The 57,671-nt window shown below is 67.5% G+C and carries 47 protein-coding genes (2 of these 47 only partly in view); 24 read left to right on the forward strand and 23 right to left on the reverse strand.

All coding sequences use genetic code 11. The features are described 5' to 3' along the window. Positions 1-211, forward strand: the 3' portion of a protein-coding gene (leuB, locus tag BN1263_RS19515; protein WP_058983538.1) for a 3-isopropylmalate dehydrogenase. The gene continues 851 nt to the left of window position 1, outside the view; only the last 211 of its 1,062 coding nucleotides appear in the window; its start codon lies beyond the left edge, outside the window; it ends in the stop codon at positions 209-211. Between the two features lie 141 nt (positions 212-352). Here leuB and BN1263_RS19520 read toward each other — a convergent pair whose 3' ends face one another. Further along, positions 353-1,126, reverse strand: coding sequence for an SDR family oxidoreductase (locus tag BN1263_RS19520; RefSeq protein ID WP_019662047.1), 774 nt, complete (start codon positions 1,124-1,126; stop codon positions 353-355). A 117-nt stretch (positions 1,127-1,243) separates the two neighbouring features. Here BN1263_RS19520 and BN1263_RS19525 point away from each other — a divergent pair, with 117 nt between their 5' ends. Beyond that, a complete protein-coding gene (locus tag BN1263_RS19525; protein ID WP_021202147.1) occupies positions 1,244-2,149 on the forward strand; it encodes a LysR family transcriptional regulator in 906 nt (301 codons plus the stop codon). Between the two features lie 127 nt (positions 2,150-2,276). On the opposite strand, the gene BN1263_RS19530 is transcribed toward BN1263_RS19525, so the two are convergent. Next, a complete protein-coding gene (locus BN1263_RS19530; RefSeq protein ID WP_058983539.1) occupies positions 2,277-5,438 on the reverse strand; it encodes an efflux RND transporter permease subunit in 3,162 nt (1,053 codons plus the stop codon). A 4-nt stretch (positions 5,439-5,442) separates the two neighbouring features. Then, entirely contained in the window at positions 5,443-6,573 is a 1,131-nt protein-coding gene (locus BN1263_RS19535; protein ID WP_058983542.1) for an efflux RND transporter periplasmic adaptor subunit, read from the reverse strand. Between the two features lie 117 nt (positions 6,574-6,690). Here BN1263_RS19535 and BN1263_RS19540 point away from each other — a divergent pair, with 117 nt between their 5' ends. From BN1263_RS19540 to BN1263_RS19550, 3 genes are all read left to right on the forward strand, one after another. Continuing rightward, positions 6,691-7,371 carry a TetR/AcrR family transcriptional regulator gene (locus BN1263_RS19540; RefSeq protein ID WP_019662051.1) on the forward strand — a complete coding sequence of 227 codons (681 nt, stop codon included), beginning with the start codon at positions 6,691-6,693 and terminating at the stop codon, positions 7,369-7,371. Positions 7,372-7,506: 135 nt separating this feature from the next. Beyond that, positions 7,507-8,154, forward strand: coding sequence for a protein-L-isoaspartate O-methyltransferase family protein (locus BN1263_RS19545; protein WP_019662052.1), 648 nt, complete (start codon positions 7,507-7,509; stop codon positions 8,152-8,154). A gap of 16 nt (positions 8,155-8,170) precedes the next feature. Beyond that, entirely contained in the window at positions 8,171-9,529 is a 1,359-nt protein-coding gene (locus BN1263_RS19550) for a TolC family outer membrane protein (RefSeq protein ID WP_005419128.1), read from the forward strand. A 66-nt stretch (positions 9,530-9,595) separates the two neighbouring features. Here the strand turns inward: BN1263_RS19550 and BN1263_RS19555 are convergent, their stop codons facing one another. After that, a complete protein-coding gene (locus BN1263_RS19555; RefSeq protein ID WP_058983544.1) occupies positions 9,596-10,822 on the reverse strand; it encodes an APC family permease in 1,227 nt (408 codons plus the stop codon). A 225-nt stretch (positions 10,823-11,047) separates the two neighbouring features. Then, positions 11,048-12,346: a lipid IV(A) 3-deoxy-D-manno-octulosonic acid transferase gene (gene waaA / locus BN1263_RS19560; protein ID WP_058983546.1), complete on the reverse strand. Its 1,299-nt coding sequence runs from the start codon at positions 12,344-12,346 to the stop codon at positions 11,048-11,050. Between the two features lie 60 nt (positions 12,347-12,406). Between waaA and BN1263_RS19565 the strand changes: the two genes are divergently transcribed. Then, the gene (locus BN1263_RS19565; RefSeq protein ID WP_058983548.1) at positions 12,407-13,324 is read left to right on the forward strand and encodes an LpxL/LpxP family Kdo(2)-lipid IV(A) lauroyl/palmitoleoyl acyltransferase; all 918 of its coding nucleotides are present in this window, start codon (positions 12,407-12,409) and stop codon (positions 13,322-13,324) included. Between the two features lie 42 nt (positions 13,325-13,366). On the opposite strand, the gene BN1263_RS19570 is transcribed toward BN1263_RS19565, so the two are convergent. The 4 genes from BN1263_RS19570 to BN1263_RS19585 form a co-directional block, all read right to left on the reverse strand. Then, the gene (locus BN1263_RS19570) at positions 13,367-13,816 is read right to left on the reverse strand and encodes an REP-associated tyrosine transposase (RefSeq protein ID WP_058983550.1); all 450 of its coding nucleotides are present in this window, start codon (positions 13,814-13,816) and stop codon (positions 13,367-13,369) included. Between the two features lie 202 nt (positions 13,817-14,018). Further along, the gene (locus BN1263_RS19575) at positions 14,019-15,350 is read right to left on the reverse strand and encodes an O-antigen ligase family protein (protein WP_058983552.1); all 1,332 of its coding nucleotides are present in this window, start codon (positions 15,348-15,350) and stop codon (positions 14,019-14,021) included. Further along, positions 15,331-16,446 (reverse strand): glycosyltransferase, encoded by a 1,116-nt coding sequence (locus BN1263_RS19580; RefSeq protein WP_058983554.1) that lies wholly within the window; start codon positions 16,444-16,446, stop codon positions 15,331-15,333. Before BN1263_RS19580 ends, BN1263_RS19575 begins: the two co-directional genes overlap by 20 nt. 15 nt (positions 16,447-16,461) lie before the next feature. Beyond that, the gene (locus BN1263_RS19585; RefSeq protein WP_005410967.1) at positions 16,462-16,659 is read right to left on the reverse strand and encodes a zinc-finger domain-containing protein; all 198 of its coding nucleotides are present in this window, start codon (positions 16,657-16,659) and stop codon (positions 16,462-16,464) included. A 422-nt stretch (positions 16,660-17,081) separates the two neighbouring features. Between BN1263_RS19585 and BN1263_RS19590 the strand changes: the two genes are divergently transcribed. Then, a complete protein-coding gene (locus tag BN1263_RS19590) occupies positions 17,082-20,426 on the forward strand; it encodes a GH92 family glycosyl hydrolase (RefSeq protein ID WP_058983556.1) in 3,345 nt (1,114 codons plus the stop codon). Next, the gene (locus BN1263_RS19595) at positions 20,423-21,166 is read left to right on the forward strand and encodes a basic secretory protein-like protein (RefSeq protein WP_058983558.1); all 744 of its coding nucleotides are present in this window, start codon (positions 20,423-20,425) and stop codon (positions 21,164-21,166) included. Before BN1263_RS19590 ends, BN1263_RS19595 begins: the two co-directional genes overlap by 4 nt. 454 nt (positions 21,167-21,620) lie before the next feature. Here the strand turns inward: BN1263_RS19595 and BN1263_RS19600 are convergent, their stop codons facing one another. Both BN1263_RS19600 and BN1263_RS19605 read right to left on the reverse strand, forming a co-directional pair. Continuing rightward, positions 21,621-23,912 (reverse strand): NADP-dependent malic enzyme, encoded by a 2,292-nt coding sequence (locus BN1263_RS19600; RefSeq protein ID WP_058983560.1) that lies wholly within the window; start codon positions 23,910-23,912, stop codon positions 21,621-21,623. 229 nt (positions 23,913-24,141) lie between these two features. After that, entirely contained in the window at positions 24,142-25,485 is a 1,344-nt protein-coding gene (locus BN1263_RS19605; RefSeq protein ID WP_058983562.1) for a dicarboxylate/amino acid:cation symporter, read from the reverse strand. A 328-nt stretch (positions 25,486-25,813) separates the two neighbouring features. On the opposite strand from BN1263_RS19605, the gene BN1263_RS19610 reads away from it, so the two are divergent. Beyond that, positions 25,814-26,983, forward strand: a complete 1,170-nt coding sequence (locus BN1263_RS19610) for an OprO/OprP family phosphate-selective porin (protein WP_058983564.1) — start codon at positions 25,814-25,816, stop codon at positions 26,981-26,983. A gap of 66 nt (positions 26,984-27,049) precedes the next feature. Continuing rightward, positions 27,050-29,692 (forward strand): hybrid sensor histidine kinase/response regulator, encoded by a 2,643-nt coding sequence (locus tag BN1263_RS19615; RefSeq protein WP_058983565.1) that lies wholly within the window; start codon positions 27,050-27,052, stop codon positions 29,690-29,692. A gap of 556 nt (positions 29,693-30,248) precedes the next feature. On the opposite strand, the gene BN1263_RS19620 is transcribed toward BN1263_RS19615, so the two are convergent. From BN1263_RS19620 to BN1263_RS19635, 4 genes are read right to left on the reverse strand one after another with little or no spacing between them, the layout of a single operon-like run. Beyond that, positions 30,249-30,899 carry a response regulator gene (locus BN1263_RS19620; RefSeq protein ID WP_008268765.1) on the reverse strand — a complete coding sequence of 217 codons (651 nt, stop codon included), beginning with the start codon at positions 30,897-30,899 and terminating at the stop codon, positions 30,249-30,251. Positions 30,900-30,927: 28 nt separating this feature from the next. Further along, positions 30,928-31,983 carry an ABC transporter substrate-binding protein gene (locus BN1263_RS19625; RefSeq protein WP_058983567.1) on the reverse strand — a complete coding sequence of 352 codons (1,056 nt, stop codon included), beginning with the start codon at positions 31,981-31,983 and terminating at the stop codon, positions 30,928-30,930. Next, positions 31,980-33,371, reverse strand: coding sequence for a sensor histidine kinase N-terminal domain-containing protein (locus tag BN1263_RS19630; RefSeq protein ID WP_058983636.1), 1,392 nt, complete (start codon positions 33,369-33,371; stop codon positions 31,980-31,982). The genes BN1263_RS19625 and BN1263_RS19630 overlap by 4 nt, the downstream gene beginning before the upstream one ends. Further along, positions 33,364-34,053, reverse strand: a complete 690-nt coding sequence (locus BN1263_RS19635; RefSeq protein ID WP_005419188.1) for a response regulator transcription factor — start codon at positions 34,051-34,053, stop codon at positions 33,364-33,366. Before BN1263_RS19635 ends, BN1263_RS19630 begins: the two co-directional genes overlap by 8 nt. 231 nt (positions 34,054-34,284) lie before the next feature. Between BN1263_RS19635 and BN1263_RS19640 the strand changes: the two genes are divergently transcribed. The 5 genes from BN1263_RS19640 to BN1263_RS19660 all read left to right on the forward strand — a co-directional run bounded on the left by BN1263_RS19640 (position 34,285) and on the right by BN1263_RS19660 (position 40,782). Continuing rightward, complete coding sequence (locus tag BN1263_RS19640) at positions 34,285-35,424, forward strand: OprO/OprP family phosphate-selective porin (protein WP_058983569.1); 1,140 nt, start codon at positions 34,285-34,287, stop codon at positions 35,422-35,424. A gap of 74 nt (positions 35,425-35,498) precedes the next feature. Further along, complete coding sequence (locus tag BN1263_RS19645) at positions 35,499-36,827, forward strand: CitMHS family transporter (protein WP_058983638.1); 1,329 nt, start codon at positions 35,499-35,501, stop codon at positions 36,825-36,827. 24 nt (positions 36,828-36,851) lie between these two features. After that, positions 36,852-37,592, forward strand: a complete 741-nt coding sequence (gene phbB / locus BN1263_RS19650; RefSeq protein ID WP_005419193.1) for an acetoacetyl-CoA reductase — start codon at positions 36,852-36,854, stop codon at positions 37,590-37,592. Between the two features lie 207 nt (positions 37,593-37,799). Continuing rightward, positions 37,800-38,324, forward strand: coding sequence for a hypothetical protein (locus tag BN1263_RS19655; protein ID WP_058983571.1), 525 nt, complete (start codon positions 37,800-37,802; stop codon positions 38,322-38,324). Between the two features lie 160 nt (positions 38,325-38,484). Then, positions 38,485-40,782: a TonB-dependent receptor gene (locus tag BN1263_RS19660; protein WP_058983572.1), complete on the forward strand. Its 2,298-nt coding sequence runs from the start codon at positions 38,485-38,487 to the stop codon at positions 40,780-40,782. 518 nt (positions 40,783-41,300) lie between these two features. Here BN1263_RS19660 and BN1263_RS19665 read toward each other — a convergent pair. Both BN1263_RS19665 and rsgA read right to left on the reverse strand, forming a co-directional pair. Continuing rightward, positions 41,301-42,554, reverse strand: a complete 1,254-nt coding sequence (locus tag BN1263_RS19665) for a flavohemoglobin expression-modulating QEGLA motif protein (protein WP_058983574.1) — start codon at positions 42,552-42,554, stop codon at positions 41,301-41,303. 123 nt (positions 42,555-42,677) lie between these two features. Further along, positions 42,678-43,787 (reverse strand): ribosome small subunit-dependent GTPase A, encoded by a 1,110-nt coding sequence (gene rsgA, locus BN1263_RS19670; RefSeq protein ID WP_058983577.1) that lies wholly within the window; start codon positions 43,785-43,787, stop codon positions 42,678-42,680. Positions 43,788-43,901: 114 nt separating this feature from the next. Here rsgA and BN1263_RS19675 point away from each other — a divergent pair, with 114 nt between their 5' ends. The 3 genes from BN1263_RS19675 to BN1263_RS19685 are packed head-to-tail and all read left to right on the forward strand — an operon-like array spanning position 43,902 to position 46,521. Continuing rightward, complete coding sequence (locus BN1263_RS19675; RefSeq protein WP_058983579.1) at positions 43,902-45,176, forward strand: pyridoxal phosphate-dependent aminotransferase; 1,275 nt, start codon at positions 43,902-43,904, stop codon at positions 45,174-45,176. A 3-nt stretch (positions 45,177-45,179) separates the two neighbouring features. After that, positions 45,180-45,797, forward strand: coding sequence for an SGNH/GDSL hydrolase family protein (locus BN1263_RS19680; protein WP_058983581.1), 618 nt, complete (start codon positions 45,180-45,182; stop codon positions 45,795-45,797). A 4-nt stretch (positions 45,798-45,801) separates the two neighbouring features. Then, positions 45,802-46,521 carry a class I SAM-dependent methyltransferase gene (locus BN1263_RS19685; protein WP_058983583.1) on the forward strand — a complete coding sequence of 240 codons (720 nt, stop codon included), beginning with the start codon at positions 45,802-45,804 and terminating at the stop codon, positions 46,519-46,521. 100 nt (positions 46,522-46,621) lie between these two features. On the opposite strand, the gene BN1263_RS19690 is transcribed toward BN1263_RS19685, so the two are convergent. Next, a complete protein-coding gene (locus BN1263_RS19690; RefSeq protein WP_058983586.1) occupies positions 46,622-47,401 on the reverse strand; it encodes a polysaccharide deacetylase family protein in 780 nt (259 codons plus the stop codon). A gap of 59 nt (positions 47,402-47,460) precedes the next feature. Between BN1263_RS19690 and grxD the strand changes: the two genes are divergently transcribed. Continuing rightward, a complete protein-coding gene (gene grxD / locus BN1263_RS19695) occupies positions 47,461-48,387 on the forward strand; it encodes a Grx4 family monothiol glutaredoxin (protein ID WP_026347276.1) in 927 nt (308 codons plus the stop codon). Positions 48,388-48,495: 108 nt separating this feature from the next. Here grxD and BN1263_RS19700 read toward each other — a convergent pair whose 3' ends face one another. Both BN1263_RS19700 and BN1263_RS19705 read right to left on the reverse strand, forming a co-directional pair. Continuing rightward, a complete protein-coding gene (locus BN1263_RS19700; protein WP_049421811.1) occupies positions 48,496-49,035 on the reverse strand; it encodes a DUF924 family protein in 540 nt (179 codons plus the stop codon). Positions 49,036-49,078: 43 nt separating this feature from the next. Continuing rightward, positions 49,079-49,855 carry an AMP nucleosidase gene (locus tag BN1263_RS19705; protein ID WP_058983588.1) on the reverse strand — a complete coding sequence of 259 codons (777 nt, stop codon included), beginning with the start codon at positions 49,853-49,855 and terminating at the stop codon, positions 49,079-49,081. Between the two features lie 158 nt (positions 49,856-50,013). Between BN1263_RS19705 and BN1263_RS19710 the strand changes: the two genes are divergently transcribed. The 5 genes from BN1263_RS19710 to BN1263_RS19730 all read left to right on the forward strand — a co-directional run bounded on the left by BN1263_RS19710 (position 50,014) and on the right by BN1263_RS19730 (position 54,810). Then, positions 50,014-51,423 (forward strand): amidohydrolase, encoded by a 1,410-nt coding sequence (locus tag BN1263_RS19710; RefSeq protein WP_058983592.1) that lies wholly within the window; start codon positions 50,014-50,016, stop codon positions 51,421-51,423. Then, positions 51,423-52,706 carry an amidohydrolase family protein gene (locus BN1263_RS19715; protein ID WP_058983594.1) on the forward strand — a complete coding sequence of 428 codons (1,284 nt, stop codon included), beginning with the start codon at positions 51,423-51,425 and terminating at the stop codon, positions 52,704-52,706. Before BN1263_RS19710 ends, BN1263_RS19715 begins: the two co-directional genes overlap by 1 nt. Before the next feature lie 20 nt (positions 52,707-52,726). Further along, entirely contained in the window at positions 52,727-53,359 is a 633-nt protein-coding gene (locus tag BN1263_RS19720) for a 2-hydroxychromene-2-carboxylate isomerase (RefSeq protein ID WP_058983596.1), read from the forward strand. A gap of 93 nt (positions 53,360-53,452) precedes the next feature. Further along, positions 53,453-54,394, forward strand: coding sequence for a DegV family protein (locus BN1263_RS19725; RefSeq protein WP_058983598.1), 942 nt, complete (start codon positions 53,453-53,455; stop codon positions 54,392-54,394). 77 nt (positions 54,395-54,471) lie between these two features. Further along, on the forward strand, positions 54,472-54,810 hold the full coding sequence (locus BN1263_RS19730; protein WP_005414449.1) for a hypothetical protein: 339 nt from the start codon (positions 54,472-54,474) through the stop codon (positions 54,808-54,810). Between the two features lie 154 nt (positions 54,811-54,964). On the opposite strand, the gene BN1263_RS19735 is transcribed toward BN1263_RS19730, so the two are convergent. The 3 genes from BN1263_RS19735 to BN1263_RS19745 all read right to left on the reverse strand — a co-directional run. Then, entirely contained in the window at positions 54,965-56,410 is a 1,446-nt protein-coding gene (locus BN1263_RS19735; RefSeq protein WP_058983601.1) for a GGDEF domain-containing protein, read from the reverse strand. 142 nt (positions 56,411-56,552) lie between these two features. Continuing rightward, positions 56,553-57,383, reverse strand: a complete 831-nt coding sequence (gene fghA, locus BN1263_RS19740; RefSeq protein WP_058983602.1) for an S-formylglutathione hydrolase — start codon at positions 57,381-57,383, stop codon at positions 56,553-56,555. 63 nt (positions 57,384-57,446) lie between these two features. Beyond that, on the reverse strand, positions 57,447-57,671 hold the 3' portion of the coding sequence (locus tag BN1263_RS19745) for a YqcC family protein (protein ID WP_058983604.1). Its footprint extends 135 nt past the window's final position; the window shows 225 of its 360 coding nt (coding positions 136-360); its start codon lies beyond the right edge, outside the window; its stop codon occupies positions 57,447-57,449.

The raw sequence follows: 57,671 nt of genomic DNA on the forward strand, positions 1-57,671 counted from the left end.
TGGCAAGGGCATCGCCAATCCGTACGCAACGATCTTCAGCGCGGCGATGCTGCTGCGCCATTCGCTGGGCCTGGAAGCCGAGGCTGCGGCGGTGGAAGCTGCAGTGCACGCCGTGCTGGACGATGGCGTGTTCACCGCCGATCTGGCCGCCAAGGGCCAGGCGGTGAGTACCGCCGCGGCCACGGATGCGGTGCTGGCCAAACTCAACTGATCCGATGGCGCCACTCCATGCGTGGCGCCTCTCCCTTTGGTCATTGTGCGCAGCCACCCATGGGGTGGCTCTACTGTAGATCCACGCCATGCGTGGATCGTTCGAATGTCGCGCTGCAGATCCACGCCAGGCGTGGCTGCATTATTTGGTGGTGTACCCACCATTGACCAGGATGGTCTGCCCCGTCATCCACCAGCCATCGGTGACCAGGAAGCGGATCCACGGCACGATATCGGCGATGTCGGTCAGCCCGGTGCGGGTGAACGCCGAGAGCGCGGCCGCGGTCTTGTGGTACGCCTGCGCATCGGCACTCTCGGCCGGGTAGAAGAACGGCGTGTCCATCGGGCCGGGCCCGATCGCAGTCACCGAGATGCCGCGCTCACCGAACTCCTTCGACGCCGCGCGGGTGAAGTGCTCGACTGGCGCCTTGGTACCGGCGTAGCTGGAATAGAACGGCGTGTAGGCACCCAGCAATGAGGTGACCAGGGTGCAGATGCGACCACCGTCGTTGACGTGGCGGCCGGCTTCCTTGAGGAAGAAGAACGCCGCCTTGGCGTTGACCGCGCTCATCTCGTCGTACTCCGCTTCGCTGATGTCCAGCAGCGGTTTCTTCAATACCTTGCCGACCGTATTGATGGCGATGTCGGGACGGCCGACTGCGGCCACGGCATCGGCGAACAAGCGCTCCATCGCTGCCGCCGAGGTCAGGTCGCCCTGCAGGGCCACCGCCTTGCTGCCGGCGGCCTGCACTGCGGCTACAGTCGCTTCTGCATCGGCCTGGGTAGCGGCACTGTTGTAGTGGATGACGATGGCTTTGGCGCCCTGTGCGGCGAAGTCGCGGGCGATCAGGCCGCCCAGGTTCTTGGCGCCACCGGCGATCAGCACGGTCTTGCCCTTGAGGGAATGCTCGGTCATGGCTTCGGTCTCGGGAGGGGGTTACCCGGGGTGGCAACCCTGCCCTGACGACGATATCGTGCAGAAAAAGCGGATAAAGCCCGCCACATTGACTTAACTTTCCAGAGCCAGCGAACAATGGACCGGATCGATCGCTTCCGCATCTTCACCCGGGTCGTGGAGTGCGCCAGCTTCACCCGCGCCGCCGACCAGCTCGGCCTGCCCCGCTCGACCGTTTCGGCGGCGGTGGCCGAGCTCGAACAGCGGCTTGGCACCCGTCTGCTGCAGCGCTCAACCCGCCGGGTGTCCACCACCCATGATGGCGACGTGTTCCATGCCCGCTGCCTGCGCCTGATCGCCGAGGTCGAGGACGCCGAATCGCTGTTCCGTCAAGACGATGCGCAACCGGTCGGTCTGCTGAAGATCGACGTGCCCAGCCGCATCGGCCGCCGCATCATCGCACCGGCGCTGCCCGAATTCTTCGCGCAGTATCCGCAGGTGGAAGTGGACCTGGGCATGACCGACCGCGCGGTAAACCTGATCGAGGACGGTTGCGATGCGGTGCTGCGGGTCGGTCAACTGGGCGATTCCAGCCTGGTGGCGCGCACGCTGGGCCAGCTCGACTTCGTCAACGTCGCCGCGCCCGCTTACCTGCGCGAACACGGCATGCCGCAGCATCCTGCCGACCTGCCGCAGCACCGCGCGGTGAACTACGCGTCGCCGACCACGGCACGGGTGGAACCGTGGGAGTGGCAGGACGGTGGCCAACTGCGCACGCTGCCGATGCCCGGCTGGGTGCGGGTGAACAGCGCCGAGGCATCGATTGCGTGCTGTGTGGCGGGGTTGGGGTTGCTGCAGATTCCGCGCTACGACGTGCAGGCCGAACTGCAATCCGGCGCGTTGGTGGAGGTGATGCCACAGCACGTGGCGCAGCCCTTGCCGGTGACGCTGTTGCAACCGCATCGGCAACACCGCGCGCAGCGTGTTCAGGTGTTCATCGAATGGCTGCTGCCGGTCTTGAGGGCCGGCCTGCAGCTGCAGTAGATCCACGCCATGCGTGGATGGGGCATCCGTGCCAACCAAGGTTGGCCCCCACCTGGGAAGGGACCAACCGGCATGGGTGGGGCCAGACCCTTTTCCCGGAGGAAAAGGGATCCGACCCCGGTCGGCGTTACGCCCCGGATTCGTCCGGCTTCACCCGGAACCACGCCGCATACAGCGCCGGCAGGAACACCAGCGTCAGCACCGTACCGACGATCAGGCCGCCCATGATCGAGATCGCCATCGAGCCGTAGAACGCGCTGCGCGACAGCGGAATCATCGCCAGCACCGCCGCCAGCGCGGTCAGCACGATCGGGCGGAAACGGCGCACCGTGGCATCGATGATCGAATGCCAGCGGTCATGCCCGGCATCGATGTCCTGCTGGATCTGGTCGATCAGGATCACCGAGTTGCGCATGATCATGCCGGCCAGTGCGATCGTGCCCAGCAGCGCGACGAAGCCGAACGGCGCCCGGAACAGCAGCAGGAACAGGGTCGCGCCGATGATGCCCAGCGGCGCGGTCACCAGCACCATCGCTGCACGCGAGAAGCTGCGCAGCTGCAGCATCAGCAGCGTGGCCACCACCACCAGGAACAGCGGCATGCCGGCCTTGATCGAGTTCTGGCCACGCGCCGAATCCTCCACGGTACCGCCGGTTTCCAGCAGGTAACCACTGGGCAGCTCGGCACGGATGCCATCCAGTGTGGGCAGGATCTGATGAACCACGTCCAGCGCCTGCATGCCATCACTGATGTCGGCGCGCACGGTCACCGTCGGCAACCGGTTGCGGTGCCAGATGATGCCGTCCTCGAAGCCGTACTCCATCGTCGCCACCTGCGACAGCGTGATGCTGCCACCGTTGGCGGTGGGCATCGACAGGCTGGACAGCAGCTCCAGCTGGTTGCGCTCATCGGCCGGCCCGCGCAGCAGCATCTCGATCTGACGATTGCCTTCGCGATACACGCTCACCGACTGCCCGGCCAACGAACTGGACAGGAACTGGCTGACCTGGGCGCTGCTAACGCCCAGCGCGCGGGCGCGCTCCTGGTCGACCACCAGGCGCACCACCTTGCTCGGCTCGCTCCAGTCCAGGTTGACGTTCATCACGTGCGGGTTCTCCCGCACCTTGGCCTCGACCTGGCGCGCGATCGCCTGCACCTTCTCGATGTGCTCGCCGGAGATGCGCATCTGCACCGGATAGCCGACCGGCGGTCCGTTCTCCAGGCGGGTCACGCGCATCTGCACGTCCGGGAACTTCGGGATCACCTCGTGCAGCAGCCAGTCGCGGGTGCTCTCGCGCGCCTTGATGTCCTTGGCCAACACCACGAACTGGGCGAAGTTGGTCGCCGGCAGCTGCTGGTCCAGCGGCAGATAGAAGCGCGGCGAACCGGTGCCCACATAGGACACGTAGTTGGCAATGCCCTCGCGGCGGGACAGCAGCTTTTCCAGCTTCTCGGCCTGGGCCTGGGTCGAGCGCAGCGAGGCGCCCTCGGCCAGCTCGATGTCCACCATCAGCTCCGGCCGGGTCGAGTCCGGGAAGAACTGCTGGGGCACGAAGCGGAACATCATCAGCGAGAACACGAACAGGGCGATGGTCGCGGCGATCACCCACCAGCGATGGCGCAGGCAGGTATCGAGGAAGCGGCGGAAACTGCGATAGAACGGGCGCTGGTACGGATCATGGTCGTGCCCATGCTGCGGCGGCGCAATCAGGTTGGCCAGCGCCGGGTAGCGGTCGGCCCACTGCTGGCGCTTGGCATGCCAGCGCGCGGGCAGGCTGCCCGGCTTGGGCGGCTGCGGATTGAACAGGTCCGGCAGCATCTTGTCACCCAGGTAGGGAATGAACAGTACCGCCGCGATCCACGACACCACCAGCGCGATGGTCACCACCTGGAACAGCGAACGCGTATATTCACCGGTGCTCGATGCCGCCGTGGCGATCGGCAGGAAGCCAGCCGCGGTGATCAGCGTACCGGTCAGCATCGGGAACGCAGTCGATTCCCAGGCGAAACTGGCCGCGCGCAGGCGGTCGTAGCCCTGCTCCATCTTGGTGGCCATCATCTCCACCGCGATGATCGCATCGTCCACCAGCAGGCCCAGCGCCAGCACCAGCGCGCCCAGCGAGATCTTGTGCAGGCCGATGTCGAAGTAGTGCATGACGAAGAAGGTCATCGCCAGCACCAGCGGAATGGTGACGCCCACCACCAGGCCGGTGCGCAGGCCCAGCGAGAAGAAGCTGACCAGCAGCACGATCACCACCGCCTCGGTCAGCACCTGCACGAACTCGCCGACTGACTCTTCCACCGACTGCGGCTGGTCGGACACCTTGCGCAGCTGCATGCCGGCCGGCAGGGTCTTCTGCAGCCGTTGGAACTCGGCATCGAGGTTGGCGCCGAGCTTGAGGATGTCACCGCCATCCTTCATCGCCACCGCCAGGCCGATCGCCTCTTCGCCCATGAAGCGCATCTTCGGCGACGCCGGATCGGCGAAGCCGCGCTTGACCTCGGCGATGTCGCCCAAGTGCACGGTGCGGTCGCCAGCACGGATCGGGAACTGGCGGATTGCTTCGATGTCGTTGAACTGGCCGGTCACGCGCAGCTGCACGCGATCGGTGGCGGTCTCGAAGAAGCTGGTGCCGGTGACCGCATTCTGGTCGGCCAGCGCCTGCTGTACCTGCTGCATCGACACACCCAGCGTGGCCAGGCGGGTGTTGGACAGCTCGATCCAGACCTTCTCGTCCTGCAGGCCGACCAGGTCGATCTTGCCGACGTCGGGCACGCGCTGCAGTTCCAGCTGGATGCGGTCGGCGTAGTCGCGCATCACCGCGTAGTCGAAGCCCTTGCCGGTCAAGGCGTAGATGTTGCCGTAGGTATCGCCGAACTCATCGTTGAAGAACGGGCCGACGATCTCGCGCGGCAGCGTCGGACGGATGTCACCCACGCGCTTGCGCACCTGGTACCACAGGTCCGGGATCTGCCTGGAACGCAGGCTGTCGCGCGCCATGAAGATGACCTGCGATTCGCCCGGGCGCGAATACGAGCGGATGAACTCGTACTCACCGGTGTTCATCAGCGCCTTCTCGATCGGCTCGGTCACCTGGCGCGAGACCTGTTCGGCGGTGGCGCCCGGCCACAGCGTGCGCACCACCATGGCCTTGAACGTGAATGGCGGATCCTCGGACTGGCCCAGATGCTTGTACGACCACGCGCCGATCAGCGCGAACGCCAGCATCGCGAACAGCACCAGCGGGCGATTGGACAACGCCCACTCGGAAAGATTGAAGCGGCGCACCGGCTTACTCCCTGGCCTTGGCGGAAGCGGCCGGCGTGGCCGGCTTCAGCACCGGCCGGTTCTGCCGGTCCACGGCGATCACCGGCTGGCCGGCGCGCAGCAGGTGGCCGCCTGCGGCGACCACCCAGTCACCGGCCCCCACGCCGGACAGCACCGGCACCGTCTCGCTGCCGTAGGCACCGGTGGTGACCGCGGCGGCCTTCAACGTGCTGTTGGCCGGATCGACCACCCACACGCTGGCAGCACCATTGGCACCGCGCTGCAGCGCGCCCAGCGGCAGCTGCAGGGTGCCGTGGCGGCCGGCGCTGCTGTAGACGCGCGCGCTCTGGCCCAGCTCGACATCGGCCAGCGCATCGGCGGCCAGGCTGACCCGCGTCGCGTAGGTGCGTGCCTGCGGATCGGCGGCGGCGGCAATCTCGCGGATCGTGCCCGGCAGGCGCTGCCCCGGGCGGTTCCACAGTTCCACCTCGACCGGCTGGCCGACCGCGTAGTCGCGGATGGTGGCTTCGGGCAGGTCGATCAGCACTTCGCGGCCACCGTCGGCGGCCAGGTTGAAGATGGTCTGTCCGGCGGACACCACCTGCCCAGCCTCGGCCTCGCGGCTGGCGATCACGCCGTCAGCCGGTGCGCGCAGCTGCGCGTAGTCGGCCTGGTTGCGCAGCACATCGAGGTTGGCGCGGGCGGCGTTGGCCTGACCCTGCGCCGCTTTGAAGGCGGCGGACTGCTGGTCCAGCTGCGAACGGCTGACCAGCTGCTGGTCGGCCAGCACCTGGTAGCGCTTGAGGTCGTCGCGGGCACGCACCAGGTCGGCTTCAGCTGCGGCCAGCTGCGCCTGCGAAGCGCGGGCCTGCAATGCGAAGTCGGCTGCATCCAGCTCGGCCAGCACGTCGCCCTTCTTTACCCGCTGCCCGGCATCGACATGGCGCTTGACCAGGTTGCCGCCGACGCGGAACGACAGCGGGCTTTCCTGGCGGGCACGCACCGTGCCCGGGAACGCCGCCGGCGCCTGTCCGGCCTGTTCGCCGGGGTGAACCACCAGTACCGGCACGGCCGCCTGCGGCGCCTGTTCCTGCCCCGAACAGGCTGCCAGCGCAGCCACCCACACCATACCGCCCATCCAGCGCACGATCTTCATCGGTCAACGTCCTGAAAACGCAGGGTTGCAACAAGGGGGAGCCGCGACTGCCGGCCCAATTTAATAAACCGGCCGGTATAGTATAAATATCGAACCGCTTGGTCTAGTATTGTTGCGATGAGTTCTTCCACTTCCCGCAAGCCGTCGGCCAAGCCTGCTGCCAAGGCCGCCGGACCCGGGCGCCCCAAGGATCTGGGCAAGCGCGCGGCGATCCTTGAAGCAGCCAAGGTACTGTTCATCGAACAGGGGTATACCGGCGTGAGCATGGACACCATCGCCGCCCAGGCCGGCGTCTCGAAGCTGACCGTGTACAGCCACTTCGGCGACAAGGAGACCCTGTTCTCCGAGGCCGTGCAGTCAAAGTGCATTGAAATGCTGCCCGATGCCCTGTTCGTGGCCGACACGGACGGCCCGCTGCGCGACCAGCTGATCGGCATCGGTCTGGCCTTCTTCGAACTGATCACCTCCGACGCGGCGATCTCGATCCAGCGCATGATGATGGCGCCGGAGACCGACGAACGCCTGCGCGAGCTGTTCTGGAAGGCAGGACCGGAACGTACCTGCGAGGCCCTGGCTGACTTCCTGCGGGCACGCGCCGAGCGCGGCGAGCTGGAAATCACCGACTATTCGCTGGCTGGCGAGCAGTTCCTGACCCTGGTCAAGGGCGAAGTGCACATGCATATGATGTGCGGCATGCCGCTGTCACCGGTGGAGTGCGACCCTCTTGCCCACGTGACCGCCAGCATCGACTTCTTCCTGCGCGCCTACGCGCCGCGAGGGGCCGGAACGGCTGAATAACCAAAACTGAACGAACCGGAGGTCGCGATGACTTCCGGCACTGCGACCCCGGCCCCCGGCAGCTGATGCTCTGGGCGCGCCGCCGGCCTCCGGCACCGGTAAAATGGCCGGCCCACTGCGCTGGATTTGAACCTCATGACGATTGATTACGCCCACGCCCGCGAACTGATGGTGGAACAGCAGATCCGTCCCTGGGACGTGCTGGACATCAAGGTGCTCGACGTCCTGGCCCGCCTGCCGCGCGAGGCTTTTGTCGCCGATGCACACCGGGCACTGGCCTACGCCGATGTCGAACTGCCGATCGGTCACGGCCAGAAGATGATGAAGCCGGTCATCGAGGGCCGTACCCTGCAGGCGCTGGACCTGCAGCCGGGTGACGAAGTGCTGGAAATCGGCACCGGCAGCGGCTTCCTGGCCGCCTGCATCGGCGCGCTGGCGCGCGATGTGCTGAGCCTGGAAATCGACCCGGAGCTGGCCGCCGCCGCGCGTGCCCGCCTGGACGCTTCCGGCCTGGGCAGCAACGTCCGCGTGGAAGTGGCCGATGCCCTGTCCTGGCAGACCGAACGCCGCTTTGACGTGATCTGTGTCACTGGTGCGGTCGACGTGGTGCCGTCACAGTTCGCCTCGTGGCTGCGTCCGGGTGGCCGCCTGTTCGTGATCCACGGCCGCTCGCCGGCGATGGAGGCCCTGCTGGTCAAGGCCGACGGCAGCTCCGAGTCCCTGTTCGAGACCGATATCGATTACCTGCGTGGTGCCGCCCCGGCCCCCCAGTTCCACCTCTGAGTCCAAGGAAGCCGCAATGATCCGCCGATCCCTCGCTGTTGCGCTGGCCACTGCCCTGCTGCCGTTGTCCGCCCATGCCGCCGACCTGCTGCAGGTCTACGAAATGGCCCGCAACGGCGATCCGCAGCTGTCGGCCGCCGAATCGACCCGGCTGTACGACAAGGAAGGCGCCGTGCAGGCGCGTGCCGCCCTGCTGCCGCAGATCAACGGCCAGGCCGCGCTGAACCGCACGCGCAGCGAGCCGAACGCCGACGCCAACTCCGGCTCGTTCACCAACAAGCGCCGCACCTACACGATCGACGGCAGCCAGACGCTGTTCAACTGGACCCAGATCAACAACCTGCGCTCGCAGCGTGAGCTGAGCAAGGCGGCGGACTTCACCCTCGAATCGGCCAACGACAACCTGATCGTGCGCACCTCGGCGGCCTACTTCAACGTGCTGGTGGCGATAGAATCGCTGAACGCCGCGCAGACCAACGAAGCGGCCGCGAAGAAGCAGTTCGACTTCGCCGACAAGCGCCTGGAAGTGGGCCTGGCGCCGATCACCGACGTGCACGAAGCACGCGCCCAGTACGACCAGGCGCGTGCCAACACCATCATTGCGCAGAACACCCTGGCCGATAACTACCAGGCCCTGACCGAACTGACCGGCCAGCCGGTGACCAACCTGCGTGGCCTGCCGGCGGACTTCCGCCCGGAAGTGCCGGCCAACCGCGGCAACATCGATGAGCTGGTGCAGCAGGCCACCACCCAGAATCCGGCGCTGAAGGCGCAGGAGCTGAAGGTCAGTGCGGCCGAAGCTGGCGTGCAGGCTGCCCGCGGTGGCCATTACCCGACCCTGTCGCTGGGCGGCAGCTGGGGCAAGAGCGCGACCTGGGGCGACAGCACCGGCGCCGGCTCGTTGTCGCCGGACGCACGCACCAACAGCATCGGCCTGACCCTGAGCGTGCCGATCTTCTCCGGTGGTGCCACCCAGTCCGGCGTGCGCCAGGCGCTGGCCCAGCGTGACATCGCCCAGGACGGCTACGAGCAGCAGAAGCGTGCCCTGGACCGCAATACCCGCAATGCCTACCAGACCCTGGTGCAGGGCATCAGCGAAGTGGAAGCCCGCCGCTTGGCGGTGGTCTCGGCGCAGAGCGCGTACGACGCTTCGCAGGTCGGCCTGGAGGTCGGCACCCGTACCGTGCTGGATGTGATCCAGAACCAGCGCATCCTGTTCTCGGCGCAGCTGGACTACGCCCAGGCCCGTTACACCTTCCTGCAGAACCGCCTGCTGCTGAGCCAGTCGCTGGGTGCACTGGACGTGGCCGAGCTGCAGGACGTGAACCGCCTGCTGACCCAGGACGCGGGCAATCCGGCAACGACGACGCACTGAGCCGTCGCCTGCCGGCAACGAAAAGCCACCCGCGAGGGTGGCTTTTTTGTGCGCGATGCACGGCCATCAGCCGGGCCAGGCCCGCAGCCACCCGATGGCGGCCAGCATGCACAGTCCGGCGGCCACAGGCGCCAGCAGCGCAAGGCCACGTGCCAACGGTGACTGCCCGCGCAGTACGGCCAGGCACAGGGCGGCCATCACCACCAGCACGACCGGGCCGGGCAGCACCGGCAGGATGCCCGCGGGCACGCCGAAAGCCAGCACCGCCGCTGACAGAATCAACGCGACCGGCACCGCCCGCACATGCATGCCGATTGCTTCGTCATGCCGTGCCGGCCACAGCTGCATCGCCAAGCACAGGCCCACCCGCAGCAGCACCAGCAGCAGCGCGGCCAATCCGGCCGCGCCGGCCAGCGGCAGCAACGGCATCAGCCACTGCAGCTGCGGGTGCGGTTGCAGGGCTACCGCCAGCGGTCGCGTGCTGTCCAATGCAGGGAACTCGACCAGCCCGGCCTGCAATGCAGCGACCACGATCAGCAACAGCATGGCCAGCAGCAGCATGCCCGCCAGCAGCCGCGACTGGCGCGCCTTCACCTGCCCGCCCAAGCCGGGAAATCCAACCGCCAGGCCCACGCTGGCGAACGCACCCAGCAGCGGCACGCTCGCCGCCAATACACCACCAAGCCCAAAGCGATAGGGAGCCGTCGCCTCCGGCAGCCAGGGAATCCAGTGCGCGTAGTGCATGTAACGGGCTGCCAGTGCCACCAGCAGCAGGCCGGTCCCGATCTTCATCGTCAACAGCGCACACGCCACCAGAACCATTCGTCGCCACGGCAGCAACCCGACCACACCAATCAGAAGCACCGCCAGGCTGGCCATCAGCGGACCCGGCACCGCGTAGTCGGCCTCGACGCCACAATAGGCCAGCAGTGCACGCAGATGACGGGCCAGCGATTGCGCCACGCCACCCATGGTCGCCACCAGTTCCAACAACAGCGCGCCGCCGAGCACACCGGCGGATGCCCGGCCCCAGCACGCACGCAACACTCCCTGCAGGCCATCGACAGCCGGCAGCTGCTGGTTGAGGGCGTGCAGGCAATACAGCAGTGGCATCGTACCCAGTGCGGCCAGCAACAGGCTCAGCACGATGGCCGGCCCAGCCTCGGCCGCCGTGTGCTGGCCGATCAGCGCGACCACATTGCCCCCCAGCAGCAGCGTCAGCGCCACCACTGCAAGATGCTCCATGCCGGGCCGGGCATCACCGATGCCCTCCGGCCTGCTGCCCCCATCCATCGCAAGCTCCCTTGATATCCGTCCAGGCGCGGTCGACAGCAGGCTGGCAGCCTGCGCCGAAGGGCGGTATCAGAATCCTTGCCGTGCACGCCGCGATGTGACCGCAGACACGCCCAGCGACGCGCACCCGGTTCTGTCGCGACAAAACTCCGCCCGCTAAGCAGAATTGATGCAGTCGATCACGTCAGTCGACGGACTGGGCGCAGGCCTGTGCGGTCGGTGGACTCAGCCGCGCGGCGGCGGCAGATGTGGCGCGACCAGGGCCAGCGTGCGCTGCAAAGCGCCACGGCCATTGCTGATCAACGTGCAGCCTGCCCGCGCCATGTCCTCGCGCGCCTGCGGGTCCTGGAGCAGGTGCTGCAGCAGGTCACCCACCGCTTGCACGTCATCGCCGATCAGCAAGGCACCGGCCTCACGCATGCGGCGGGAGATCTCGGCGAAGTTGTGCAGGTGGGGGCCGGTCACAGCCGCAGTGCCCATTGCCGCCGGTTCCAGCAGGTTGTGGCCACCGATCGGCTGCAGGCTGCCGCCGACGAAGGCAACCTGCGCGCAGGCATAGAACGGCATCAGCTCGCCCAGGGTGTCGATGACGAATACATCCGTGCCGGCCTCGGGCCATTGCTTCGCACGACGGGTCGCCACGCTCCAGCCCTGCTCGCGCGCCAGCGCCTCCACCTTCGGGAAGCGCTCGGGGTGCCGCGGCGCCCACAGCAACAACAGGTCGGGGTGCTGCTGGCGCAGGCGCCGATGCAGGTCGATCACCGCCTGCTCCTCGCCATCATGGGTACTGGCCGCGATCCACACCGGGCGCCCGGCGGGCACGCAGGCGTGGAACTGCTCGACGAAGCCCTGCACATCCGGCGTGGCGATATCGAACTTGAGGTTGCCCAAGGCCTGCACCTGTTCCCGCGCCGCCCCCAGCTGCACGAAGCGCGCGGCGTCGTCCTGCGACTGCGCGGCCACGCAGGTGACCGTGCGCAGCGCACGGCGGATCAGCGCCGCCAGCACCCGGTAACCGCGCAGCGAACGCGCAGACAGGCGGGCGTTGAGGATATAGACCGGAATATGGCGGTCGCGGCAGCCGAACAGCATGTTCGGCCACAGCTCGGTTTCCAGGATCAGCGCCAGGCTGGGCTGGAAGTGGCCGAGGAAGCGGTTGACGCTGCCCGGCACGTCGTACGGCAGATAGACGTGGTCCAGCGCGTCCCCCCACAGCGCACGCACGCGCTCCGAACCGGTCGGCGTGATGGTGGTGATGACCCAGCGGATGTCCGGACGCTGTTGGCGCAGGGCATTCACCAGCGGCGCGGCGGCATTGACCTCGCCCACCGAGACCGCATGCAGCCAGACCCGCGGCTGGCCGGTCGGCTGCGGATACGAGGCGTAGCGCTCGTCCCAGCGCCGGAAGTATTCACGGACCCGGAAACCGCGCCAGACCAGGTGGTACACGGTGATCGGCAGCAGGATGTAGAGCACGGCCGAGTACAGGCCGCGCAGGATCCATTCGGCAGGGTCTTTGCGCATGCGGCAAGGATACGGGAGCCCCCCGGGAAAGACACGCTGCCGGGTTGGTAGAATGGCGCCATGTCCGATGCCACCACCGCCGTCCGTCCGTCGCTGCGCGATCCCCGCAACTGGCCGATGTTCGCCGCCATGCTCGGCGCCTTCGCCATCGCCCGCCTGCCGTGGATGCTGCAGCGTGCGCTCGGTCGTGGCGTGGGCTGGATCAGCTGGCGCCTGCTCGGCAGCCGCCGTCGCGCCGCCGAAGTCAACCTGCGGCTGTGTTTCCCGGAAAAGGACGAAGCCTGGCGCCAGCGCCTGGTGCGCGACAGCTTCGACGCACTGGGTGTGGGCGTGTTCGAGTGCATCCGCGCGTGGTGGGGCAGCATCGACCGCATCCGCCCACAGGTGCAGATCGAAGGCCTGGAACATCTGCGGCGGATGCAGGCCGAAGGCCGCGGCGTACTGCTGGTGTCCGGCCATTTCATGACCCTGGAGATGTGCGGCCGCCTGCTGTGCGACTACGTCGATCTTTCAGGCATGTACCGCAAGCACAAGAACCCGGTGTACGAGTGGGCGGTGAAGTTCGGCCGCCTGCGCTATGCCAAGGCGATGTTCGCCAACGAGGACATCCGCGCGACCGTGCGCCACCTGAAGAAGGGCGGCTTTCTCTGGTATGCGCCGGACCAGGACATGCGTGGCAAGGACACCGTGTTCGTCCCGTTCTTCGGCCATACCGCGTCCACTATTACGGCCACCCACCAGCTGGCGCGCATGACCGGCTGCGCGGTGATTCCGTACTTCCACCGCCGCGAGGGCGGAAAGTACTTCCTGAAGATCGGCGCGCCGCTGGAGAACTTTCCCAGCGAGGATGTGGAAGCCGATACCACGCGGGTCAACCAGGCCATCGAAGCGATGGTGCGCGAGGCACCCGACCAGTACCTGTGGATCCACCGCCGTTTCAAGCGCCAGCCGGGTGGGCGGAGCGATTTTTACAAGTAGAGCCACGCCATGCGTGGATGCTCTTCGATTCCGTTCCGTGATTCACAACGGCCAGCGGCACCAGGCGTACGGGTATTCCCCCACCACGCACGCCAGGCCCGCACGGACTGGATTGGCCAGGATGTACATTGCCTTCTCGTGAAGCGATTCGTCGGTCCGCACTGCATGGTCGTGATAGCCGTGCTGCCACAGCGCGCCCTGCCGCTCCAGCCGCCGGTTCAGCAACCTGCTGCTGCGTGACTTCAGAAGGGACATGCACCCGGCCAGGGTTCCACTGCGCAGTTCCATCAGCCAGTGCAGATGGTCAGGCATCACCACCCAGGCGAGACTGTGGCTGAAGCCCCTACGCTCGACGAGGCGCAGGGTGTCGATCAGGATCGCCATGTTCGCCGCATCGGCGAATAACGGTTCACGGCCAAGGGTTGCCGTGGTCAATGAGTAGACGTTGCCGGTTCGGGAATACCGACCGTAGCGGAGTCTGGGGCTGGCCATGGCCCAGCGTGCGATACACACGGAGGCACGGGTAGTGGAGGTTGGCGCGCATTTGCGTCGGGAAAGCCCCATCCACGCATGGCGTGGATCTACTATGGCGACATGCGCCCGATGATCGTCCCATGCACGCCATGGCGTGGATCCACCGCGGCGACATTCGTTCGGTACGTGCAGTAGAGCCACGCCATGCGTGGATGGACGATCACAGCAGCGGTGGCGCGTCGTCCGATTCCCGCGCCAGCAGGCTGCCGGCGAACAAGGCAGCGAGCAGCACGGTCAGGCCGCCCCAGAACGCGGAATAGAACGCCAGATGCGTGTTGAGCGGAAACACGGTGACCGCCAGCGCCAGCATCGCAGGGCGGGCCCGGTCACGCGCGGCCGCCGGTGCATAGCGCCAGGCCCGCCAGGCCTGGGCCACGGCTGCCAGCCACAGCAGCAGGCCGATCACCCCGGTTTCTGCCAGGATTTCCAGCACGATCTGATGCGCGTGCAGGGCGGGAGCATCCCCCCATACCGCCAGCCCCTCTTCGGCCACGCAGGCGGGATAGGCATCGCGGAAACCGCGTGCGCCGACGCCGTTGAACGGGTGTTCTTCGATCATGCAGACGGCGGCTTCCCAGATACGCGCGCGCCCCGACAGTGCCTCGTCGACACCGCGTTCGCTTCCATCCCACGCCATCGCGGTACGCGCAAGGCGTTCGCGCAGCTGCGGCACGCCCGCGGTGAGCACGCCGGCGCCCAGCACGCCGAGCAGCGCCAGCAGCAGCATCCGCTTCACACCGAACTGGCGCACGCCGCTGTAGGCCAGCACCAGCGCGAAGGTGATCCACGACGCGCGCGAGCCGGCCAGCAGCAGCACGCAGCCCAGCGCCGCCGCGGCCAGTACCCAACCCGGATTGCCAAAGCGACGCGCCAGCGGCAACAACAGGAACGGTGAGAGACTGGCCAGGACCTGGCCGAACTTCAGGTTGCACGGCCCGAGTGCGCCACTGAGGCGATCGACCACGGCCGCCTCAGTGGCCGGGCACAACGCGTGACCACTTACCGCAAGCTTCAGCTGCTCAAGCGACCAGAACCACGGGCTGGTTCCGGCCAGCGCCTGCACCAGCGCATCCAGCGTCCATGCGCCGGTGATCAGCGCCAGGCCGCCGAAGGTCAGCCGCCTGCGTTCCGGCGTGGCCACCGCGATCGCCACCAGCCACATGAAGGGCAGGTAGCGCAGGCCGGCAGCCGCCTTCGTCCACGACGCTGCCGGATCGATTGCATCAAACGCCGAGAACGCCTGCGGCAGCCAATAGCCGAGGAACAGGATGGAGGTCAGCGCCCACGCTGCCGTGCTCAACAGATGCGGGCGGCGCTGCAGGCGGCGCATGACCATGCGCACGGCGGCGTAGACCGCGCCAAGGCCCAGCACGGTCTCCGCGATGCCCGGCAATGGCCACAGCGCTACGTACGTCAGCACCCACCACGGCGCCCAGCGCCCGGCGCGGTCGTCGCGCACGGTGACGGCGGAGTCAGCCAGCGAGGTCGGCATAGAGGCGGAGGGTATCGCGCTGCATGGCCTGCAGCGTAAACGGGATGCGGGTCGGCAAGGACGGCGGCTGCGCCAGCAGGGCCAGCGCACGTTCACCCAACGCGCGTGCATCGCCCAGCGGCACCGCGCCAGCGGGCTGCAGCTGCCGAAGCAGTTCGCCGACGCCACCATGATCCCAGCCCAGCACCGGACGGCCGACCGACAGCGCCTCGACCACGGTGCGGCCAAACGATTCCGGTTTGTCCGACAGCTGCAGCACCAGATCGCTGGCCGCATAGGCCTGGGCGATGCGCGCGGTCGGCGTGCTGATCTGCACGGCGTCGGTCACGCCCAAGGCAGCGGCCTGCCGGCGCAGGTCGGCCACGTAGGCTTCGCGGCCCGGTTCATCGGTGCCCAGCATCCACAGCTGTGCCGGCACACCAGCTGCACGTACATCGGCGAGCAATTGCAGCGCATGGGCATGTCCCTTCAGCCGGGTGCCCCGCCCCGGCAGCAGCAGCAGCGGGCCCCCAACCTGCGCCAGCCACGGGTAGTCGGCTGCCAGCGCCAGTCGTGGCCGGCGGTCGGCGCGGGCCACGCGCGGAAACTGTGTGACATCGACGCCGCGCGGAATCACCTGCAGCTTCGCTTCGGGAACCGTCGGATAGTGCCGCTGCACGTAGTCGCGCACGGTGTTGGACACGCAGATCACGCGTTCGCCACTGGTCATCACCGCGCTGTAGCGGCTGGGCGAGTTCAACCCGTGCACGGTGGTCACCCAATGCGGGCGCTGTGCGGCGGGCATGGCGCGGATCGCGTACAGGCCCAGCCAGGCCGGCAGCCGCGAACGGGCATGCACGATGTCCGCACCAACTTCGGCAAACAGCCGGCGCAGGGTCGGCAGATGGCGCAGGGTCAGCAGCGACTTGCGGCCGATATCCAGGGTGAGGTGCTCGGCACCGCTGTCCAGCAGCGGCTGCACCAGGCGGCCGCCGGCAGACACCACCAGCGCGCGATGGCCGGCGGCAACCAGGGCCGCAGCGATTTCCAGGGTCGAGCGCTCGACACCACCGGAGTGCAGCGCCGGCAGCAACTGCACCACGGTCAATCGGCGCATCGAAGGGGCCGCCGTTTAGTCGGCCAGCACGAACACGGACCCGCAGTACGGGCACTGCGCTTCACCATTGGGCTCGTCCTCGATCGGCAGGTACACGCGCGGATGCGAGTTCCACAGCGCCATTTCCGGGGTCGGGCAGCTCAACGGCAGATCGCTGCGATGCACGGTGTAGCGCTTCTCGGCGTTGGCGGGCGCGGTGGCGGTATGGCTCATGGCGGATGTCGATGAACGGGTTGCGAGGCCTGTGATTCTAGCATCCGGGCCGCCCTGACATTGCGCAACAACAGGTCTTTGCCCGCCGCAGGGCGTCTCCTTGCGCGGTTGCGCGGCAGATCCAAGGCCTCGCACTGGCGGAAATCCTTCAATCGATCCAGCGGGTTCACGCCGGAAACCCGCCGACTGCGAAATTTGCCGCATTTGGATCGAACTAAATGGCACTTGTCAGGCTGCTGCGGCTGTTGCAGGATCGGGCCAGGCCGTGAATCGGCCCACCCCAATCAGACCCGATCGCATGGCCCGCCCCCACCGGACCGGCATCGCCTCTTCCACTGCCCTCCCGGCGGGCGGAGCGATGCTGTCCGTGGTGTCCGCCGATGCGGGTTCTGCCTGCCGCCTGCCTCTCGGGAGACCCTTGCATGACCCTGTCTGATCCACGCCGCGCCCTGCTTCCGCTCACTCTGGCCCTGGCCTGCGTGACCACTGCGATGCCGGCGCTGGCGCAGGGGCTGCAGACCTCGTTCGAACCGGGCGAACCTGTCCCGGCGCAGGCCACCGGTGCGCTTCAGGTCACGATCGGCAATGGACCGGCCGCGCCCTACGCCGCCAAGCGCAATGCCGGCTACAGCGGCCTGCATGCGCTGCGCTACAGCAGCCAAGGCGGCAGCGCGCGGCGCGAACTGTTCAAGGCCGACCTGCCCATCGAGGCCGATACCACGCTGTCGTGGCTGGTGCTGCCGGAAATCGTCGGCAAGGACACCGTCGCCTCGACCTATGTATCGCTGGACCTGCTGCTGGACGATGGCAGCCGCGTTTCGGCTGGCACGGCACGCGACCAGCATGGCGTGGCCCTTGGCGCCCATGCGCAGGGCGAGTCGAAGACGCTGTACCCACAGCAGTGGGCGCGCAAGGCGGTGCGACTGGGCGACGTGCCCGCGCTGAAAGGCCGCCGCGTGGTGGCGATCGAGCTGGAGGTGGCCAGTGCCGAAGGTGCACCGGTCTCCGGCTGGATCGACGACGTATGCCTGGATGCGCAGCCGCGCCAGCAGCCGCAGCGCGTCTCGGACTGGGTGCTGACCACACGCGGCACCCAGGCCAACGGAACGTTCTCGCGCGGCAACAACTTCCCGGCCACGGCGGTGCCGCACGGGTTCAACTTCTGGACCCCGGTGACCGATGCCGGCGCACTGAACTGGCTGTACCGCTGGAACGAACAGAACGATGCGCAGAACCGCCCGCAGCTGCAGGCGCTGGCACTGAGCCACCAGCCCAGCCCGTGGATGGGCGACCGCCAGACCTTCCAGGTGATGCCTTCGGCCAGCCGTGGCGCGCCGGACGCCGACCGCCGCAAACGCGCGCTGTCGTTCGACCGCCGCCACGAAAGCGCCCGCCCGTACCGTTACGACGTGCGCTTTGACAATGGCATCGCTGCCGCCATCGCGCCGACCGATCATGCCGCACTGTTCCGATTCGACTTCCCCGAGGGCGGCGACGCCAACCTGCTGTTCGACAATGTCGATGCGCGCGGTGGCCTGACCCTGGACGCCGCCACGCAGACGCTGTCCGGCTACACCGATACGCGCAGCGGCCTGTCCAACGGTGCCAGCCGCATGTACGTGGTGGCCAGCTTCGACAAGCCGTGGCGCAGCAGCGGCCGCCTCGACACCGGCCGCCCGACCGGCTACATCAAGTTCGACGCCGGCAGCGACCGGCGGGTGACGATGCGCATCGCCACCTCGCTGATCTCGGTCGAGCAGGCGCGGCACAACCTGGCACTGGAAATCAGCGGTGCCGATACGCTGGAAAGCGTGGCCAGCCGTGCGCAGGATGCATGGGACGCGCGCCTGGCCCGTTTCGACATCGGCAACGCCAGCGACGACCAGAAGACCACGCTGTACTCCAGCCTGTACCGGCTGTACCTGTACCCCAACTCCGGCCATGAAAACGTGGGCAGCGCGGCCCTACCCGACTGGCGCTACGCCAACCAGGCCAGCGCCAGCGATGACAACACCGATGGCAGCGCGACCCGCAGCTATGCAGCCGTGCGCGACGGCAAGGTCTTCGTCAACAACGGCTTCTGGGATACCTTCCGCACCACCTGGCCGGCCTATGCGCTGTTTACGCCCGACGATGCCGGCCAGCTGGTGCAAGGCTTCATCGAGCAGTACCGCGCCGGCGGCTGGATCGCGCGCTGGTCGTCGCCGGGCTACGCCGACCTGATGGTCGGCACCAGCTCGGACGTGGCCTTCGCCGATGCCTGGCTGAAGGGCATCGGCGGCTTCGATCCGGCCGAGGCCTACGCCGCCGCGCTGAAGAACGCGACCGTGGTCCCGCCCGACCGTCATGTCGGCCGCAAGGGCATGGACCGTTCGACCTTCCGTGGCTACGCCAGCGCGGACGTGCACGAAGGCATGTCATGGACGATGGAAGGCGCGCTCAATGACTTCGGCATCGCCAACATGGCCGATGCACTGGCCAAGCGCGCCACCACGCCGGCTGCACGCGAGCGCTACAGCACCGAGGCCGAGTACTTCCGCTATCGCGCCGCCAGCTACGCGACCATGTTCGACCCGGCCGCCGGCTTCTTCCAGGGCCGCAAGGCCGATGGCCGCTGGCGCGTGGACAGCAAGGACTACGACCCGCGCGTGTGGGGCCACGACTACACCGAATCCAATGGCTGGACCTTCGCTTTCACCGCCGCCCACGATGGCGAGGGCTTGGCGGCGCTGTACGGTGGCCGCGAGAAGCTGGCGGCGAAGCTGGATGCCTTCTTCGCCACGCCGGAAACCGCCGACCCGGCACTGGCCGGTTCCTATGGCGGCACCATCCATGAGATGACCGAAGCACGCGACGTGCGCATGGGCATGTATGCGCACAGCAACCAGCCGGCGCACCACATCCCGTGGATGTACCTGTACGCCGGGCAGCCGTGGAAGACCCAGCAGCATGTGCGCGAGATCCTGTCGCGGCTGTACGTCGGCAGCGAGATCGGCCAGGGCTACCCGGGCGATGAGGACAACGGCGAGACCTCGGCATGGTACGTGCTCGCTTCGCTGGGCCTGTACCCGCTGCGCATGGGCGCCCCGGAGTACGTGATCGGCTCGCCGGCATTCGAACATGCGCGCGTGCAACTGCAGGGTGGTGCCGTGCTGACCGTGAACGCGGCCAACAACTCGCGTGAGAACGTCTACGTGCAGTCGCTGAAGATCAACGGCAAGCCGTGGACGAAGACCTGGGTGCCGCACGAGCTCATCGCCAAGGGCGCGACCCTCGACTTCGTGATGGGCCCCCGTCCCTCGCGCTGGGGCAGTGGCGTGGATGATGTGCCGCGCTCGTTGACCTCACGCGGCCAGCGCCCGCAGCTGCTGCACGACCTGCTCGGCAGCGGCGCGAAGGCGACGTTGGCCGATGGCCGCGCCCTGCCCGCGCTGGTCGATGACGATGCCGGCACGACGGTGGGCCTGGGCGGCGGTGCAACCATCGCGCTGACGGGCCTGGCTGAGGGCACCCCGACGATGTACACGCTGACCAGCGGTGACAGCCGTATCCAGGGCGGTGAGTGGACACTGGAGGCGCGCAACGGCAGCGGCAGCTGGGCCGTGCTCGACCAGCGCAGCGGCGAAGACTTCGAATCCGCCCGCCAGACCCGTCCATTCCGCATTGCAAAACCCGGTCGCTACAGCGAATACCGCCTGCGCCTGGCGGCACCGGGACGACTGCCGCTGGCGGAGATCGAACTGCTGGCGGCCGGCACCGTACAATGAGCGGCATGCGCTTCCGTTTTCTGCCCTTGGCCCTTGTTGCCCTGTCCTTCTCCAGTTTCGGCCAGACCCAGGCGTTCGATACGCAGCTGACCCGCGACGGCGTGACGCTGAACTACCAGGACGCCCGTGGCGCCTTGGCCGCGCCGCAGCGCAAGCGGGTGATCGATACGTTCTTCTTCGCCTACCTGCGCGAACGTGCGGACTTCCACCCGGCCGCGCCGGCGATGGTGCGCATCGTGATCGACCCGGCCTACACCGGCATCGCCTTCGTCGGTGACAAGGACCAGGCCGCAACGATCACCATCAACCCGGGTTGGCTTGCGCAGCACCCCAACGACATCGACCTGGTCACCCATGAGGCCATGCACATCGTGCAGGGCTATCCGGGCTATGGCGACGCACGGGTGCCGGGTTGGCTGGTGGAGGGCATCGCCGACTACGCACGCGACCGCTACGGCATGGACAATGCCGCTGCGGGCTGGGCACTGCCGGGCAAGGTCGAGAAGGGGCAGAACTTCGACAGCGGCTACCGGGTCACCGGTGCGTTTCTGAAATGGGCCGACGCCGAACATCCGGGCCTGGTGCTGGCACTGGACAAGGCCCTGCGCGACGGCCGCTATGCACCGGCGCTGTGGCAGAAGCACACCGGCAAGGCACTGCCTGCGCTGTGGACGCAGTATGCCAAGCCGCGTTCGGATGCACCGCCGCCGGCACCAGCGCGCCGCGGCAAGCGGCGCTGAGCTCCAACGCACTTTACGTTCGCCGGGCATTGCCCGGCGCTACCGCATCGCGGCCTCAGCGCGACTGCACGAAGCCGGCGTACAGCGCGAACAACTGCTGGAAGTACCGCCGCGTCACTCGATTGCGCATGACACCCTCGCCAGTGAGAAAGTGGTCGGGCCCAGGGTGGGAAGGCCGGTCCGGTTCCTTCCCACGGCCGGGCCGCGTGGGCGTATTGGGCCGTGGCGGCGTTGCAGGCGAATGACCGGCCTACGTAGCGCGTGTGGCAGCGGTGGGACCGGCATCGGGACCGGTAGAGTCGACTGTTAGTCGACTATCGCGCGATCGCGCGGGATTTTCGGCGTCCGAATCAAGAGCAGTCGACTAACAGTCGACTCTACCCGTTTCCGCTTTGCGGAAACAGAAACGCGCCCCGTAGGGCGCGTTTCTGCAGATCGAATCGGGAAGAAGGCCTCAGGCCTTCTTTTCCGCTTCCAGCTGCTTCCTGATCTGCGCATCGACCGCTGCAATCGCGGTCATGTTCAGGATCCGGCGCGAGGTCGCGCTGGTGGTCAGGATGTGCACGGGCTTGTTCACGCCCATCAGGATCGGGCCGATCGCCACGCCGTCGGTGAACACGCGCACCAGGTTGTAGGCGATGTTGGCCGCTTCCAGGTTCGGCAGCACGAACAGGTTGGCGCGGCCCTGCAGGGTCGAGCCCGGCAGCAGCTTCTGGCGCAGCGCTTCATCCCACGCGGTGTCGCCCTGCATTTCGCCGTCCACGTTCAGACGCGGGTTGCGCTTGAGCAGCAGCTCGCGCACCTGGCGCATCTTCAGCGCGTCCTTGGAGTCGTGGCTGCCGAAGTTGGAGTGCGACAGCAGCGCCACCTTCGGCTCGATGCCGAACAGCTTCATGCGGTAGGCCGCCTGCAGGGTCGCTTCGCACAGCTGCTCGGCAGTCGGATCTTCCTGCACGTGGGTGTCGACGAAGAAGAACACGCCCTGCTGGTTGATCACGCCGGTCATCGCCGAGGTCGAGGTGACCTTCGGCTCCAGCGGCAGCACGCTGCGCACGTAACCCAGCTTCTTGTGGAAGCGGCCGACGATGCCGGTCAGCATCGCATCGGCTTCGCCACGGGCCACCATCACCGCCGCAATCAGCGTCGGGCGCGAACGCATCAGGTTCTTCGCCGCGGCCACGGTCACGCCACGGCGGCCGGTCAGGCCGTGGTAGTACTGCCAGTACTCGTTGAAGCGCGGGTCGTCGTTGATGTTGGTGACTTCAACGTTCTCGCCGATCTTCAGGCGCAGGCCGAGGCGCTCGATGCGCGATTCGATCACTTCCGGGCGGCCGATCAGGATCGGGTGTGCCAGGCCGTCATCGACCACGTTCTGCACCGCCTGCAGCACCACTTCTTCTTCGCCTTCGGCGTACACCACGCGCTGCTTGTCGCTGCGCGCGCGGTCGTAGACCGGCTTCATCATCAGGCTGGTGCGGTAGACGAACTGGGCCAGCTTGTCGCGGTAGGCGCCCATGTCCTCGATCGGGCGCGAAGCCACGCCCGAGTCCATCGCGGCCTGGGCCACGGCCGCCGACAGCTCCACCAGCAGGCGGCGGTCAAACGGACGCGGGATCAGGTATTCACGGCCGAAGCTCGGGGTCTCGCCGCCATAGGCCGAGCCCATGTCGGTGGCCGCGCGGCGCGCCAGCGCGGCGATGGCACGCACGCAGGCGATCTTCATTTCCTCGTTGATCGCAGTCGCGCCCACGTCCAACGCACCACGGAACAGGTAGGGGAAGCACAGCACGTTGTTGACCTGGTTCGGGTAGTCCGAGCGGCCGGTGCCGATGATCGCGTCCGGACGCGCGGCGCGCGCCACCTCCGGCATGATTTCCGGAGTCGGGTTGGCCAGCGCGAAGATCACCGGATCCGGGGCCATGGTCTTGACCATCTCGGCGGTCAGGATGCCCGGTGCCGACAGCCCCAGGAAGATGTCCGCGCCGTCGACGATCTCGGCCAGGGTGCGCTTGTCGGTATCGCGCGCATAGCGCTGCTTTTCCGGGTCCAGGTCGGTACGGCCGGTGTGGATCACACCCTCGCGGTCGAAGGCCAGGATGTTTTCCGGCTTCAGGCCCAGCTGCACCAGCATGTTCACGCAGGAGATGCCGGCGGCGCCCATGCCCGTGGTCGCCAGCTTCACGTCCTCGATCTTCTTGCCGGTGATCGCCATGGCGTTGAGCACCGCTGCGCCGACGATGATCGCCGTGCCATGCTGGTCGTCATGGAACACCGGGATCTTCATGCGCTCGCGCAGCTTGCGCTCGACCACGAAGCACTCCGGCGCCTTGATGTCTTCCAGGTTGATGCCGCCGAAGGTCGGCTCCAGCGAGGCGATGATGTCGACCAGCTTGTCCGGGTCGGTTTCATCCACTTCGATGTCGAATACATCGATGCCGGCGAACTTCTGGAACAGCACGCCCTTGCCTTCCATCACCGGCTTGCCGGCCAGCGCGCCGATGTTGCCCAGGCCCAGCACCGCGGTGCCGTTGGAGATCACCGCCACCAGGTTGCCGCGGGCGGTCAGCTCGCTGGCCTGCTGCGGGTCGGCCTTGATCGCTTCACAGGCATACGCCACGCCCGGCGAATACGCCAGCGACAGGTCGCGCTGCGTCAGCATGGGCTTGGTAGCGGAAACCTTGATCTTTCCCGGCGGGGACATCCGGTGGTAATCGAGGGCGGCCTGTTTGAAATCTTCGTTGGACATCGATGTGGGTTACATGAATGGGCAGAAGGGACAGGGGATCATACCCCCGTTGGAGCGTCTGGACCTGTCGCTATCCTGTCGCAACCATGCTGCGACCGCACAATTCCGTGCCGTATGCGACCCGAGCCCAGACCAGCATCGGCGCTACCCATGACAGTCATGGGACGCCATGAAGCGCCGCGGGGCCGTACCACTGTCGTGATCGGCCCCGCGGTACCACACACCTGGATCAGCCCTTGGCCGGCAGCGCCTCGGGCAGTGCGTCCACCGGCGGTGGCAGCTCGCTTTCGCGGCCATCCAGCGCCAGCTGCAGGCGGTTGCGGTCCAGCGCGCCTTCCCAGCGCGAGACCACCACGGTGGCCACCGCATTGCCGATGAAGTTGGTCAGCGAGCGGCATTCGCTCATGAAGCGGTCCACGCCCAGGATCAGCGCCATGCCAGCCACCGGCACCTCCGGCACCACCGCCAGGGTCGCGGCCAGGGTGATGAAGCCGGCGCCGGTAACGCCAGCGGCACCCTTGGAGCTGAGCATGGCGACCAGCAGCAGGGCGATCTGGTGGCCCAGGGTCAGTTCGGTGTTGGTGGCCTGGGCGATGAACAGCGCGGCCAGGGTCATGTAGATGTTGGTGCCGTCCAGGTTGAACGAATAGCCGGTCGGGACCACCAGGCCCACCACCGACTTGCTGCACCCGGCGCGTTCCATCTTCTCCATCAGCGACGGCAGCGCCGACTCCGACGAAGAGGTGCCCAGCACCAGCAGCAGCTCGGCCTTCAGGTAGCGCGCCAGCTTGAACACCGAGAAGCCACACAGTCGGCAGACCAGGCCCAGGATCACCGCTACGAACAGGAAGGCGGTGAGGTAGAACGAGCCCACCAGCCAGGCCAGGTTGATCAGCGAGCCGACGCCATACTTGCCGATGGTGAAGGCGATCGCGCCGAAGGCACCGATCGGGGCGGCCTTCATCAGGATGTGCACCAGCTTGAACACCGGGGCGACCAGCGCCTCCAGGAAGTTCACGATCGGCCTGCCTTTCTCGCCCACCGAGGCCAGCGCGATGCCGAACAGCACCGCGATGAACAACACCTGCAGGATGTTGCCATCGACGAAGGCGCTCACCAGCGTCTTCGGGATGATGTCCATCAGGAAGCCGACCAGGGTCAGGTCATGCGACTTTTCGACGTAGCTGTGCACCGCGGTCTGGTCCAGCTCGGCCGGGTTGATGTTCATGCCGGCGCCGGGCTGCACCACGTGCGCCACGATCATGCCGACGATCAGCGCCAGCGTGGAGAAGAACAGGAAGTACACCATCGCCTTGGCAAACACCCGGCCCACCGTGCGCAGGTGGGTCATGCCGGCGATGCCGGTGACGATGGTCAGGAAGATCACCGGTGCGATGATCATCTTCACCAGGTTGATGAAGGCATCGCCCAGCGGCTTCATCTTTTCGCCCACCAACGGTTCGTAGTGGCCGAGGATGGCGCCGAGGACGATCGCCACGATCACCTGGAAGTACAGCTGGCGATAGATCGGCAACGGCTTTGCAGGCGCCGGGGCTGCGGTCGGGATGTGCATGGCGGACTCCGGAAGGGGCGTTTTCAGGCACGTACGGCCCCGGGACTGCACGGGAACCGCTACCGTGGAAACTGATCGCCCTGTGCTGCACGCGCAGGAGGTGCGACCAATGGACGCCTTTGTACGCGCTGGGCACGTCGGCGCAGATAACCTATTGGTACTAGCCCCCCGGTTCAGGTGGCGCAGGTGCCTACACTGGCGCCACACCGCCCAGACACGGGAAGGCCGGTGGCCCGGGCTGAACGGCCGGGCGCGTCCTTGCGAAAGTTTCGGCCCCTGCGGCCGTTGTTGTCCTGTCCACACGCAATCCGAGAGAGCCGCACCCAACATGCGCCCGAATCCCACCTTGCTGGCCCTGTCGCTGGCCGCCCTTCCCGCCTTCGCCTCGGCCGCCGACTTCGACAACTGGCCGACCAAGTACGCCTTCGGCGACGGCACCGAGCTGGCCGCTACCGCCAACATCGCCTACGACTACAACAATTTCTCCTCGGGCAGTGGCCTGGAGGATGACGACGCGGTGCGTCGCAAGGAGTTCGGTGCGACGCTGAAGAAGAAGGGCGTTTACGACGCGATGGTCTACTACGACTTCCAGTCCGATACTTGGCTGGACGTGTTCGTGCGCTTTGAAAGCAAGGCCTTCTTCGGCCGCGACATCGGCCGCTTCCGCTTCGGCTACATGAAGACCCCGGTCGGCCTGGACGCGAACACCTCTTCGCGCGCCGGCAGCTTCCTGGAAACCGCGCTGCCCGTGCAGGCCTTCTACGCCGGCCGCCGCACCGGCGTGGAATGGGTGCTGGAGCGCCCGCAGTACCTGCTGCAGGCCGGCGCCTATGGCGGCAAGGACCTGCAGGGTGACAACCCCGGCACCACCCAGGCCGTGCGTGCGGTGTGGACCCCGGTGAAGGCGCCGGGTGACGTGATTCACCTGGGCCTGGCCTATTCGCAGGAGAATCCGCGCGGCTACAGCGATGGCCGTGACGTGCACCACGAGGCCAGCGCGCGCCTGCGTGCACGCCCGGAAGCCGGCCTGACCGACATCCGCTATGTCGATTCCGGCGCGCTGGTCACCGCCGACCAGATCCGCCGCACCGGCCTGGAAGGCATCTGGATCCGCGGTCCGTTCTCGCTGCAGGCCGAAGCCCTGCGTGCCACGGTCACCCGCCATGACGGCAAGCCCGACTACACCGGCAGCGGCCAGTACGCGATGGCCAGCTGGGTGCTGACCGGCGAGTCGCGCCCGTACAACGCAGGTGCCGTGGCCAACATCAAGCCGGCGCACGACTACGGCGCGGTGGAACTGGTGGCCCGTTACAGCCGCTTGGACCTCGACGATGGCAGCATCCTTGGTGGCCGCCAGCACGCCCTGACCCTGGGCGCGAACTGGTACCTGACCAGCCACTTCAAGTTCCAGGCCAACTATGTGAAGGTCGACGCCAGCCGTCGCGGTGTGCACAGCACGCCGGAGATATTCGAACTGCGCGCGCAGATGCACTTCTGACCCCTTCCACGTCAGACCCCGGCGGGCGTGCACGTCACGCCCGCCGGCCCTGCGTAGACTGCCGCCATGTACCGGCTCAGCCGCCACCGGATGCTGTTGCTGACCCTCCTGGTGATGGTCGGTGGCACCGTCCTGTGTGCGGTCGCCGCCGGCCACTACGCCTGGCGGCGCGCCCTCGGCGAGGAAAGCAGCCAGGTGCAACGCCAGCTGCAGCTGTACGGCCAGGGCCTGCAGCAGCGCATCGACCGCTTCGGCACGTTGCCGCAGGTACTGGCGCTGGATCCGGACCTGCTGCACGCCCTGCGTGTGCCACCCTCGCCCACCGAACAGCAGCGGCTGAACCTCAAGCTGCAACGCGCCAATGAAGTCACCCGTGCCTCGACCCTGACCCTGGTCGGCCATGACGGCGTGGCAGTGGCGGCCAGCAACTGGGACCAGCCGACCAGCAACGTCGGCGAGAACTACAGCTACCGCCCCTACTACCGGCAGGCACTGGCGCAGGGCCGCGGCCGCTTCTACGGCATCGGCATGACTACAGGCGTGCCCGGCTACTACCTGTCGCAGGCCATCGAGGAAGACGGCAAGCGGCTCGGCGTGGTGGTGATCAAGGTCGAGCTGTCGGCGCTGGAGCAGGAATGGTTGAGCAGCCCCGATGTGGTGCTGGCCAGCGACGACCACGACGTGGTGTTCCTGGCCAACCGTGACAGCTGGCGCTACCGCCTGCTGCGTCCGCTGGGCGCCGATGAGCGCCGCGAGATGCTGGACGCCCGCCAGTACGCCGACCGCGCGTTGCAGCCATTGCGCGCGCGTACCGAAGACGTGCTTGCCGATGGTGGCCGCATGGTGCGCCTGCTGGATCCGGCACTGCCGCAGCCGATGCTGTGGCAAAGCCTGCCGCTGCCCGCCGAAGGCTGGAACCTGCACCTGCTGCACGACGCCGGTGCCGCCACCGCCGCCGGTCGCGCAGCCGCCCTTACCGGCGGTGCCGGGTGGCTGGCGTTGGGCTTCCTGGTGCTGTTCGTGCAGCAGCGCCGGCGCCTGGCCAAGCATCGCCTGCGCAGCCGCCGCGAGCTGGAGACACTGCTCAAGCAACATGCCCAGGAACTGCGCACCGCGCAGGACGGCCTGCTGCAGGCCGCCACCGAGGCCGACAGCGGCCTCAGCCGCAGCCTCGAGCACCTGCCGCAGGGCGTGGTGGTGATCGACCGCGAACTGCGCCTGGTCGCGTGGAACTCGCGCTACCTGGAACTGTTCCGTTTCCCACAGGACCTGGTTCGCGTCGGCCGGCCGATCGAGGAACTGTTCCGCTTCAACGCACGCCGTGGCCTGCTCGGTCCGGGCCCCGTCGATGAAGCAATCGAGCGTCGCCTGAACCACCTGCGCAGCGGCCGCCCGCACATGCGCGAGAGCGAGAAGGACGACGGCACGGTGCTGGAGATCCGTGGCAATCCGCTGCCTGACGGCGGCTTCGTCACCAGCTATGCCGACATCACCAGCTACAAGAACGCCGCGCGCGAACTGCGCTCCCTGGCCGATGCGCTGGAGCACCGCATCGCCGAGCGCACCCATGATCTGGAAGAAGCACGCCGCGAAGCCGAGCAGGCCAACCGCTACAAGACCCGTTTCGTTGCCTCGGCCGTGCACGACCTGCTGCAACCCCTCAACGCGGCGCGCATGTTCGTCTCGGTGCTGCGCGGCAAGCTGAGTGACCCGGCGCAGCAACAGACCAGCGACCACATCGATGCTGCATTGGCCGCGCAGGATGCGATCCTCAACAGCCTGCTGGATATCGCGCGCTTGGAATCGGGCAGCCTGCCCACGCGCGTACAGGCGTTCCGGCTCGGGCCTTTGCTGCAGACGCTGGCACGCGAGTTCGGCATCGCCGCGCAGTCACGTGGGCTGGTGGTCGACTGGGTCGATACCGCTGCGGTGGTGGTCAGCGATGAAGCGCTGCTGCGCCGCATCCTGCAGAACTTCCTGTCCAACGCACTGCGCTACAGCGAACGTGGCCGCGTGCTGCTCGGCTGCCGCCGCCGCGAAGGCCTGCTGTGGATCGAAGTTCACGACCAGGGCCCCGGCATTCCCGATGCGCTGCAGGGCGAGATCTTCGAGGAGTTCCGCCGCCTGCACGACGGCCAGCAGCGCGGCGCCGGCCTTGGCCTGGCGATCGTCGACCGCATCGGTCGGCTGCTCGGCCACCCGATCCGCCTGCGCTCGCAGCTGGGCCAGGGCAGCGTGTTCGCGGTGGGCGTGCCGTTCGGCGAAGCCAGCGCGATTCCCGCTACTGCTCCTGTGCCGGTGCTGATGCAGGAACCGGCCGCGGACAACCCGCTTCGCGGTCGCCGGGTGTGGGTGATCGACGACGATCCGCACGTCTGCGCCGCCAGCCGCGCGCTGCTGGAGCGCTGGGGCTGCGAGGTGGCACTGGCCGATGGCCCACAGGCGGCGCTGCAGCTGGCCAGTACCGTAACGGTACCGGAGCTGGTGCTGCTGGATGTGCGCATGGGCGATCACCACGGGCCGGTGCTGTACGAGACATTGGCCGAACTGTGGCAGGCCCGTCCGCCGGTGGTGCTGGTCACTGCCGAGCGCGATGCGGGATTGCGTGAGATGGCCGCCGAACGCGGCTGGGGAATGATGGCCAAGCCAGTGAAGCCGTCGGCGCTGCGGGCGCTGATGAGTCAGTTGTTGATCCGGCATCGCGGGTAGTTTCCAGCCAACGGCGCAGCCCTCGTGGGTGGTGTCTGGTTGGTCGTGGAAAGCAAAAGCCGTGGGTGGGCCGGTCGGGTTGGGTGCGCGGGGGACGCCGTGAATCCGTCCCTGGAGGCTTGGCAGCCGCATCCATGCGGCTGACACCCCCGCGCACCCAACCCGACCGGCCTCCGACAGATTTCGGTGGCCTGCACCACGGAGAAGAAAATAAGATCAAAAGCGGGTCGCGCGCTGCGCTTGCTCGTGTAGAGCCGAGCCCATGCTCGGCTTCACGGACCGGCCAGAAAGCAGCCGAGCGTGGGCTCGGCTCTACAAAAAGCGGCCTGTCAGGCTGCCTTTGCTTTTGATCTTCTTTTCTCTTCCGTGGGTGGACGTGCACGGAACCTGTCCGTGGCCGGGCAGGTGGGCTGCGCAGGGGCGTGAGCCGCATGGATGCGGCGACCGAGCTTACATGGACGTACTTGCAGCGGCCCCTGCGCAGTCCACCTGCCCGGCCTCACCCATGAACTGCTCTACGTGTCCACCCACGAGGGGCGGCGCCGTTGGCTGGAAACTACAGTCCAGCGCCCGCGTCGCCTTCCGGCTCCAGCGCCTTCACCAGCACCGCTGCCTGCGTTCGGCTATGGCACTCGAGCTTCTTCAGGATCGCAGTGACATGAACCTTCACTGTGTTCTCGGCCAACCCCAGCGTGTAGGCGATCTGCTTGTTGAGCAGGCCATCGGCCAGGCACAGCAGTACCCGGAACTGCTGCGGGGTCAGCTGGGCCAGGCGGCTGGCCAGCAGTGCGTCGGCCTCGGAGCGTTCGGCGGCCATCGCCGGGAACCACAGGCCACCATCGAGCACCGCCTGCACCGCCTCGCCGATGGTCTCGGCCGGGGCCGACTTCGGGATGAAACCGGCCGCGCCGAACTGCTGGGCACGGCGGATCACCCGCGGATGGTCGTTGGAGGAGAGGATCACCACCGGAATGTCCGGATGCGAACCACGCACGTGCAGCAGCGCGGAAAAACCGTGTGCGCCGGGCATGGTCAGGTCGAGCAGCACCAGGTCCACATCGGGATGCGCGTCGAGTGCCTCGGCCAGCGCCTCGGCGCTGGCAACCTCGCGCACCTGTGCCAACGGCAGGCTCTGCCGCAAGGACTGCACCACCGCCGAACGCAGCAGCGGATGGTCATCGGCGATCAGGATGGTGTACTCGCTCATGCTGCCATTGTACGGGCCGGCCGGCGCCTCAGCGCCCCGCCGGCTCCACGCTGCTACGCCAGGCGTCGAGGAACTGGCGGCGCTTGAGCGCGTCCAGGTACACCAGCAGGCCCGGGCCGAGCTGGATCGGACGGCGGCTGCGGCCGGGCGCGTCGTCACCACGTGCGTTGCCGGTCACGATCGGCATCAGCCGCGCTTCGCGCGACAGCACTTGCTGGCCACGCGGCGACAGCAGGTAATCGAGGAAGCGCCGCGCTTCTTCCGGGTGCGGGCCGGTGCGCGGGATGACTGCGGTGCGCAGCACCACCAGCGTGTAGTCCTCGGGCTCGATGATGGCCAGTGGCGCGCCCGCATCGACACGTGCCTGCGCGTAGGAGCCGAGCACGTTGTAGACCAGCGACAGCTGGCCACTGGCCACCTGGTCCAGCAGCACGCCAGTACGCTCCTCGCGCACCACGTCGTTGTCGCCGAGCGCGCCCAGCAGCGCGCCGGCAATGCTGCCGCGCTGCGCGTCCTGGGTCGCCAACAGGTAGCCGACGCTGCTGCGCTCGATGTCATAGGTGCCGACCCTGCCGCGCAGGGGTGCACCTTCAGCACGCAGCCGGTCCAGCAGCTGGCGGCGCGTGTGCGGCACCTTGGCCGAAGGAATCGCGCGGGTATTGTAGACCATCACCACCGGCTCGTAGCTGATGCCGAACGCCTCGTTGCGCCACTGTGCCCAGGCCGGCAGCGCCGCGGTCTGCGCCGAGCGATGCGGCAGCGCATGGCCATCGTTGACCAGCTTGGTCTGCAGATCCATGCCGCTGGAGATCAGCAGGTCCGGCGATGCCGGTCCGGCGCGGTCGTGCAGGTAACGCGCGTACAGGTCCTGGGTGATGATGTCCTCGTACACCACCTCGGTGCCGGGATGCAGGCGCTGGTAATCGGCGATCACCACCGCGAACACTTCGATGTCGGTGGTGCCGTGAATGCGCAGCTGCGCAGTGGCCTTTGCCTGGGCCGGGAAACGGCGTACGTCGCCGGGCGCGGCCAGTACCGGCAGGGCCAGCAGCAAGGCAACGGCAGCAGCGAACAGGCGGATCATGGACTGCTCCGTGGCAGGCGGATGGTGGCGACCAGCCCGCCCTGCGGGCGGTTGCTCAGGTCAATGCGGCCGCCATGGCTGTCGACCACGCGCTTGACGATGGCCAGGCCCAGCCCGGCACCACCTGAGGGCGCGCCTTCGCCACGTGCGAAACGCTCGAATACGCGCTCGGCATCGGCCGGGGCGATGCCTGCGCCGTGGTCGGCGATGGTCAGCACGGCCTGCTCGCCTTCCACGGTAAGGGCAATCTGCAGGTCGCCGTCACCGCCGTACTTCAGTGCGTTGTCGACCAGGTTCTTGATCGCCTCGCGCAGCAGCAGCGCATCGCCGTGCACCAGTGCCGGTTCGGCGGTCATCGCCAACTGCACGCGCGGCGCCGGACCGGCCTGCGGCAGCGCTTCATGCAGGGCCTGGTGCACGGTCTCGGCCAGGTTCACCGCTGCAAAGCGCTGCAGATGCGAACGATGGATCACGCTGGCATCGCTGAGCAGCTGGTTCAGCAACCGGCTCATGTGGGTGGCATTGCGCTCGATCGCCTGCAGGCTGCGCCGCATGTCTTCGGGGTCGTCGTCGTCCAGCGCAAGCTGTGCCTGCGCGCGCAGGGCAGCCAACGGCGTGCGCATCTGGTGCGCGGCCTCGGCCATGAATGCGCGCAGTGTCTCGTTGCTGCTGGACAGGCGTTCCATGAAGCGGTTCAACGCCGCCACCATCTGGTCCATCTCGCGCGGCACGTGGGCATCCAGCGGCTTCAGGTCGGACGGCTCCCGTCGCGACAGCTCGCGCTCCACCCGCACCAGCGGCCGGAATGCGCGATGCACGCCGAACGCCACCAGTGCCAGCAGCAGGCCGGACAGCACGCCGATCGCCAGCAACGCGCGATTGACCATGTCCTGCGCGACCGCTTCACGCGCACGCCGGGTCTGGCCGACCTGGACCTTCACCTCGCCCTGCGCCGAGGCAGCGGCGAAGCTGCGGCCGACCACCACGAAGCGCACGGTCTCGCCGCTGTAGGTGGCATCGAACAGCTGCGGCTGGGTACCGGGCCGGCGCGGCGGTGCCGGCAGGTCACCGTAGCCGGTGATCAGCGTGCCGCGGCTGTCGGCCACGCGATAGAACACGCGGTCCTCCGGTGCCATCGCCAGCAGGTCCAGCGCCGCATACGGCAGATCGACCTGCCACTGCCCATCGACCAGCGCCACCGAATCGGCGATGGACAGCGCCGAGGACACCAGCAGGTGATCGTAGGAACGGTTGGCGGCACGCTGGCCGTAATCGCGTGCGGCGAACAGCAAGGCCACCGCGAACACCGCCAGCAGCACGCCGAGATAGAGCAGCAGCGTGCGCCGCAGCGAACCCGGCGCCGCAGTCGCAGCGCGCGCGTCAGCCATCGGCGTCGGCATGGGTATCGCTGGCCTCCAGCAGATAGCCGACACCGCGCACCGTGGTGATGCGCAGCGGTGCGCCCGCCAGCTTCTTTCTCAGGCGGCCAACATACAACTCGATGGCGTTCGGGCCCGCTTCGTCATCGAAACCAAACAGGCCGTTGCCGATCTCGTCCTTGCCGACCACCTGGCCAAGACGGCCGACCAGGATCTCCAGCAGGCGGTACTCGCGATTGGGCAGTTCGATCGGCTCCCCGTCGAGGCTGACCCGGTGCGCAGCGTTGTCGAACTGGAAGCCGCCAATCTGCACCACTTCGCTGGCCTGCCCACGCGCGCGCCGCAGCAGTACGCGGCAGCGTGCTTCGAACTCGCGGAAGTCAAAGGGCTTGCCCAGGTAGTCGTCGGCGCCCACATCCAGCGCCTGCACGCGATCCTCGATGCCATCGCGCGCGGTCAACATCAGCACCGGCGTGCTGTCACCGCGCTCGCGCATGCCGGCCAGCACGCGCAGGCCGTCCAGCTTGGGCAGGCCGATATCCAGCACCACCAGATCGAAGCTCTGGTAGCGCAGCACGCTGGCAGCGGCCAGGCCGTCGGCCTGCCAGTCCACGGCATGGCCACTGCGACGCATGCGACGGATGATCGCATCGGCCAGATCCGGGTTGTCTTCGACCAGCAGCAGGCGCATGGGCACGACGGTGGGAGGGGAAGCGAATGCTACCGCATGACGCCGGGGCCGCCCGCCGGGCCATGCCTGGCGACCATTTACGCTGCACCGCACAAACCGCTGACAGGACGATGACAGCTACGGCGACCCAGACTGCGGCCGCGCACCGTCCGGTGCCACGATTGCCGCGCGCCTGTCGCGCACCTGGGAGGGTTTGTGGAATTGAAGTTTGCCTGGCGGCGTCCTGCCGCCATGATGGCGCTGGCTGCCCTGTCGGCGCCGGCCTTCGCTGCCGAAGACGACCGCCCGGTCACGGCCACTCTCGGTGGCCGCCTGCACCTGGACTTCGCCACCTTCGACAACGACAACCGCGGCACCCCGAACAAGGACGACACCGAAATCCGCCGTGCGTGGGTTGACGTGTCCGGCAAGTTCTTCGTGGTCGACTACAAGCTGGAAGCCGATTTCTCCGGCGACCGCGTCGAGGCCAAGGACGTGTACCTGGCGCGCAGCTTCGGCAAGGCCGGCAAGCTCACCGTCGGCCAGTTCAAGCAGTACTTCTCGCTGGATGACCGTACCAGCTCCAACTACGGCAGCTTCCTGGAGCGCGGCAACGCCGGCACCACGCTGGCGCCGCTGTACCGCCTGGGTGCGTCCTGGCAGGCCAACCCCGGTGACTTCACCTGGGCGCCCAGCCTCTACAGCCTGGAGAGCATCGACGCCTGGCAGGTGAAGGGCCATGCGGCGGGTGGCCGCGTCACCTGGGCACCCTCGCCCAGCGACGGCGACGTGCTGCACCTGGGCCTGTCGCTGGCCCGCGAGGCCTACGACAACCCGGGTGCCAACGGCGTGCCCGGCCTGCGTATCCGCCCGCGCCCGGCCGGGCACCTGTCCGACGAGAGCCGCCTGACCCTGGTCGACTTCTCCGCCGGCCGCGATACCGACGTCAACAAGTGGTCGCTGGAATACGCGCAGGTGCGCGGCGCGCTGTCGTGGCAGGGCGAGTTCAGTGGCGCCACCTTCGATGATGGCGCCCAACGCGGCGACGTGATGGCGGCCTACGGCATGCTCAGCTGGTTCGTCACCGGCGAAAGCCGTGCCTACGACGGCAAGACCGGCCGCTTCGCGCGGGTGAAGGACATCCGCCACAAGGCCGGGGCCTTCGAAGTGGCGCTGCGCTACGACCAGATGTGGGGCGCGCAGCATCTCGACGGTGCGCCGGACCTGCGTCGCGGCAGCACCGAAGCCTGGACGCTGGGTGGCAACTGGTACCTGCGCGACAACCTGCGCTTCATGCTCAACGTGATCGAAAGCCGCAACCGTGATCGCCTGGCCGGGGTCACGGTGGACCGCACGCGCGCGGTCACCGGCCGCCTGCAGTACGACTTCTAGGCCCGACATTCCGGGCATTCCGCCCGGGCCCCTTCCACTCCCCACGTCCTGTTTCCGCAAGGAGTCCGCAGATGATGCTGAGCATCCTCGGCTTTGGCATGGTCATTACGTTCATGTACTTGATCATGAGCAAGCGCCTGTCGCCGCTCGTCGCCCTGATCACCATCCCCATCCTGTTCGCGCTGATCGGTGGCTTCGGTGCCGGCATCGACGAGATGATGCTGGAGGGCATCAAGAAGATCGCACCCACCGGCGTGATGCTGATGTTCGCCATCCTCTACTTCGGGGTGATGATCGACGCCGGCCTGTTCGATCCGCTGGTGCGGGTGATCCTGCGCTTCGTCAAGGGCGACCCGATGAAGATCGTGCTTGGCACCGCGGTGCTGGCGATGCTGATCTCGCTCGATGGCGATGGCTCGACCACCTACATGATCACCGTCTCGGCGATGCTGCCGCTGTACCAGCGGTTGGGCATGAACGCACTGAACATGACCTGCGTAACCATCCTGGCCGGTGGCGTGATGAACCTGACCCCGTGGGGCGGCCCGACCGCACGCGCGGCCACCGCGCTGCACGTGGACCCGGCCGATGTGTTCGTGCCGCTGATCCCGTCGATGGTGATCGCCTGTGCAGGCGTGCTGCTGCTGGCCTGGTACCTGGGCCTGACGGAACGCCGTCGCCTCGGCGTGGTGACCCTGCCCAAGGGCGGCAGCTGGATGGACAACAGCGTGTCCGATGACAGCAACCCGCTGCCGACCGTGGAAGACGCCGAGGACATCAAGCGTCCGAAGCTGCTGTGGGTGAACCTTGCGCTGACCGTAACGCTGATGACCGCGCTGATCATCGGCGTGCTGCCGATGCCGGTGCTGTTCATGGTCGGCTTCGCCATCGCCCTGGTGATCAACTATCCGAACCTGGCCGAGCAGCGCCGCCGCGTGGTCAACCACGCCGGCAACGTGCTGTCGGTGGTGTCACTGATCTTCGCCGCAGGCATTTTCACCGGCATCCTCAACAACACCGGCATGGTGGAGGCGATGTCGCACAGCTTCCTGGCCGTCATTCCGGAATCGTGGGGCCCGTACCTGGCGTTGATCACGGCGGTGGCATCGATGCCGTTCACCTTCTTCATGTCCAACGACGCGTTCTACTTCGGCGTGCTGCCAATCCTGTCCGAGGCCGCCGGCAATTACGGCATCACACCAGTGGAAATGGCGCGCGCCTCGCTGGCCGGCCAGCCGGTGCACCTGCTCAGCCCGCTGGTGCCGTCCACCTACCTGCTGGTGGGCCTGGCCAAGGTCGAATTCGCCGACCACCAGAAGTTCACCCTGAAGTGGGCCATCGCCATCTCGATGCTGCTGATGATCGGCAGCCTGCTGTTCGGCCTGTATCCCCTTGCCGCCTGACCCTTTGCCAAGGAGCCTTCTGCAATGACGCTTCGAATCGCTTACGTCACCAGTGGAATGGGCAGTGTCGGCACTGCCATCTGCCAGAGCCTGGCCCGCAGCGGCCACACCGTGGTTGCCGGCTGCGCGCCGAACTCGCCGCGCAAGGCCAACTGGCTGCGCGAGCAGCGCGAACAGGGCTTCGACTTCATCGCCTCCGAAGGCAACGCGACCGACTGGGCCTCGACCAGCGCGGCGTTCGCCAAGGTCCGCGCCGAAGTCGGTGAGGTCGATGTACTGGTCAACAACTCCGGCGGCAGCCGCGACCTGCTGTTCCGCCAGATGACGGTGGAGGACTGGAACGCGGTGATCGCCTCCAACCTCAACGCGCTGTTCAACCTCACCAAGCAGGTGGTCGACGGCATGGCCACGCGCGGCTGGGGCCGCATCATCAACATCGGCTCGGTCAGCGCCCACAAGGGCCAGATCGGCCAGGTCAACTACGCCACCGCCAAGGCCGCGATGCATGGCTTCAGCCGTGCACTGGCTGCCGAAGTTGCGTCGCGCGGGGTCACCGTCAATACGCTGTCGCCGGGCTACATCGCCAGCCAGGCGATCAGCAGCTTCCCGCCGGATGTGCTGGACCGGCTGGCCGCCTCGGTGCCGGTGCGCCGCTTGGGTCGGCCGGAGGAAGTAGCTGGCCTGTGTGCGTGGTTGGCGTCGGATGAAGCTTCGTACGTGACCGGCGCCGACTATCCGGTCAACGGTGGCCTGTACATGGGTTGAGCCCGTCTCCACGCAAGGCGTGGAACGCCTCCCCCACGGAGTGCGCGGGGCCGGTGAACCTTCGCTTGCGAGGGGGATCCGGCCCCTTTTTGTTTCCGCATTTTCGGGACGCATTGCCCGATACATCGGCAGAACCGGTGCTATACCTGCCAACGCTCGCTTAGCCCGATGGATGAACGGCCGGAATCGCGGATCAAGGGGGTTGGCATGCGTGCATTGCTGATTGCGCTTCTTGTGGTCGCCACCCCGCCACTGGCGGCCACCCCACCTGCTGCCACTGCGGATGAGGCGGATGCAACCTGGCGGCTCGTGGAGCGCTGGTCCTTGCAGCTGTCACGCTCTGACCTTGTCGCGCAGCTATCACCCCTGGCTCCGGCCGGCTCGCGTCCGGAAGCAAGAATGGGCCGGGGCGACAGCGCCACCATCGATCTGGCGCCATTCGCGGTCGCTGGGAGGGTCAAGGGGCCCTCTGGCCAGATCTACACCGACGCGTCGGGGCGAATCATCAAAGGCATTACGCTGCGGCTGAGCGGCGCCTGCATCTCGCGAAAGCAGATGGGTCGTCGCTACCCCGACTTCAATGTCCTTTCCGTGCCGTCAGGGCATAGCCTGGACGAGTCGACGGTGTTCGGCACAGTAGTGAACGGCATCCAGATCGGGTTCTCATTCTCCGAACATGACCGTGACTGCATGGACCAGCTCAAATTGAGCTGGCCTGGGGAGCGCTTCTGATTCCCACCGGCCTACCACCATGACGAACATGTTGCAGAACACGCACCACTGCCCTGCATCGTTCGTTGGTTTTTCGTAAAGAAGGTTTCATGTTCCGTTCGCATAGTGGCCATGCACTGCGCACGCGTGCCGGTGACCACCCCCAATGCAACGGACCACCATGCAGACCCGACACCTGACGATCGCCGTGGCGATCGCCCTCTCCGCCGCCACCAGCGCCCATGCCGCCACCGCCGCCGATACCGGCGCCAGCACCGATGCCGCGCTGAGCGCGCAGACGCTGGATACCGTCTCCGTGATCGGCCAGGGCGAGACCCGCCAGGTGCAGCGCATCACCACCGTCGACAAGCAGGTCCTGCCGCCGGGCACCAGCGGGCAGAAGATCCTCGACCGCCTGCCGGGCGTGTCGGTGCAGTCCAACGATGCCTTCGGTGCCAACGAAGAATCGCAGACCATCAGCCTGCGCGGCTTCGACAAGAGCCGCCTCGGCTATACGCTGGACGGCATCCCGCTGGGCGACAACAGCTACGGCAACTACAACGGCCTGAGCATCGCCCGCGCGATCATCGCCGAGAATCTGGCCGGTGCCGAGTTGTCGCAGGGCATCGGTTCGCTGGGCGTGGCCTCGACCAGCAACCTGGGCGGCACCATCCAGTACTTCTCGATGGACCCGTCCACCGAATTCGGTGGCCGCGCCAGCGTCACCGTGGGTGACGACAACCAGCGCCGTGGCTACCTGCGCGTGGATACCGGCGACCTCAACGGCTTCTCGGCCTATGTGTCCGGCGTGCACCAGGACCAGGACATGTGGGCCGCGCCCTACCAGAACCAGACCACCCGCCAGTTCAACGCCAAGGCAGTGTGGAATGTCGGCGACCACCGTTTCGGGGCGTTCGCGGCCACCTCGCGCGCCAGCCAGGCCAACTACGCCTACCTGTCCAAGGACATGCTGGCGCGTGGCCTGGGCTGGGATTGGAACATCTACGCGCCGGACTGGGATCGCGCCGTGGCCGCTGCGTACTGCGCGCCGGGCACCTACAACAAGGCACGCTGCAAGTTCAGCGGCGGCGTCAACAGCATCGACGATGCCTACTACCAGAGCCGCGCATTGCGCGACGACAATCTCTATTCGGTCGATGCCGACCTTCGCCTGGGCGAGCAGGGCCGCCTGAAGCTGCTGGCCTACCACCACGACAACCGTGGCCAGGGCCACTGGTGGGCGCCGGGCCAGCCGTCCTACCCGGGCACCGACAGGATGCTGCCGATCTCGATCCGCAGCACCAACTACACGATCAACCGCGATGGCCTGACCGCCGCGCTGTCGTGGACGGTGGGCATCCACGAGCTGGAAGCCGGCCTGTGGTACGAGCAGAACGACCACAACGTGTCGCGCAACTTCTACTACATCAGCGGCCCGTTCCTGGACGACCTGTACCTGAAGAACCCCGACCGCCTGCTGTTCAACCAGGACTTCGACATCCGCACGCGCCAGTTCTACGTGCAGGACCGCATGCGCTTCCTGGACCAGCGCCTGACCGTGGATGTGGGCATCAAGAGCCCGAACACCCGCATGCGCGCCACCGCCCAGCCGGGCGTGGAAACCAGCATCGCCTCGGGCACGCTGACCGCCAAGGAGTCGGTGCTGCCGCAGGTGGGCCTGGGCTTCAAGCTCAACGCCAACAACGAGCTGTTCGCCTCCTACGCCGAGAACATCGCCGCCTTCGTCGGCGGTGGCAGCGGCGGCCCGCTGCAGGTGTCGCCGGAATCGTTCGCGGCCAGCGCCGGCCTGGAGCCGGAGAAGTCCAAGAGCCTGGAAGCCGGCTTCCGTACCTTCGGCGAGAAGTACCAGGCGTCGATCGCGGGTTACAACGTGAAGTTCGACAACCGCTTGCTGTCGTTGAACCCCTGCTCGAGCATCGAAGTCGGCACGCGTCCGGAGTGCGTGACGCGCTTCATCAACGTCGGTTCGGTGAAGAGCCATGGCGCGGAACTGACCTTCATCCTCAAGCCGATCGACGGCCTGCAGTGGTACAACGCGCTGTCCTGGAACAAGACCACCTACGAGGATGACTACACCTCGGGCGGCGCGATCGTGCCGGTGGCCGGCAAGATCACGGTGGATACGCCGCAGCGCATGGCCTCCAGCGAGATCAGCTGGAACCGTGACGGGTTCTTCGCCAGCCTGCGTGCGAAGTACACCGGCAAGCGCTACTACACCTACACCAACGACCAGTCGGTGCCGGGCGTGACCACCTTCGACGCTGGTGCAGGCTACGACTTCGGCCCGGGCCTGGGCCTGCGCAACGTGCGGGTGTCGTTGAACGCGACCAACCTGACCAACAAGCGCTACGCGGGCCAGCTGAGCTCGTTCGCACCGACCGACCCGAACGGCACGCGCTATGCGATCCACGCGAGCGCACCGCGGCAGCTGTTCATGACGGTGGCGGCGGAGTTCTAGGTCGAAAGCGTTGCTCCGCGGCGTCTTGATTATCATCGCGGGGCAGAGCCGGATGGGCCGGCGCAGGGCACGCCGTAAACCCCGCTCCGCGGTCCGGCCCAGCCGCTAGCGGCTGTGCGTTCGGGCGCTTGCGAAGCAGTGCTTCGCAAGCAAAGCGCCCTCACCCATGGGGGCTCGATGGCGCCATCCATGGCGCCAACGGTCCTGCGCCGGCCCATCCGACCCTGCTCGACGGCTTCCCGCGCCACGGTGCGGAAGGCAAAGAAGAGCAAAAGCAAAGAGCCGGGCATTGCCCGGCTCTTTGCTTTTCAAGCGCAATCCCTTCGGCGCGGTGATGTGCTGCCGCCCGCGCGGGAAACTGTCTGGCGGCGGTGGGGCACCCTGGCCAGGACCGTGAGGCGCATGGATGCGCCGATCGAGCCCCCATGGATGGGTTTACGGCGTGTCCTGGCCAGGGTGCCCCACCGCCGCCCAGCGATATCCATCGAGGCGCCAGCGCATCATCCCGCCAACGCATTTCATTCCGGCGCCAGCTGGTCCATCCGTATCCGGTTGGCGAACAGCGAGAACGCCAGCATCCCGGCCAGCCCGTTCGCCCGGCTCACCCAATGCGGCAGCCAGCGCGGTGGCTTCAGCACCCCAGCCTCGAACAACGGCGCGAACGCGATCGCATCGGCCAGGCTCATCTTGCCGGCGAACAACCAGCGGCAGACCTGCAGGCGGTCCTCGGCCAGCATGTGCCGGAAGAAGGTATGCACCGACACCAGCCCGCGCAGATACACCGTGTCCTTGGTGAACGCCAGGCCGCCATTGGGCGGCACGCCACGGAACACGCGCTGTGCCGAGGCGAAACTCTCCTCCGGGTTCTGCCCGGCATCGCAGAAATAGCGGAACACTTCGATGAAGTCGGCGCCTTCGCGTGCCATCGCGATCGCTTCGGTGCGCAGGCTGATCCGCTTCAGGCGCTCGATGTCGATGCTGCCGGTGATCTGCTCGGCGAACGTGGCCAACCCTTCCTGGGTCGCCGTCACCCGTGGCGAGGACAGTGCCAGGCTGGGCAATACCGGCTGGCCGCGACCGTTCAATGCGGTGAGCGAATGCACCAGCGCTTCATGGTGGAACAGCTGCGCGCGGTCGTAAGCGCTGAAGCGCGCGCTGGTACGCAGGCGGATGCGGGTCGGACCGGCAGCGGCCTTGGACACCAGCTCCGGATCCAGCTGAACCTGGATGATGCGCGATTCGAAGAACGCATCCAGATCGTTCTGCAGCTGCAGCTGCAGGGCAATGGCCGAGACCGGTACCTGCTCTTCCGGCGCCAGCAGTTCGTGATCGAGTTCGGTAGCGATCTGGATGAAGTGGCGCGCTGCGTCGCGCGTGCTCGGACCATTGCCCGGCAGCGGCTGCTCGGGTGCGCCGAACAGCTGCACCGAACAGGTATCGACTGCCGCAGTGCCCAGCCCCTCCAACAGCTGCGCGGCCAGATCCCAGCTCTGCGCCGACTGCTGCACATAGTGGCCCAGCGGGTGGCTGTCATCGCAGTCGCCGGCGATCGCGGCCAGCGCACGGCGCTCCTCGCTGAAGTCGAGCCGGGGGTAATCCACTTTCGGCAGCACCGGCTGGCCGCGCGCCACGCTTTCCAGGAACGGGGCCTGCACCGTGGCCGGCCAGCTGGTCAGGCCCAGCAGGCGGATGCCCCCCACGGCCTCGACCAGGCGCGCATCGAGCGCTGCATGGTGGGCCACGTCACGGTCCAGCGTCGCAGTCGGTTCCATGCGCGGACTATAACGCCCTGCCGTGCCCGGCGCGGTGTGCCGCCGCCCGAGCATTGGCTCGGGCGCTACAGGGTGTCCCGGGATGCACCTCTTGTAGAGCCGAGCCCACGCTCGGCTGCACTGTCAACGCCTACGCGGCTTCCCCGCCGGCCGGAACTGCTGGCCCTTGCCCTTCCTGCCGCCGCGTTCCTGCGCGGTCTCGGCCTGGCGGACCGCCAGCTTCGCTGCGGCCACGGCCACTTCTTCCTTCAGCTTGAAGTAGTTCAGCAGCCGGCTTTCTTCGATCTCGCCCGCGTCGATCGCTGCGCGAACAGCACAGCCCGGTTCCTGCTGGTGCTTGCAGTCGTTGAAGCGGCACTGTGCGGCCAGCGCTTCGATATCGGCGAAGCCGCCTTCGGACAGCGTCTCTTCACCGGTCGGCTTCAGCTCGCGCATGCCGGGGGTGTCGATCAGGCAGGCACCGGTCGGTAGCGGCATCAGCGCGCGGTGCGTGGTGGTGTGGCGCCCGCGCGAATCGTTGGCACGCACCGCGTTGGTCCTCATCCGCTGCTCGCCGAGCAACGTGTTGGTCAACGTGGACTTGCCGGCACCGGAGGAGCCGACCAGCACCACCGTGCGGCCGGGGCCCAGCCAGGGTTGCAGCACCGCCACGCTGTCGGCGTCCAGGCCGTTGATCGCATGCAAGGCGATGCCCTGCATCTCCAGTTCTTCCAGCACCGCCAGCGCGTCCTCGCTGTATTCGGTCTGGTCGGCCTTGGTCAGCACCACCACCGGTTCGGCACCGCCACCGCCGACCAGCAGCAGGTAGCGCTCGATGCGGCGCGGATTGAAGTCGGCATCCAGGCCACAGACGATGAACACCGTGTCGATGTTGGCCGCGATCACCTGCTGGTGGTAATGCTCGCCTGCCGCGCCTCGCTTGATCGCGGAACGACGTGGCAGCAGGGCGACGATGCGGATGCCGTCCAGCAGCACCCAGTCACCCACCGCAGGCCGCTCATGGCTGGGGAAGCGCGGGCGCTGCCATTCCGGCAGCGACTCGGCCTTGATCGACGCATCCGGGCCATCGGCCACCACGTAGTGGGTCCGGTGCTGCTCGATCACCCGCGCCGGGCGGGCCTGCGGATGCGTGGCCATCGCGGCCTGCCAGTCGGCCTGCTGCGCCGGGCCCGGCCAGGGCCAGCCAATGGTCTGCAGGGCGATGAAATCGGGGGTCTGGGTCATCGCGGCCATTCTACCTGTGCCGACGCTCTGCCAGCCCAGCAATGGCGGGCCCGGAGCCCTTGCCATGCAGTGCAGCAATTCCGGTAGGATGGAAGCCCCATGCCTTTTGACGGCCCAGCTCCCATGTCCACCACCTCGCCCAAGCCCCTGGCCATCCGCGAGCGCCTTTCCGAAGTGCGCTACGAAATCCGCGGAGAACTGGCGCGGCGAGCCCGGGAACTGGAGGCGCAGGGCCGCAAGCTGATCAAGCTCAACATCGGCAACCCGGGCAACTTCGGTTTCCGTGCGCCCGAGCACCTGCAGCGCGCGATTGCCGATGACATGGGCCGTACCGACCCTTACACCCACCAGCAGGGCCTGCCGGTCGCACGCGAAGCCATTGCCGCCGCCTATGCGCGCCGCGGTGCGCCCGATGCGCATCCGGACCGGGTGTTCGTCGGCAACGGCGTGAGCGAACTGATCGATCTGTCGCTGCGGGCGCTGTTGAACCCGGGCGATGAAGTGCTGGTGCCCTCGCCGGACTACCCGCTGTGGTCGGCCGCGGCCATCCTCAACGACGGCCGCCCGGTGTACTACCGCTGCGCGCCGGAAAACGGCTTCCAGCCCGACCCGACCGAGATCGAGACGCTGGTGTCCTCGCGCACCCGCGCCATCGTGCTGATCAACCCGAACAACCCCAGCGGCGCCAGCTACCCGCGCGAACTGCTGGAGCGCGTGGTCGAGATCGCGCGCCGCCACAACCTGTTGCTGCTGGTCGACGAGATCTACGACCAGATCCTGTACGACGACGCGGTGTTCCAGCCGGTCGCGCCGCTGGCCGGCGACCATCCGTGCCTGACCTTCAGCGGCCTGAGCAAGGTGCACCGCGCCTGCGGCTGGCGCGTGGGCTGGGCCCACCTCAGCGGCGATGACGCACGCCTGGGCGATTTCCGCGCCGCGCTGGACCTGCTGAGCGCGCTGCGCCTGTGTGCCAACGTGCCGGGCCAGTACGCCATCGACGCGGCAGTGAACGGCCCGGACACCATTTCCGAGCTGTGCGCCCCCGGCGGCCGTCTGTATGAAACCCGGCGCGCGGTGATCGAGGCCTGCGAGGCCAGCGAACACCTGTCGCTGGTTGCCCCGGCCGGCGCGCTGTACGCGTTCCCGGCCGTGGTCGGTGCCGCCGCCAAGGGCTTCGACGACCACACCTTCGCCCTGGACCTGATGAACAACGAAGGCGTGCTGGTCGTACCGGGCTCCAGCTTCAACGTGCCTTACCGCCATCACTTCCGCGTGACCCTGCTGCCGGAAGCCTCGGTCATGCGCGATGTGTTCGCACGCATCGACCGGGTGCTGGCCCGCCGCGCCGAGGACGCCACCAAGGTCGTGCCGCTGAAGCCGCGCCGTTCGGTGGCCTGAGCCGTGGCGTTGTCCTACCTGGCGCTGGGCGACTCGTACACCATCGGAGAAGCGGTTGCCGTCGAAAGCCGCTGGCCGCACCAGCTTGCCGCCGCCCTGCGTGCGCAGGGCATTGAGCTGTCCGATCCGCAGACCATTGCAACCACCGGCTGGACCACCGACGAACTCGATGCCGGCATCGATGCGGCCGCGCCGCAGGGGCCGTTCGATTTCGTCAGCCTGCTGATCGGCGTCAACAACCAGTACCGCGGGCGTCCGCTGGACGAATACCGCAGCCAGTTCCGGGCCCTGTTGGAGCGGGCGATCGGCTTCGCCGGCGGTGATGCCGGGCGCGTGCTGGTGCTGTCCTTCCCGGACTGGGGTGCAACCCCGTTTGGTATCGGCAGCGGCCGTGACCTGACCGCGATCGAGATCGAGACCGACGAGTTCAATGCCGCTGCCGAAGTGATCAGCACCCAGCAGGGCGTGGCCTTCGTCGACATCACCGATATCAGCCGTGACCAGGGCGACAACCCGGCGATGATCGCCGACGACGGCCTGCACCCTTCAGCACGGATGTACGCGCTGTGGAGCGCGCGCGCGCTGCCGGTCGCCGCCCACCTGCTCGGCGGAACGGGCTGAGGCGATGGACGGCACGCCACGGAACGGCCCGCCCCTGCCCTGCACTCCCCTGGCCGCACCGCAGGCCCGTGCGATCGCCGAGGCATTCCGCCCCGCGCACGCCTGGGCGAGCCGCCGCGACTACTACTACACCCGCAGCAAGCTGGGCAGCGACCCGCTGTATGACGGCGTGCTGCAGCACCTGCCTGGCGACGGGCAACCCGTGCTGGACCTGGGCTGCGGGCTGGGCCTGTTCGCCCACGTGCTGCGCCAGCGCGGTGGCTCCCAGCCCTACCTGGGCGTGGACGTGGATGCCGGCAAGATCGCCCGCGCCCAGCGTGCCGCCACCGGCCTGCCCGCTGTGCGCTTCGACTGCCTGGACGTGCAGGCGCCGCTGCCGGCGCAGGCCGGGCATGTGCTGCTGCTGGATGTGCTGCAGTACCTGGACGCGGGCCCACAGCAGGCACTGCTGCGTGAGGCCAGTATGCGGGTCGCTCCCGGCGGCCGCCTGCTGCTGCGCACGCCACTGGCCACCGGCGATGGCCGCGACCGCACCACGCGGGTGGCGGACCGGCTGGCCTGGCTGGTCGGCTGGATGGGCACGCGGCCGCGCCACTACCCCGACCCGCAGGTGCTGCAGGCGACACTGGCCGAGGCCGGATTGAAAGTGACGGCGCCGCGCCCCCTGCATGGACGCACGCCGTTCAACAGCTGGTTGCTGGTGGCCGAACGCCCCGCGTTGTAGCGCCGAGTGCAGCATGTGCCGGCGCTGCGCTACAGGATGATCGCCAACCCTTGTAGCGCCGAGCCCATGCTCGGCTGCTCTACACCACCAGGGCCCGGCGTTACGGAACCGGCAGCCGCGCCTTCAGCCCCCGCTCGTCCAGCGCCTGCAGCACGCGTTCGATGATCGCCAGGTTGTGGCCGTGGGCGGCCCCCTCATGCAGCAGCACGATGGCGCCCGGGCGCAGGTCCGGCAGCAGCCGCGACAGCACGCCCTCCGGCGTGCAGCCGACACCGTCGTAGCCACGGGCGCTCCAGCCCACGCGCACAAGTCCCAGCGCCTTCAACACCGGCGCCACGAACGGATTGGTCATGCCCACCACCGAGCGGTACCAGCGCACCGGGCGACCGCCCACCGCCTGCAGCGCATGCTGGCAGCCCTCGATCTCGGCACGCATCGCTGCCGGGCCCAGCCGCCAGAAGCGCGCCTGTGGATGACTGTGGCTGTGGTTGCCCAAGTCGTGGCCCCGGCGCAGGATCTCCTGCACCAGCTCCGGCTGCGCCAGCGCGCGCTCGCCGACCAGGAAGAACGTGGCACGTGCCTGGTGGCGATCCAGCAGATCGAGCACGGCCCGGGTCTCCGGGCCGGGACCGTCATCGATGGTCAACCAGACGCTGTTGCCGGCCTCCGGTACCCGGCTCAGCACCGGTGCGTAGAAGTGGCTGTTGGGCAGGAAAACCGGCACCAGGAAGAGCGCGTGGCTGGCCACCATCAGCGGCAACCCCCAATGCCAACCGGCCAGTACCCAGACCAGGATCACGCCGAGCTGCGACGCCACCAGCCAGGGCAGCCAGCGCCAGGGCCGGGTCGGGATGCGATGCAATGTTCCTGCGTTGCTCATCCCCCATGATGCCATGAGGGGTAGAATTGATGATTCGAATTCCCGGAACCCCGACGTCCATGTCCCTCGATCCCGCCCTGCGTTCGCGCATCGAATCCATCCTCAACGCCAACCGCGTCGTGCTGTTCATGAAGGGCCAGCCGTCGATGCCGCAGTGTGGTTTCTCGGCCAAGGCCGTCGGCGCCCTGCAGGACCTGGGCGTCGAGTTCGCCCACGTCAACGTGCTGGCCGACCAGGAAATCCGTGAAGGCATCAAGGCCTATGGCGACTGGCCGACCATTCCGCAGCTGTACATCGACGGCGAACTGGTCGGCGGCAGCGACATCGTGCTGCAGATGGCCGCCAGCGGCGAGCTGAGCAGCGTGCTGGGGCTGCCGGCACCGGACCGTACCCCGCCGAGCATCACCGTCACGCCGGCGGCCGTGGAAATGCTCAAGGGCGCGCTGGCCGATGCCCCGGGCGCGGCCCTCCAGCTGACCATCGACGCCCGCTTCCAGCCCAACTTCCAGCTGGCCCCCCACGACGAAAGCGCCATCGCCGCCGAGTCCAACGGCCTGCGCGTGCAGTTCGACCTGGCCAGCGCGCGTCGCGCCAACGGCATCACCATCGACTGGGTGGACGACATCCGCGGCAAGGGCCTGGCCATCGACAACCCGAATGCGCCCAAGCCGGTGCAGGAAATCAGCGTGCGCGATGCCGACGACCTGGTGCGTGCCGGCAACATCACCCTGGTGGACGTGCGCCCGGCCGACGAGCGCGAGATCGCTGCGGTGGGCGTGCCGTTCAAGACCTTCGACGGCAACGGCCGTGCCGAGCTGGAAGCCCTGCCCAAGGACACCGCACTGGCCTTCATGTGCCACCACGGTGGCCGCAGCGCGCAGGCCGCCGAACAGTTCCGTGCGCTGGGCTTCACCAAGGTGTTCAACGTCACCGGCGGCATCAATGCCTGGTCGGAAGATGTCGACAACGGCGTGCCGAAGTACTGATCGGCCGCAGCATGGGGTCAGAGCCCTTTCCGCAGGAAGCGGCTCTGACTCCAGTACAGAAAACGCCGGCATTCGCCGGCGTTTTCTGCATCCACGCCTGGCGTGGATCTACCCGGCGAAACCACCTTCGGCCAGGTAATCCAGTTCTTCCGGGGTGGGGATGCGGCCCAGCACGGCATTGCGGTGCGGAAAGCGCCCGAAGCGACGGATGATGTCGCGGTGCAGTTCGGCGTACTGCAGGTATTCCTTGTCACCCAGCACGTCGAACATCGCCACCGAGCGGTCCTGGTCCAGCGGATCCTCGGAGTGCTCGAACGGCAGGTAGATGAAGGCGCGCAGCTTCGGCACCAGCTGCAGGTCCAGGCCTTCCTCGATGGCGCGCATGGCGTAGTGCCGGGCCAGGCCATCGGTGGCATAGGAATGGGCGGTACCGCGGAAGCAGTTGCGTGGGAACTGGTCGAGCAGCAGCATCAGGGCCAGCGCCCCTTCGGCACTGCCCAGCCAATGTTCGCGCGCGCGCGAGGCGGCGGCGAAATGCTCATCCAGAAACAACTGGCGGAACTGCGCATCGAACGCGTCGTCGCGGGCGAACCACTTCGCAGGGCCCGCCTCCTTCCAGAATTCCACCACTTGCGCGGCAACGTCCATTACCTACTCCCAGGCCCGGACGCCCCGCGTCCGGCCTTCATCATCATTCGTCGAAGCGCAGGTGGCGGACCGACTTGCCGTTGCGCCGGATAAGCTTAAGCGCCTCGATACCGATCTGGATATGGTTTTCCACGAACTGGGAGCTGACCTTGGCATCGGAGGCCTCGGTCTTGACCCCGTCCGGGATCATCGGCTGGTCCGACACCAGCAGCAGCGCGCCACTGGGGATGTGGTTGGCAAAGCCGGCGGCGAATACCGTAGCCGTTTCCATGTCGATGGCCATGCAGCGCATCGCCCGCAGCCGCTCCTTGAAGCCCTCGTCGTGTTCCCACACCCGGCGGTTGGTGGTGTAGACAGTGCCCGTCCAGTAGTCGTGGCCGCGGTCGCGGATCATGGTGGACACCGCACGCTGCAGCGCGAACGCCGGCAACGCCGGGACTTCCGGCGGCAGGTAATCGCCCGAGGTACCCTCGCCACGGATCGCTGCGATCGGCAGCACCAGGTCGCCCAGCTGGTTCTTGCGCTTGAGGCCACCGCACTTGCCCAAAAACAGCACCGCCTTGGGCATCACTGCCGACAGCAGATCCATGATGATCGCGGCATTGGGGCTGCCCATGCCGAAGTTGATCATGGTGATGCCGTCGATGGTGGCACTGGCCATCGGCCGGTCCAGGCCGATGACCGGCGCGCCGGTCAACTCGGAAAAGGTGTGCAGGTAACCGCCGAAATTGGTCAGCAGGATGTGCTGTCCGAACTGGTCCAAGGGCACGCCGGTGTACCGGGGCAGCCAGTTGTCGACGATTTCCTGCTTGCTCTTCATGGGCGGTGGTCCGGTGCACGACGTGGGAACCGGCTATTTTCAGCCAGCCGGGCGGCCCCGTCGAGGCACTGCCGATGCACCTGTGAAGAAGGTCACTTGGCAAGCCCACCACCGCCCGGCTAGCGTCGGCGACTGGATCACGTTGCGAGGGGAACTGCATGGCATCGTCGTTGTTGCGCGCCGGAGTGGCACTGGCACTGCTTTCATTGAGCACGGCGCCTGCGGTGGGGGCGTCGCGCTTTGTCACCGATCCCTACCCCAGCACCTACCAGGCCCATCCCGATGCGCCGGTACTGATCCAGAACGCCACCGTGCTGACCGGCACCGGCCAGCGCCTGGACAACGCCGACGTGCTGCTGCGCGACGGCCGCATCGTTGCCGTCGGCCGCCAGCTGCAGGCCGATGCCGCTGTCACCCGCATTGATGCACAGGGCAAGTGGGTCACTCCGGGCCTGATCGACGTGCATTCGCACCTGGGCGTGTATCCCAGCCCGGGTGTCGGTGCGCACAGCGACGGCAACGAGATGACCGCACCGGTCACCGCCAACGTCTGGGCCGAACATTCGGTGTGGCCGCAGGACCCGGGCTTCGCCACCGCGCTGGCCGGCGGCGTGACCAGCATGCAGGTGCTGCCGGGCTCGGCCAACCTGGTCGGTGGCCGCGGCGTGACCTTGAAGAACGTCCCCGCCATCACCTACCAGGCGATGAAGTTTCCCGGTGCGCCCTGGGGCCTGAAAATGGCGTGCGGCGAGAACCCCAAGCGGGTCTATGGCGAGGGCAAGGGCGTGACCCCGGCCACGCGCATGGGCAACGTGGCCGGCTATCGTGCCGCCTTCATCGATGCCGCCGACTACATCGCCAGGAACAAGCCCAAGCCGGCCAAGCGCAAGAGCTGGTTCGGCAGCGACAAGGGCGACAGCGCCGGTGATGCCGGCGGCAAGCGCGATCTCAAGCTGGACACGCTGGCCGGCGCGATCGAAGGCGACATTCGCGTGCACATCCACTGCTATCGCGCCGACGAGATGGCCACCATGCTCGACCTGGCCAAGGAATTCGGCTTCAAGGTGGCCGCTTTCCACCATGGCGTGGAGGCCTACAAGCTGGCCGACCGGCTGGCCGCCGACGGCGTCTGCGGTGCACTCTGGGCCGATTGGTGGGGCTTCAAGATGGAAGCCTTCGACGGCATTCCCGAGAACATCGCGCTGGTCGACCGGCCGAAGAACAGCTGCGCCGTCGTCCATTCCGATTCACCGGAAGGCATCCAGCGCCTGAACCAGGAAGCAGCCAAGGTGATCGCCGCCGCACGCCGCGCCCACATGCCGGAGATCACCCCTGAGCACGCCATCACCTGGATGACTGCCAACGCCGCCAAGGCGCTGGGCATCGAAGGCCAGACCGGCACTCTGGAGGCGGGCAAGATGGCCGATGTGGTGGTCTGGAACGGCAACCCCTTCAGTTCCTACGCGCTGGCCGAGCAGGTCTTCATCGACGGCCGCCGGTTGTACGACCGCAATGCGCCGGCAACGACGCCGCGTTCTGATTTCCAGCTTGGCCAGGAGGTCCGCTGATGAAGGTGTTCAAGCAGTTGGCGGATTCTGCCGCGAAGGGTAGCCGGGCATGCCTCGGCGCCACTGTCGTGGTGCTGGCCTGCATCTGCGCATCCGCGCAGGCACAGGATCTTCTGGTGCGCAATGCGACGGTGCACACTGCCAGCGCACGCGGTAGCCTGCAGAACGCGGACGTGCTGGTGCAGGGCGGCATCATCCGCGCGGTGGGCAACGGGCTGTCCGCGCCGGCTGGTGCCCTGGTGGTCGAGGCCAATGGCCGCCCGCTGACACCCGCGCTGTTCGGGGGCATCACCGAGATCGGCATCGAAGAAGTCTCCGGTGAAGCGAGCACGGTCGACAGCACGCTGAAGATCGGCGAACAACCGTTGCGCCCCGAATTCGATGTCACCCTGGCCTACAACCCGGCCTCGGTGCTGATCCCGGTGGCGCGCCTGGACGGCATCGGCTTCACCGCCCTGGGGGCCGCCACCGGTGGCGGCTTCGTCGCTGGCCAGGGCGGCGTGATGCGGCTAGACGGCAGCGCCGATCCCCTCGGGCCGCGCGCGCTGTTCCTGCGCCTGGGGTCGGCCGCAGTGGAACTGACCGGGCATTCGCGTGCGGCGCAATGGATGCTGCTGCAGCAGATGGTGGACGAGGCGCGTGGCCAGGTCGCCGCGGACTCACCGCATGCGCTGCTGACCCCGGCCGGGCGCCGCACGCTGGGCCGCTACCTGGCCGGCCACGGCCGCATCGTGGTGGAGGTCGATCGCGCCTCCGACATCCGCCAGCTGCTGCGCTGGGCCGCCCGCGAGAAGGTGAAGATCGCCATCGCCGGTGGCAGCGAAGCCTGGCAGCTGGCACCGGAGCTGGCCGCCGCGCAGGTGCCGGTGTTCGTCGACGTGCTGTCCAACCTGCCGGCCAGCTTCGACCAGATCGGTGCAACCCTGGAAAATGCGGCACGCCTGCAACGGGCCGGCGTGGCGGTCTCGTTCGTGCAGCGTGGCGACGCCTCGCACAACGCCCGCAAGATGCGCCAGCTGGCCGGCAATGCCGTGGCCAATGGACTGCCCTGGGCCGACGGTCTGGCCGGGCTGACCCGGGTACCCGCACAGGCGTTCGGCGTGGCCGACCAGATCGGCAGCATCGAGCCCGGCAAGCGCGCCGACCTGGTGCTGTGGGAAGGCGACCCGCTGGACGTGGCGCACTATGCCGAACAGGTCTGGCTGGGCGGCCGTGCGATGCCGATGCGCTCGCGCCAGACCGACCTGCGTGATCGCTACCTGCAGCGCAATGCGCAGCCCTGACCGCATTGAAGGACACCACCATGGCCACCCTGCGCTGGTACTTCGACTTCGTCTCGCCCTACTCCTACCTGCACTGGCAGAAGCTGAAACAGTTGCCGCAGTTCGCGCAGATCCAGACCGTGCCGATCGCCTTCGGCGCGGTGCTGCATCACCTGGGCAATCTCGGGCCGGCCGAGATTCCGGCCAAGCGCCGTTTCATGTACCGCCAGCTGCAATGGACCGCGCAGGCCGAGGGCACGCCGATGCGCTTCCCGCCCGGCCATCCGTTCAATCCGTTGTCGGCGCTGCGCCTGTGCCTGGCCGCCGGAGCCAGCGCACAGGCGGTGGACGTGCTGTTCGACTGGATCTGGCGCGACGGCCATGCCGGTGACAGCGCCGAAGCCCTGCGCGAACCGGGTGCGCAGCTGGGCATCGAGGATGTCGCCAGCGCCATCGCCGCCCCGGCGGTCAAGGAACAGTTGCGGCGCAACACCGAGGCCGCAATCGGCGCCGGGGTGTTCGGGGTCCCGACCCTGGCCATCGACCAAGAACTGTTCTGGGGCAACGACGCCCATCCGCTGATGGCGGCCGTGCTGGCCGATCCCGCCCTGCTGCAGCAGCCCGAATGGCAACGCCTGGACAGGCTGCCGATGGCGGTGCAGCGCGATCGCTGAACAGGGGTGACGCCTTTCCCTCGGGCGCGGGCTCTGGTTTTGAGATAGATTTCACGTTTCCGAACCTACAACCGCCCTGGAGGGGAGCCGCGGATGCGCATCGGAATCGTAGTCGACTCGGCCTGCGACCTGCCGCAGGACTTCATTGCCGAGCACAACATCGTGCTGCTGCCGATCACCGTCCGCATCGGCGAAGCCGTGCTGGCCGATCACCGCGATGAGCAGGCCACGCTGAGCTTCCTGCACGCGCACGTGGCCGAACACGGCGCCGAGGCGGAAACCATTCCCTTCAGCGTCAACCAGATCCGCGACCTGTTCCTGCAGCAGCTGGTGATCGATTACGACCACGTGTTCTGCATGACCATCACCAAGACCCGCAGCCCGATCCATGACAACGCGCTGCAGGCCAGCTTCGCCATCCTCAACGACTACAAGCCGGTGCGCCAGGCGGCAGGCTACAACTCACCGTTCGCGCTGCGCGTGCTCGATACCCAGAACCTGTTCGCGGCGCAGGCGGTTACGGCGGTGGAAGCCGTGCGCCTGCGCGAGAGCAACGCCAGCGTGCAGCAGATCCGCGAGCGGCTGGAGGAACTGGCCGGCAACGTGCACGGCTATATGGTCACCCGTGACCTGTACTACATGCGTGCGCGTGCGCGGCACAAGGGCGACCGCAGTGTCGGCCTGCTCAGTGCGGCGCTGGGCAGCGCGCTGGACATCAAGCCGGTGCTGCACGGCTACCGCGGCGAGACCGGGCCGGTGGCCAAGATCAAGGGCTTCGACAATGCCGTGCAGAAGCTGTTCGCGGTGGTCGGCCAGCGCGTGCGTGCCGGGCTGATGACACCGACGGTGTGCGTCAGCTACGGCGGAGAACTGGACGAGCTGCGCACGCTGCCCGGCTATGCACAGCTGAAAGAGGTCTGCGCCACCCATGGCGTGACCGTGTACGAATCGGTGATGAGCCTGACCGGCATGGTCAACGTCGGCAAGGGCGCGGTCACCGTAGGCTTCGCCGATGGGCCGCATCGGTTCGAATGAGCGCTGGCCACGGCCGGAATCTGCACATCGATTCCACTGCGGTTGTGCCAGTCTTGCCGCACTTCAAGGAGAACGCCATGCCTGCGCAGTACCACATCAGCCTACCAGACCCGTCCAAGGCCCGTGGCAATGACCCTGACCTGTCCTTCCACTCGCAGGGCGCCGCCGGTTTCGCCGAAGAGCTGCAGGATGCCCTGCGCAGCGGCACGCTGTTCGAGCGCTGGAAGGCCAAGCAGCCCGACCCGGACGCGGTGGAACCGCAGTGGGGCGTGACCGATCCGGACGCCACCGTGACCGGCGAGCAGAAAGACCTGCGCATCAACCTGGTGGCCACCACCCGCATCGACAGCGATGTGTTCAAGCAGCGCCTGCGCCTGCTGGCCGGCAGCCACTGGGAACTTCGCGACGTGCGGTGAGGCCAGGCCGGCACTACCCAGCGCGATGTCGCTGGACGGGCGGCACGCCCAACAGGCTGGTTCTGTACGACCAGCGGCGAACCGGATTGGCCTGGCCGAACAGGATGAGGCGGTTTGGCGGCAATGGGCAGCAGCGCGTGACGGGCTGGTCCGCTCAGCAGTCCATCGTTCCGTGCGTGCTGCCCTCGTCATCCAGCACGTGCGCATGCAGGATCACCTGGTTGCGGCCAGCCCGCTTGGCGGCATACAGGCCGGCATCGGCGTCAGCCAGCAACTGATCGGCACTGGCCAGCGCCGGCGGATGCAGGTAACCCACGCCGACGCTGATGCTGACCGGGCCTTCCGGCAATGGCAGCGCTTCGACCGCTTCGCGCAGCCGCTCGGCCAGCGCCAGCACGCCCGACAATGGGCTTCCGGGCACGATGACGGCGAACTCTTCACCGCCATAACGCGCAACGCTGTCACCACCGCGACTGGCTATGGCCTTCAGCACCCCGGCCACCGCCTGCAGGCAACGATCACCGGCCGGATGGCCGTGCTGGTCGTTGAAGGCCTTGAAGTGGTCGATATCCACCAGCAGCAGGCCCAGCTCGGTGCCGCTGCGCCGTGCGCGATTCCACTCGGACGTCAGCCGTGCGTCGAACTCGCGGCGGTTGGCCACGCCGGTCAGGCCATCCTGCCGCGCCAGTTGATCCAGTGCTGCCTGGCGTTCCAGAAGATCGGTCTGCAGCAGGACGCTGCGCAGGCCGAAGCCAAGGGTGGCTACGACGAAGCCCGCAACAGCCAACGGCCGCGCATGATCGACCACCAGCGTGCCGACCACCAGCAGCAGCAATGGCAGGATCATCGGACCAGCGGCCTGCACCGTCCTCGCCAGCCGCGGGTGTGCCGCAGTGCCTGTGTCCGGCGCCGTTTCCAGCGCCAGGCAGGCGATCAGCAGAAAAGGTACGTCGATCAGCAGATCGTTGAACGCACCGAATGCATCATCGGAGGTGTAGTGGTTGATGTAGTAGGCCACCAGCAGATAGGCCAGTGCGTACAACGCCAGTGCACGGAAGAACCTGCGCCGTTCGGGCACGTCGCCGGCCAGCCATCGCACCACGGCGAACGCGGCGATACACAGGTTCTGGATATCGAACATGTGCTGCATGTTGGACATCGCATGGGCGTCGACCTCGACACGGGCGGCGAACGATGCGGTGTGCACGAAGAACAGCACACCCAGCAGCGCCGCCATCGCCGCGTCGATCAGGCTGATGCTCAGGCGCTCGCGGCGTGCCCGGGCCAGGATGAACACCAGGGGCACGCCATACAGCACGTACAGGAACAGGCTTGCGCGCGGGGTGAAATCAGCACGCCCGGCGCCCAAGGCGTCGATCATGTTGAACGCCATGCCGCCGGCCCACAGCAGCAGTGCCAATGCCGTGGCGCGCCACCCCAGTGCCGCGCGGTCGCGGCGGGCCCGCCACAGGCAGGCGGCCGCCGCCAGCAACGGGGCGCCGGTCAGGAAAACGAAGGAGCCGACCCCGGCGGGGCCAGGCCACAGGGCCAGCACCAGGCCATGGCACAGCACATACAGCAGCGCCAGCACTACCGGCATGCATCCCCCCGATCCGCAAGGCCGTATGGCCGCACCATAGCGCGCCGGCATGCCACAGCGGCGTGATCCACTGCGGCAAAACGACACTCCGCGTGCGCCGCCATGGTAGTGCCGGCCGCTGGCCGGCACCACCGGAACGCGCTCAGCCCTGCAGGGCGCGGGCGTGGTGGGCGATGTGCTCGCCGATGAAGCTGGCGATGAAGTAGTAGCTGTGGTCGTAGCCCGGCTGCAGACGCAGGGTCAGCGGATGGCCGGCGGCCGCGCAGGCCTGCTGCAGGCGCTGCGGCTGCAGCTGGGTCTGCAGGAACTCGTCCGCCTCGCCCTGGTCGACCAGCAGCGGCAGGCGCTCGTCAGCCATAGCGATCAGCTCGCAGGCATCCCATTGCGCCCAGTCGGCCGGGTTGTCGCCCAGATAGGCATGGAAGGCCTTCTGCCCCCACGGCACGTGGCTGGGCGCGACGATCGGCGAAAACGCCGACACGCTGCGATAGCGCCCGGGGTTGCGCAGCGCGATCACCAGCGCGCCATGGCCGCCCATCGAATGGCCACTGATCGCGCGCGCGTCGGTCACCGCGAAGTTCGCCTCGATCAGCGCCGGCAGCTCCTGCGCCACGTAGTCATGCATGCGGTAGTGCTTCGCCCACGGTGCGCGGGTGGCATTGAGGTAGAACCCTGCCCCCTTGCCCAGGTCGTAGCCCTCGACATCGGCCACGTCATCACCGCGCGGGCTGGTGTCGGGCGCGACGATGATCACACCGTGCTCGGCCGCATAACGCTGCGCGCCGGCCTTGGTGATGAAGTTCTGCTCGGTGCAGGTCAGGCCGCTCAGCCAGTACAGCACCGGCAGCTTCTGTGTTTCCGCCTGCGGTGGCAGGTACACGGCGAACTGCATGTCGCAGCCCAGCGTGGTCGAATGATGGCGGTAGACGTCCTGCCAGCCGCCGAAACAGGCGCGGTGTTCAATGCGTTCCATGGTGCTCTCCTGCGCGGCGCGTCAGCGCACGCGTGCTTCTGGTAGATGCCGACCTTGGTCGGCTTATCCACGCCCGGCGTGGATGCCTTGGTTGATCAGTTCATCCAGCTGTGCCAGCAGGCGCAGCAACGATTCGACGCCAGGCTGGCCGTCCAGGTTGCGATACGCCGCCACCGCCACGTCGCTGCGCGGTGGCCACTGGCCGTCGGCGCGGGCTTCGTGCAGGCGCGGCAGGAATACCTGCGCAAGCCACTGCTCGAACGGCATGCCATCGTCGCTGCCGAAGGC

This window comes from Stenotrophomonas thermophila, assembly GCF_001499715.1.
GTDB lineage: Bacteria > Pseudomonadota > Gammaproteobacteria > Xanthomonadales > Xanthomonadaceae > Stenotrophomonas > Stenotrophomonas hibiscicola.

Coding starts and splice junctions, on each gene's coding strand:
- BN1263_RS19520 (WP_019662047.1), bottom strand. CDS start 1,126: ATGACCGAGCATTCCCTCAAGGGCAAGACCGTGCTGATCGCCGGTGGC.
- BN1263_RS19525 (WP_021202147.1), top strand. CDS start 1,244: ATGGACCGGATCGATCGCTTCCGCATCTTCACCCGGGTCGTGGAGTGC.
- BN1263_RS19535 (WP_058983542.1), bottom strand. CDS start 6,573: ATGAAGATCGTGCGCTGGATGGGCGGTATGGTGTGGGTGGCTGCGCTG.
- BN1263_RS19540 (WP_019662051.1), top strand. CDS start 6,691: ATGAGTTCTTCCACTTCCCGCAAGCCGTCGGCCAAGCCTGCTGCCAAG.
- BN1263_RS19545 (WP_019662052.1), top strand. CDS start 7,507: ATGACGATTGATTACGCCCACGCCCGCGAACTGATGGTGGAACAGCAG.
- BN1263_RS19550 (WP_005419128.1), top strand. CDS start 8,171: ATGATCCGCCGATCCCTCGCTGTTGCGCTGGCCACTGCCCTGCTGCCG.
- BN1263_RS19555 (WP_058983544.1), bottom strand. CDS start 10,822: ATGGATGGGGGCAGCAGGCCGGAGGGCATCGGTGATGCCCGGCCCGGC.
- waaA (WP_058983546.1), bottom strand. CDS start 12,346: ATGCGCAAAGACCCTGCCGAATGGATCCTGCGCGGCCTGTACTCGGCC.
- BN1263_RS19565 (WP_058983548.1), top strand. CDS start 12,407: ATGTCCGATGCCACCACCGCCGTCCGTCCGTCGCTGCGCGATCCCCGC.
- BN1263_RS19570 (WP_058983550.1), bottom strand. CDS start 13,816: ATGGCCAGCCCCAGACTCCGCTACGGTCGGTATTCCCGAACCGGCAAC.
- BN1263_RS19575 (WP_058983552.1), bottom strand. CDS start 15,350: ATGCCGACCTCGCTGGCTGACTCCGCCGTCACCGTGCGCGACGACCGC.
- BN1263_RS19580 (WP_058983554.1), bottom strand. CDS start 16,446: ATGCGCCGATTGACCGTGGTGCAGTTGCTGCCGGCGCTGCACTCCGGT.
- BN1263_RS19585 (WP_005410967.1), bottom strand. CDS start 16,659: ATGAGCCATACCGCCACCGCGCCCGCCAACGCCGAGAAGCGCTACACC.
- BN1263_RS19590 (WP_058983556.1), top strand. CDS start 17,082: ATGACCCTGTCTGATCCACGCCGCGCCCTGCTTCCGCTCACTCTGGCC.
- BN1263_RS19595 (WP_058983558.1), top strand. CDS start 20,423: ATGAGCGGCATGCGCTTCCGTTTTCTGCCCTTGGCCCTTGTTGCCCTG.
- BN1263_RS19600 (WP_058983560.1), bottom strand. CDS start 23,912: ATGTCCAACGAAGATTTCAAACAGGCCGCCCTCGATTACCACCGGATG.
- BN1263_RS19605 (WP_058983562.1), bottom strand. CDS start 25,485: ATGCACATCCCGACCGCAGCCCCGGCGCCTGCAAAGCCGTTGCCGATC.
- BN1263_RS19610 (WP_058983564.1), top strand. CDS start 25,814: ATGCGCCCGAATCCCACCTTGCTGGCCCTGTCGCTGGCCGCCCTTCCC.
- BN1263_RS19615 (WP_058983565.1), top strand. CDS start 27,050: ATGTACCGGCTCAGCCGCCACCGGATGCTGTTGCTGACCCTCCTGGTG.
- BN1263_RS19620 (WP_008268765.1), bottom strand. CDS start 30,899: ATGAGCGAGTACACCATCCTGATCGCCGATGACCATCCGCTGCTGCGT.
- BN1263_RS19625 (WP_058983567.1), bottom strand. CDS start 31,983: ATGATCCGCCTGTTCGCTGCTGCCGTTGCCTTGCTGCTGGCCCTGCCG.
- BN1263_RS19630 (WP_058983636.1), bottom strand. CDS start 33,371: ATGGCTGACGCGCGCGCTGCGACTGCGGCGCCGGGTTCGCTGCGGCGC.
- BN1263_RS19635 (WP_005419188.1), bottom strand. CDS start 34,053: ATGCGCCTGCTGCTGGTCGAAGACAACCCGGATCTGGCCGATGCGATC.
- BN1263_RS19640 (WP_058983569.1), top strand. CDS start 34,285: ATGATGGCGCTGGCTGCCCTGTCGGCGCCGGCCTTCGCTGCCGAAGAC.
- BN1263_RS19645 (WP_058983638.1), top strand. CDS start 35,499: ATGCTGAGCATCCTCGGCTTTGGCATGGTCATTACGTTCATGTACTTG.
- phbB (WP_005419193.1), top strand. CDS start 36,852: ATGACGCTTCGAATCGCTTACGTCACCAGTGGAATGGGCAGTGTCGGC.
- BN1263_RS19655 (WP_058983571.1), top strand. CDS start 37,800: ATGCGTGCATTGCTGATTGCGCTTCTTGTGGTCGCCACCCCGCCACTG.
- BN1263_RS19660 (WP_058983572.1), top strand. CDS start 38,485: ATGCAGACCCGACACCTGACGATCGCCGTGGCGATCGCCCTCTCCGCC.
- BN1263_RS19665 (WP_058983574.1), bottom strand. CDS start 42,554: ATGGAACCGACTGCGACGCTGGACCGTGACGTGGCCCACCATGCAGCG.
- rsgA (WP_058983577.1), bottom strand. CDS start 43,787: ATGGCCGCGATGACCCAGACCCCCGATTTCATCGCCCTGCAGACCATT.
- BN1263_RS19675 (WP_058983579.1), top strand. CDS start 43,902: ATGTCCACCACCTCGCCCAAGCCCCTGGCCATCCGCGAGCGCCTTTCC.
- BN1263_RS19685 (WP_058983583.1), top strand. CDS start 45,802: ATGGACGGCACGCCACGGAACGGCCCGCCCCTGCCCTGCACTCCCCTG.
- BN1263_RS19690 (WP_058983586.1), bottom strand. CDS start 47,401: ATGAGCAACGCAGGAACATTGCATCGCATCCCGACCCGGCCCTGGCGC.
- grxD (WP_026347276.1), top strand. CDS start 47,461: ATGTCCCTCGATCCCGCCCTGCGTTCGCGCATCGAATCCATCCTCAAC.
- BN1263_RS19700 (WP_049421811.1), bottom strand. CDS start 49,035: ATGGACGTTGCCGCGCAAGTGGTGGAATTCTGGAAGGAGGCGGGCCCT.
- BN1263_RS19705 (WP_058983588.1), bottom strand. CDS start 49,855: ATGAAGAGCAAGCAGGAAATCGTCGACAACTGGCTGCCCCGGTACACC.
- BN1263_RS19710 (WP_058983592.1), top strand. CDS start 50,014: ATGGCATCGTCGTTGTTGCGCGCCGGAGTGGCACTGGCACTGCTTTCA.
- BN1263_RS19715 (WP_058983594.1), top strand. CDS start 51,423: ATGAAGGTGTTCAAGCAGTTGGCGGATTCTGCCGCGAAGGGTAGCCGG.
- BN1263_RS19720 (WP_058983596.1), top strand. CDS start 52,727: ATGGCCACCCTGCGCTGGTACTTCGACTTCGTCTCGCCCTACTCCTAC.
- BN1263_RS19725 (WP_058983598.1), top strand. CDS start 53,453: ATGCGCATCGGAATCGTAGTCGACTCGGCCTGCGACCTGCCGCAGGAC.
- BN1263_RS19730 (WP_005414449.1), top strand. CDS start 54,472: ATGCCTGCGCAGTACCACATCAGCCTACCAGACCCGTCCAAGGCCCGT.
- BN1263_RS19735 (WP_058983601.1), bottom strand. CDS start 56,410: ATGCCGGTAGTGCTGGCGCTGCTGTATGTGCTGTGCCATGGCCTGGTG.
- fghA (WP_058983602.1), bottom strand. CDS start 57,383: ATGGAACGCATTGAACACCGCGCCTGTTTCGGCGGCTGGCAGGACGTC.